Origin of the sequence: Microbacterium sp. ACRRU, assembly GCF_022346945.1 — a bacterium.
In the GTDB taxonomy this organism is placed as follows: Bacteria; Actinomycetota; Actinomycetes; order Actinomycetales; family Microbacteriaceae; genus Microbacterium; species Microbacterium mcarthurae.
The window spans coordinates 1-55,436 of sequence record NZ_JAKRNI010000018.1 but is presented as its reverse complement, the minus strand read 5'-3'; the positions used below and the strand labels follow the sequence as shown (position 1 = coordinate 55,436).

Sequence of the window (55,436 nt, the reverse complement as noted above, 5' to 3'; positions counted from 1 at the left end):
AAGCAGGCCCACTGGAACGTCGTCGGCAAGAACTTCCGCGACACGCACCTGCAGCTCGACGAGATCATCGAAGCCGCACGCGAGTTCAGCGACACCGTCGCCGAACGCATGCGTTCGCTGCACGCACTGCCGGACGGTCGCAGCGACACCATCGCCGAGACGACGACCCTGCCGGAGTTCCCGCAGGGCGAAGTCGACACGGCCGAGGTCGTCGACCTCATCACCGAGCGCATCGACGCGACCGTGGGCACCGTTCGCGACGTACACGACGACGTCGACGACGAGGACCCCACGAGCGCCGACATCCTGCACGGGATCCTCGAGCGTCTCGAGCAGCTGTCGTGGATGGTCAGCGCCGAAAACCGCGTCGCCCGGAAGTCGTAAGAGCGACGGAACACAGCGGATGCCGGGGCCTCGGGGCCTCGGCATCCGTCGTTCCGGCGTGAATTTCAGCCGCGCGCGATCAGGAAGGGCGGGTGAGGGCCCTCGAGCCGGGCGAGGGCGACCTTGACGTCTGACAGGGAGTCGTGCACACCCCGGATCTCCTCGTCGAGAGCGACGAGACGATGGTCGATCTGCTCGAAGCGCTTGTCGACCTGCTCGAAGCGCTTGTCGACCTGCTCGAACCGCTTGTCGACCTGCTCGAAGCGCTTGTCGACCTGCTCGAAGCGCTTGTCGACCTGCTCGAAGCGCTCGGCGAGGCGGCTCTCGGATCGAGCGAACCGCGCTTCCCACCGTTCTTCCGCACGGGCGAACCGCGCGTCCCATCGCGTTTCCGAGTCGACGAAGCGGCGATCCATGCGCTGTTCCATCCGCACGATCATCCACTTCGTCCCGCCGAGAATCAGGGAGGCGAACGTGACGAAGAGCGCGACGAGAGCGATGATCGCTTGCGCGGCGTCGACGGTCACGGTGCGTCCTTTCGAGCGGGGGTGCGGTCGAATGTACGACGTCTGTCTCCCGCTCGCGAGTCGACAGGCGCCCACCGTGGACAACTTCACCCTGCCGCCCGCTGGGGAGGGTGGTCAGAGCCGCAGCACCTCCGTGACACGCACGATCGCGGTGCCCTCGTCCTCGGAGGCCGCGAGGTCCACCCCGGCGCGGATGCGCCAATCGTGGTCGCCGGCCGGATCGTCGATCGTCTGCTCTACCCGCCACAGGCCATCCGACGCCGCGGACTCGTCGATCGCGACGTACGCCGACGACCGCGCCGCTCCCCCCGTACCGATCGCGTCATGCTCGTCGAAGTAGGCGTCGAGCGCCGCGGGCCAGTCCACGGCCGGGTCGAGCTCGACGAGTTCGTCGTCGCGCTGCAACGCGGCCAACTGCACGCGGCGGAACATCTCGTTGCGCACGAGGACGACGAACGCGCGGTGGTTGGTCAGGATCGACGGCGGCGCCGGCGGGACCACCGGAGCTGACGGGTCGTCGGCGGGATTGACGAGCTGCTCCCACTCGTCGACCAGGCTCGAGTCGACCTGCCGCACGACTTCGCCGAGCCACGCGATGAGGTCGAGCAGGTCGGGCGTCTGCGCATCGACCGGCACGGTCTGCCGGATCGCCCGGTACGCATCGCTCAGGTAGCGGAGGACGAGTCCTTCGCTGCGCGCGAGCTGGTATAGCGAGACGTACTCGCCGAACGAGCACGCCCGCTCGTACATGTCGCGAACGACGGACTTGGGCGACAGCTCGAAGTCACGGATCCACGGCTGGCTGGAGGCGAACACCTCGTACGCCTGTGCGAGCAGCTCGTCCAGGGGCTTCGGCCACGTGATCTCTTCGAGCAGCTCCATGCGCTCGTCGTACTCGATCCCCTCGCTCTTCATCGCCGCCACGGCCTCGCCCCGCGCACGGAACTGCTGCTGGGACAGCACCGGTCGCGGGTCGTCGAGCGTCGCCTCAATGACGCTGACGACATCGAGCGCGTAGTGCCCCGTGCCGACCGAGGACGCCGACGGTGCGGCATCCGCTCCCCTGCCGAGCTCCACGTCGGGGTCGAGCATCTCGATGGCGGCGAGCGCGAAGGGCGACAGCGGCTGGTTGAGCGCGAAGTTCGGTTGCAGGTCCACGGTGAGCCGGATGCGCGAGTCGCCAAGATTTGTCGCTTCGGGGCCGCCCGAAGCGACAGAATTTGGCGACTCGCGCGGGGCGGGGCCGGGGACTACCTCGACCACCCCTGCCTGCACCAGCGTGCGGAAGATGGCGATCGCGCGGCGGGCGAGCTCGTACTGGCGGGCGCGGGGCTCGTGATTGTCGAAGACGAGCGCGCGGACATTGCCGAAGACGTCGCCGCCCCGCGCGATGACGTTGATCAGCATGGCGGCGGTGAGCTTCATCTGCGGCTGCAGCGGCTCGGGCTCCGCCGCGACGAGGCGGTCGTAGCTCTGCTCGGTCCAATTGACGAAGCCCTGCGGCGCCTTCTTGCGGACGATCTTCTTCTGCTTCTTGATGTCGTCGCCGGCCTTGGCGATCTGCGCGGCATTCTCGATCTCATGGTCGGGGGCCATGACGACCACCGTCCCCGCCGTGTCATACCCCGCGCGGCCCGCGCGACCGGCGATCTGGTGGAACTCGCGGGCGGAGAGCTGCCGCATGCGCTGCCCGTCGTACTTCGTCAGCGCCGTCAGCAGCACCGTGCGGATCGGGACGTTGATGCCCACGCCGAGCGTGTCGGTACCACAGATGACACGCAAAAGGCCCCGCTGCGCGAGCGTCTCGACGAGGCGGCGGTACCGCGGCAGCATCCCGGCGTGGTGCACGCCGATCCCCGCGCGGACGTAACGGGAAAGCGTCTTGCCGAACCCCGTCGTGAAGCGGAAACCACCGATGGCCTCGGCGATCTCGTCGCGCTGCTCCCGCCCGATGATGCGGATCGACGACAGGGCCTGCGCGCGCTCCATCGCCGCCGCCTGCGAGAAATGGACGACGTAGACGGGAGCCTGCCGGGTGTCGAGGAGCTCCTGCACCGTCTCGTGCACGGGCGTCCGCGCGTACTCGAAGTGCAGCGGCACGGGTCGCTCGACGCCGGTCACCCGCGCCGTCGGCCGGCCAGTACGCCGCGAGAGGTCGTCGGCGATGTCGGTGACATCACCGAGGGTCGCCGACATGAGGACGAACTGCACTCGCGTCAGGAGCAGCAGCGGGACCTGCCACGCCCAGCCGCGATCGGGCTCGCCGTAGTAGTGGAACTCGTCCATGACGACCTGGTCGACGTCGGCATCCGCCCCCTGCCGCAGGGCGAGGTTGGCGAGGATCTCGGCCGTGCAGCAGATGATCGGGGCGTCGGAGTTCACCGACGAGTCGCCCGTGACCATGCCGACGTTCTCGGCACCGAAGACCTCGACGAGGGAGAAGAACTTCTCGCTCACGAGGGCCTTGATGGGGGCGGTGTAGTAGCTGCGACCACCCCGGGCGAGGGATGCCGCGTGCGCGGCGACAGCGACGAGGGACTTCCCCGTGCCGGTCGGGGTCGACAAGATCACGTTGGCGCCCGACACGATCTCGATCACCGCCTCGTCCTGGGCGGGGTAGAGGGTCAGTCCGCGACCGCTCGCCCACTCCACGAACCCGAGGTAGGCGGCATCCGGGTCGCTGCCTGCGGGCACGTGGTCGAGGAGGGAGGTCACCGTTCCAGCCTCTCATCCCGCCGCTGCGCGGCCGGTCGGATCGCTCACTCGGCGTCGGAGAAGACGCCGACGCGCTCCCCCTCCCGCACGAACTGCACCGCCGTGCCGACGGGGAATCGGTTGCGAAAATCCTCGGGCAGTTCAGGCGTGACGATGAATTCGACGGTCGCGGGGAAGCTGCCCGCCCCGCAGCCGCCGTAACGGAATCCGCCGCGGAACGAGTCCTCGTCGTCGTCCTCACCGGAGAGTTCGTTCGTGTCGACGAGCACGAGGCAGTCCGCCCGGTTGCCGGCGGAATCGATCTGGGTGGGCCCCGCGAAGGCGGTGAGACCGAGGTAGTCCGCATAACCCGTCAGCTGCGATGAGTCGATGCCGAGCGATGAGAGGGAATCGGTCCGCACCGACGGGTCCGGGAGCAGGCTGTCCACCTGTGCGACGCCGGCGGTACGCGCCACCGGAACGACGGTCACCGCGGCGATCGAGGCCGCGCTCGCGATCGCCGCGACAGCCGCAAGTGAGCCGGCCCAGAGCCAGAGAGTCCGCGGATTCTTCACTCGGGGTCGTCGGGACGCGGTCCGGTCGCCGCCGGCGTCCCGCTCTTCGGCGTCGTCGGCGACACCGGCGTCGGGCGGTTCGGTTTCGGCCGCGGCGAGACTCTCGGACGCTTCGGTCCTGCCCTGCCGGTCGTCCTCTTCCAGTTCACGCAACCGCGCCCACGCGTCCGGGTCGTCGGCGAGATCGGCATCCGGTCCGTAGGCCCGCGCCCGGAGCCTCTCGAGCTCGCTCCGCTCCTCGGCATCCATGCCCTGCATCGTTTCACAGCTGGCGGACGGCGGGGTCGGACGTTCATTCGACGGAATAGATTTCCGGATGCCGCGTTGCACAGGACATGCGCTCCTTCGGCACCCTCTCTTTCGGGCACTACGGCCCCCTCGGCGGCGGGCATCACCTCTCCGCCGGCGACTCCATGCTGCAGGCGATCGACCTCGCTCAGGGCATGGACGACCTCGGCGTGAACGGCATCTCGTTCCGCGTCCACCACTTCGCCCGACAGCAGTCGGCGCCCATGCCGCTCCTGGCCGCCATCGCCGCACGCACCTCGCGTATCGAGGTGGGGACGGGCGTCATCGACATGCGGTACGAGAACCCCCTCATGCTCGCCGAGGAGGCGGCATCCGTCGACCTCATCAGCGGAAACCGCCTCGCCCTCGGCGTGAGCCGCGGGTCACCCGAGACGGTGGTGCGCGGCTACGAGGCATTCGGCTACACCGGCTCGGAGGATCCGCGCGGTGCCGACATCGCCCGCGACCACTTCGACCTGTTCCTCCGCGCCATCGACGGCGAAGGCCTCGCCGAACGCGACCCCCTGAGCCCCTTCGGCGGCGGCACCGGGCGGCAGCGGATCGAACCGCACTCCCCCGGACTGCGTACGCGCATCTGGTGGGGCGCCGGCACCACGGCCACGGCCGAGTGGGCGGGGCGTATCGGCGTCAACCTCATGTCGTCGACGCTGCTGACCGAGGCCGACGGCACGCCGTTCGACATCCTGCAGGCGCGTCAGCTCGACGCCTTCCGCGCCGCGTGGCGTGAGGCCGGCCACCCCGGCGAGCCGCGCACCTCGGTGAGCCGCAGCATCTTCCCCATCGTCAGCGACGAGGATCACCTGTACTTCGGTGGCTCGGCGGGGTCCGACCAGATCGGCGTCATCGACGGCATGCGATCGACCTTCGGCAAGACGTACGCTGCCGAACCCGACGTCCTCGTCGAGCAGCTGCAGAACGACGCGGCCGTGATGAGCGCCGACACTCTGCTCCTGACGATCCCGTCCCAGATGGGTGTGGAGTTCAACCTGCGCCTGGTCGAGAACTTCGCCACGCACGTCGCGCCGGCGCTCGGGTGGGAGTCGACGCTCGCCACCGCGTGAGGCCGCACGAAAGGACAGCCCCGGATGCCATGGCATCCGGGGCTGCTTCCGTGCGAGCCTCAGCTTCCGACCAGACCGGGCCGCTCGGCCGGCACGGGGTCGGGGTGGATCGCGCGGAACGCCGCGATGTCGCGCACGTTCTTCTGCACCGCGACTACCGCGAAGAGGCTCATGGCGAAGCCGATGCCGTAGAAGCCCTTCTCCGACAGCAGGAGATCGGCGTTCCACAGGCCCACCGACATCAGCGTGAGCGACGCGAGCAGCATGCCCCAGGCGACACCCAAGTACGCCCCCGTCACGGGGACGTCCTCCGCGCGATCGCGCACCGCCTTCTGCACGGAGATGGCGGCGAACAGGCCGAGCAGGAAGATCGCGAGGAAGTACCCCTTCTCCGCGAGCTGCATCTGGGCATTCGCCAGGCCGATGAAGTAGACGGAAGCGCCGAGCCCCAGCGCCACCCATGAGGCCCCGACGAAGGCGGCGGTCGGCCGTCCGATCTCGAGGTGCGTCTGCTGATCCATCATTGGTCCCACCTTCCTCGGGCCTCGCGAACGAGGCATATGCGTTTCGAGGAAGGTAGCGACTCTCGCATGCGGCGAACGCCATATGCGCTTTCGCGAGCGCGAGAGCATAGCCACTGGCATGCCGTCCCTCAAGGGCGCGCGAAGACGGATGCCGCTGGCCTAGCGTTCCGGAGGCGCTTCACACAGCAGAAGCGCTGTGCCACCCGGCACCTCGCAGCAAGGAGTACAGCATGCTTTGGACGATCCTCGGCCTCATCCTGGTCGGTCTGATCGCAGGCTTCATCGCGCGCGCCGTCATCCCCGGCAAGCAGAGCATGAGCATCCTCATGACCATCATCCTCGGGATCGTCGGCTCGTTCGTCGGCGGATTCCTCGGTTTCCTCATCTTCGGCAGCGACCCCATGGGCGGCTTCCTGCAGCCGTCCGGGATCATCGGTTCGATCATCGGCGCCATCATCGTGCTCGGCATCTACGTCTTCGCCACGCGCGGCCGTAGCGCTCGCACGCGCTGAGCGCCCGCACGAGGCGACGCGCCCCCGCATCCTCCGGCTTCGGCCGAGGAGGCGGGGGCGTTCGTCGTTGCACACGCCGAGGGCGCTCGCTCCTGCTCGGGATCTTCCGTCGACGCTGACCACGCCGCGGTTACAGTCGAAGCATGCCCGCGTCCCCACCCGCCGACGCCGTCGCCGCTCTGGTCGCGCGCGTGGAGGCTGCGGCATCCGGATCCTCGCGCTTCCTCCTCGGGATCGCGGGCAGTCCGGGCAGCGGCAAGTCCACGCTCGCGGCTGCCGTCGTCGCCGAGCTGAACGCCCGCCGCGCAGGCTCGGCCGCGGTCCTGCCGATGGACGGCTTCCACCTCGCCAATGCCACCCTGGATCGCCTCGGCCGCCGCGACCGCAAAGGCGCGATCGACACTTTCGACGGCTGGGGATTCCTCGCACTGCTTCATCGCCTCCGCGCAGAGACGGGGCACACCGTGTTCGCGCCGAGTTTCCGTCGCGAGGTCGACGAAGGCGTCGCCGGTGAGATCGCCGTCGAGCCCCGTACGCGGATCGTGGTGGTCGAGGGAAACTACCTGCTGGTCGACGAGGGCCCGTGGGCACGCGTTCGTGACGCGCTCGATCAGACGTGGTTCTGTGCGACACCGGCAGCGCTGCGCGAGGAACGGCTCATCGAGCGACACCAGACCTACGGTCGAACGCGTGAGGCGGCGACCGCGTGGGCGCGCGAGGTCGACGGCGCCAACGCGGCCCTGATCGAGGTCACACGCGCGCGAGCCGACGTGACGGTTTCGGGACTGAGCGGGGCTATCGTCGGCTGACGATCTCCGGTCGGGCGTGGAGCCTCGTCCGCCACAGCGCGGATCGATCGTTCCTCCCCCGGTGGATGTGCGGCCGGCGATGTCGGAGGTCCGTGACAGCATGTCTGCATGCCGGATCGACCGCCCGTCTTCGACGATCGCGAGGACGCCGTCCTCACCGAGGTCGTCGGCGCGCTCGTCGAGAGCGAACGGGCTCTCGCCGAGCTCGAAGGCGTGCGCATCGTGCAGTTCGCCGCGGCGATGCGCGTCGCCCTGCGGCGGTCGGAGCACCGTCCGCGGGCGATCCAGGAGCGCGAGATGGCGCTGCGCTCGATCGCGGCGGAGATCGGCGTCGCGCTGCGATGGAACGACCGCACTGTCCAGCGGCGGCTCGGCGAGGCACTCCAGCTCGTCGACGACTTCCCGACCACGGTGCAGGCCCTCTCCGACGGCAGGATCAGCGCGCGCCACGCGGCCGTCATCCGCGATGTCGGGACCGAACTCGTTGATCCGACGCTGCGAGCGGCGTTCGAGGCCCGGGTCGTCACGCGGGCCGCGAGCGACACCGCGGCGGGAACACGGGCGTTCGCGCGCGCCCTGCTCGAAGAGCTGCACCCGGCCTCGATCACCGAGCGGTTCGAGAGTGCCGAGCAGCAGCGGCGCGTGTGGATGGAGGACGGCGTCGACGGCATGGCACGGCTGGGGGTGATCGACGGCGCGGCGAAGATCCGCGCGATGTACGACCGGTTGACGCAACAGGCACGTGCGATCCGCGTGGTCGCGCGTGCCGAGGCCGAGGTCGGTGACATCCATCCGGATGCCGTGCAAGACCGCCGCACCACGGACCAGACGCGCGCGGATCTCCTGTGCGACCTCGTCCTCGCCGGACAGCCCGCCGTCGACCCGACGGCCGGCACGCTTCCGGGCGGTCTCGGCGCGATCCGCGCGAACGTGTCGGTCATCGTTCCCGCGCTCACCGCCGCGGGAGCGACCGATCGGGACGCCTCCATCGACGGGCTCAGTCCCATCGACGCCGACACGGCTCGCCGCCTTCTGGCGGGTGCCCCCGCGTGGGACCGACTCGTCACGCACCCCGTCACGGGCAGCGTCCTGGCGGTCGATCGGTACCGCCCCTCCCCCGCCCTGCAACGGTTCGTCCGAGCCCGCGACGTGCACTGCCGGTTCCCTGGATGCCGTCAGCCCGCTCGCCGGTGCGACCTCGACCACAACCACGACCATGCGCGCGGCGGCCCCACCGCCCGGTGCAATCTGGCCTGCCTGTGCAAACGACATCACACGTTGAAGACCGAGACGCCATGGGTCGCTCGCCAGCTCCCCGACGGCAGCATCCAATGGACGAGTCCGCTCGGCCGCCGAGCAACCGACCGTCCGGAACGGTACGTGGCTTTCGTCCCCGAACCTGATCCGCCGTCGTTCTGACCGGTGGCGCACGTCCGGTTCCGCTCAACGTGCGCGCACGCTCACTTGACACGACAGCGAGACACCTCGTAGGTTCATTACTCAAGTAATGAACCCAAGGAGTGTGATGCTCGACGACGGCAAGCCGATCTTCCTTCAGATCGCCGAATCCATCGCCGACGGCGTGCTCGCCGGCGTGTACCCCGAGGGAACGCAGGTTCCCTCGACCAACGAGCTGGCTGCGTTCCACCGCATCAATCCGGCGACCGTCGGAAAAGGTCTCGGACTCCTCGTCGACCGCGGCATCCTTCACAAGCGTCGCGGTCTCGGCATGTTCGTCAGCGACGGCGCCCGACGTCAGCTGCGCGACGAACGCGCCACCGCCTTCCGTGCCGACTTCGTCGCCCCGCTCCTCAACGAGGCGGCCTCGCTCGGTCTCGATCTCTCCGACGTCCACCGCATCATCGACCAGGAAGGGGCACCGTCATGACGCAGCCCGCCGCCCACCTCTCGGGGGTGTCGCGACGCTTCCGGCGCACGCGAGCCCTCGACGACCTCACCCTCGACATCCCTGAGAACGCCATCACGGGCCTGCTCGGCCGCAACGGCGCCGGCAAGACGACGCTCATGTCGATCATCGCCGGTCACGACCGTCCCACGTCGGGCTCGGTCCGCGTCTTCGGCACCGACCCGTTCGAGAACGCCGCGACGATGTCCGCCATCAGCTTCGTCCGCGACAACCAGCGATACCCCGACGACTTCACACTGCGACAGGTGCTCGAAGTCGCCCCGCTCTTTCACACCGGATGGGATGCCGAGGTCGCCGACCATCTGGTCCGCGGCTTCCGCCTCCCCCACAAGACGGCGATCAAGAAGCTCTCCCGCGGTCAGTCCTCCTCGCTCGGAATCGTCCTGGGACTGGCGTCGCGGGCTCCCCTGACGATCTTCGACGAGCCCTACCTGGGCCTGGATGCCACGGCCCGCCGGTTTTTCTACGACACACTCATGCTGGACTACCTCGATCACCCCCGAACGATCGTGGTGTCCACGCATCTGATCGACGAGATGGAACCCCTCCTCGAGCACGTCGTCATCGTCGACGAAGGACGACTCGTCCGCTCCGCCGCGGCGGACGACCTGCGGGGAAGCGCGGTCACCCTGAGCGGGCTGACCACCGCCGTCGAGGATCTCGCTCGCGGGCTCCGAGTCCTCCAGCGCAGGACCATCGGCGGACTCACCTCCGTCGTCCTGGAGACGCACGCCGATGAGGACCTGCGAGCCCGCGTCGCCCGCGCCGGAGCGCAGCTCACCCCGGCCACACTGCAAGACCTCGTCGCCGCCTACGGCGTCGAGAGCGAATCCCTGGAAGGAACACCCGCATGACCGCACTGATCGCCGGCTCCCGCCGCGGGGCCGCTCCCTTCGACGTCCTCCGCCTGCACTTCTCGCAGCGCGCGTTGCTGCTGCGGACCCCGCCCGGGATCATGCTCGTGGTGTTCGCACTCACCGTGATCATCGCGATCATCTTCTGGCGGGCCGGTTCCGTTCCCGGAAGCGCCGAGTGGGTGCAGAACAGCCGGAACAACGCCGCGGTGTTCTGGGCGCTTCCCGGCTTCCTGGGATGGTTGGGTGTCCAGACCGTCTCGCTGACGTTCCCGCTCGCGCTGTCGTTGGGCTGCACGCGCCGGAGCTTCGTCGCCGGCACCGTGATCACTCACGTCGCACTCTCGCTCTACGTCACCGCGATGCTGCTCGTCCTCCTGGCCATCGAACTGGCCACGGGGCACTGGTTCTTCGACATCTATATGACGGACGTGACCATTCTGGGGTCGGGAAATCCCTTCCAGCTCGCCCTGACCACCTTCCTCAGCACCCTGTTCGTCCTGTCGATCGGCGGGGCTTTCGCTGCCGCGTGGGTGCGATTCGGGGCGCTGGGCCCGACGGCGCTCGGCGTGGTGCTCGTCCTCGCCCTCGGTATCGTCGCGATCCTCCTGGTCCCGCTGGCCTCCGCGTTTCAGCCGTGGTGGCTCGTCGTGGCCTCCACGACCATGATCGTCATGTCGATCGTGGGGCAGTACGTCCTGCTGCGCCGCGCATCGGTGCGGTGATCCTCGCCCGCCGCTGCGCGTCCTCGGCCCCGAGGTGTCCGAAGAGGGGTGCCTGAGGGCACCCCTCTCTCGCGTCACCGTCCGTGACGATCGGCCGCTGATCGCGGGGGCGCCGACGAGACGTCGAGCCGGTCCAGGCCTCGCAGCGACGTCCAGATCAGCTCCTCGCCCTTCGCGGCGTGCTGCGACGCGCGCACGGCACGCTCGTCGGCCCACGAGTTCAGCACGTGGCCGCTGTGTCCACGCACGTGTTCCAGCACGACATCCGGGAGCCCCGCCGCCCGGCGCGCGTCGCGCGCCGCAATGAGCGCTTCGAGGATGCCGCGGTTGGCCACAGGCTTCTTCGCCGAGGTCACCCAGCCGCGTCGGCGATGGCCGTCCATCCACGACGAGTACGTATCGATGGCGTACTTCGAGTCCGCCTGCACCACGAGGTCGCGCACCTCGGCATGATCGGTGATGGCGTGCAAGAGTCCGAGCAGTTCGCCGATGTTGTTCGTGCCCTCGGGGACGGACCCCGCGGCCCAGTGCCCGTCCTCTCCCACCCAGGCCCACCCCGCGGGTCCGGGGTTGCCCTTGCACGCGCCGTCGGTGGCGACGATGTAACGATCGGGGGAAGACTCGGCGGTGCTCATCTCTCTAGTCTCGCCGACGCCGGCCGGATGAACTCATGAGCGTCGAAGGGCGGTATTGCGTGCCGGTCGTCGCAGCGACGTCGACGGGCGTGGCACAGTCTCCCCATGCCTGAGCTCCGCACCCGACTGTCGATCGCTGCCCGCGTCGCCATCGCCGCGGCTGCCGTAATCATCGCCGGTGCCGTCGGCTTCCTCATCTGGTTCCTGAACACCCCCGAGGATCCGAACGAAGAAGCCACGCAGAGACTGCAGCAGTGGCAGCAACTCTTCGAGCAATACCGGGAGACGAACGGCGCGCTGCCCGCTCTCCCAGACGGCGGCTACTGCCTCGGGACCGGATTCCCCACGGGGAGCGGGGGCACGACCAACTGCCGCGACTACGACGCGAGCAACTACTACACCGAACAGGGCAGCGTCGAACTCATGGAGGCGCTCGCCTCCGTCGGAACCCTTCCCACGGGTGTCTCCGCTGCCGTGAACGGGACGATCGGCCCCTACGTGGAGTACCGCGGCGACGAGGTCGTACTGCTCACGGCGCAAGAGAGCGGCTGCGTCGCACCCGCCACCGACGTGTGGAACGACGGAGCCGCCCTCTTCATCTGCGCTATCTCGCTCGCTCGCTGACGCGATGGGTCACCCCTCGCTGCTGTCAGCCTTCTTCGCGCCCGCCTCGAGCACATCGCCCGCGGGGAGCTCCTGGTGTCCACCGAACTGCAACCGCATGGCTGACAGCACCTGGTTGGCGAAGTGGTCCTCGCCCCGTGAGGCGAATCGTTCGAACAGCGACGAGGCCAGGACGGGCACCGGCACGCCCATGTCGACGGCGGCCTTGACCGTCCATCGGCCCTCACCCGAATCCGATACACGACCGGCCAGTCCGTCGAGCGTCGGATTCTGCGCGAGAGCGGCGGCGGTGAGGTCGAGCAACCACGAGGAGATCACCGATCCGCGCCGCCACAGCTCGGCGACCTTCGCGGTGTCGATGTCGAACTGGTAGTACTCCGGCTCCTCCAGCGGCGCGACCTCGGCGGAGTGCTCCCCCTGACGCATCCCCGCGTCGGCGTTGTTCAGGACGTTGAGCCCCTCGGCGAGCGCCGCCATGATGCCGTACTCGATGCCGTTGTGCACCATCTTCACGAAGTGCCCGGCACCCGAGGGACCGCAGTGCAGGTAGCCGCGCTCCTCCGGCGTGTAGTCGCCCGTGCGGCCGGGTGTGCGTTCGACCTCACCCGGGCCGGGAGCGATCGTACGCAGGACGGGTTCCAGGTGCGCGACGGCCTCGTCGTGGCCGCCCACCATGAGGCAGTAGCCGCGTTCGAGACCGAAGACACCGCCGCTGGTGCCGATGTCGACATAGTGGATGCCAGTGTCCTGAAGCTTCGCTGCCCGCCGCACGTCGTCGCGATAGTTGGAGTTGCCGCCGTCGATGATGATGTCACCGGCGTCCAGCACCTGAGCGACCTCGTCGACGACACCGCCGGTGAGCCCCGCGGGGATCATGAGCCAGACCGCGCGCGGCTTCTCCAGCTTGGCGGCGAGGTCGGCGATGCTCGAAGCGCCGACGGCGCCCTCCGCGACCAGGGCCGAAACGGCATCCTGATTGACGTCGTAGACGACGCAGTCGTGGCCGTCCTTCATGAGTCTGCGGACGATGTTGGCGCCCATCCGTCCGAGTCCGACCATGGCGAGTTGCATCCGTACCCCGTTCGTCGTGGATCACCGCCGCGATCGACGGCTCTCACGCGAGTCTAGAAGCGTGGCGAGACGTCGCGGCCGGGTCAGCCCTGGAAGTCGTCGGGGTCGACGTCGTCGAGGAACTTCCGGAACTCCTCGACCCGGTCGTCGTCGCCCCTCGTGTCGAACTCGACCGCCCCTTCGGGCACGCCCGCCTCGGCCAGCACCGCCTCGGCGACCGCAATCGGCGCGTCGGTGCGGGCGGCGAGAGCGATGGCATCCGAGGGGCGCGCGTCGACGACGAACGGTCCCCGCGGCGTACGCACGTGGATCTCGGCGTAGAACGTGCCCTCGACCAACCGAGTCACCTCGACCCGGTCGACGGATGCCGAGAGGCCCTGGAGCATGACGACCATCAGGTCGTGCGAAAGCGGGCGTGGGGCGGCCGCGCCCTCGATCGCGACGAGGATCGACATCGCCTCCTGCGGGCCGATCCATATCGGGAGGACCACGGCATCTTCCCGCTCGGCGCCCGACAGCGGGGCCAGCAGGATGACGTGCTGTTGGGCGGAGTCGAGAGCCACGCCGAGCACGCGTACCGGGACCATGACGCCATGTTAGGGGCCGCAACCGAACGGATGAGCAGACGGGTGAATCACTGGGCGGCCCGGCTACTTCCTTCGCGGACCCGCGCGGCACACATCACTGGCTCACAGGTGTGCCTCATGTCTCCAAAAGCTTCGCTGCTACCTCTGGTTTTCGACCAGGAGGTACTCATGTCATTCCACCGCAACACTTTCGCCGTCCCCGCCGCCCTCGGTATCGTGCTGATTCTCGCCGGGTGCACGGCGTCATCCCCAGCAGACGACAGCACCGCAACAGGACAATCGCCCCTCACGCCCTACCTTTCTGCGCTCTTCGGCGCCGCCAGCGATCCCAACGCGGACAGTGCCGCGCTCCTGGAGCAAGAGAAGAAGCGGCAAGGAGTGATCGCCGAATGCATGAAAGAGCAGGGCTTCGATTACGTACCATACGTCGACGCCACGGCGTACAGCACCGTGTCCGCGGATGACTGGAAGCCCGACGACCGCTCGTGGGTCGCGCAGAACGGGTACGGGATGCTCCGATCATTCGAGCAGACCCCCGAGACGTCAGAACCAGACCCCAACACCAAGCACCTGGAATCGCTTCCCGAATCGCAGCAGCGCGCCTGGAATCGAGCACTGCTGGGCGACTACGCCGGAGAAGAGGCCCCGCAGGAGTGGATTCCCGCGAGGGCCGGATGCTCCGGCAAGGCCGACCAACAGACCTCCGCAGACTCGGACGAGTTCGCCGACCTCCGGCAGGCCCTGGGCACGCTCCAGGAGAAGGTCACGTCGTCGCCGGAGATCGCGCGGGCGGATAGTGAGTGGGCGGCCTGCATGACGGCGGCCGGATACAGCTTCACGAACCCGCAGGGCGCCATCACGAGCCTCAGTCAGCAGTGGATGGAGCTGCTGGGAGACGGGAGCACACAGCCCGACGCCTCCGCGAAGGAGAAGTTCAAGACGGAGGAGATCGAGACGGCACTGGCTGATCTGGACTGCCGCACGAAGACCGGCTACGACGAGCGGGTTGAGAAGGTTCAGTGGGCGGCCGAGGAGAAGTTCGTCGCCGACCACAGGTCGGAGCTCGATAAGGCCAAAGCGGCGGCCGAGCAGGGTAACTCGTGACGGGCGTGCGCACTCGGGTGGGCCATATGGTCGCGCCGGTCCGGGCGATCATCCGCCGCAACCGCCCGCTGTGGATCGTGTCCGCGGTCGCAGTGGCGTCGCTGGTGACCGGTCTCGTGGTGGGACGCTTCGTCGTGTCACCGACGGACGCCGCTGCTCTGGGGTCTCCCCCCGCGCCCGGCTACGTGACCGCCCCGGTGGAGTATGGGCCGCTCAGCAACGAGGTCACGATGCGAGCCGACTTCGGTTACGCCGATCCAGTCGACGTGAAGATCGATACGACCGACCTGCCCGGCCAACCCATCGTGACCGGACGGGTGCCGGAGGTCGGTACCCAGCTGAACCCGCTCTCCGTCGCTCTGGAAGTCGCGGGACGCCCCGTCATTGTGCTGCCCGGGGACCTTCCCGCGTACCGTTCGCTCCGCTTCGGCGTCTCCGGACCGGACGTGTCTCAGTTCAAGTCCGCGATGCGCTCCATCGGGTTGGACGCCGGCGACCCAGAGAACGCGGTCTTCGATGAGCAGGCCGCTTCAGCAGTGAAGGCACTGTACGCGCAGGCGGGCTACCCGGCTCCGGCAGTCTCTGAGGATGCCGAGGCGGCGGTTCGTTCGTCTCGGTCCGCCGTCGCCAGCGCCGAACGGGCCGTCGCAACCGCCTCGTCCGCTTACGACAAGGCGAGAGCCGGAGCGACGGCCGCGGAGAAGCAAGAGGCGGACAACGCTGTGGCGAGTGCACAACGGGCCTTGGATGCCGCTGTGGCCAGCGGCGAAACCGAGGCGCGCGTGGCCGATTTGCGGGACGCGCTCGCGTTGGCCAAAACCAAGCGCGCGCAGCTGGACGTCGCACCGGACGCGTCCTCCGCTCAGACGGACCTTCGTAGCGCCCAGGAGCAGCTCGATCAGGCACGCGAAGATCTCGCGCGGGCACAGGAGCGAGCACTCCCGTACCTCCCCGCCGGGGAGGTGCTCTACCTCTCGGCCCTTCCCCGTCGCGTCGACTCGGTGGAGGCCCAGCGCGGAGCGGAACTCAAGGGCACGGCGATGACCGTGTCCGGTGCCGCGCTCTCGCTTTCCGGATCGGTTCCCGAGTCCGATGCCCGGCTCGTGAAGAAAGATGGCAAGGCAGTCGTCGACCTTCCCGACGGTTCGACGCTCGACGCCACGGTCACCAGCGTCACTCCTGGTCAGAAAGCGGGTGATCGATGGACGGTGACCCTCGCGCCGGCGGCCGTCACCGACCAGCAGCTGACGGAACTGCGCGGGCAGAATCTCCGTGTTCGCATCCCCGTCGCCGCCACCGATGGCGACGTCCTCCACGTCCCTCTCGCCGCCCTCACCGCGGGGCCCGGGGGCGAGGATCGGGTCGAGGTCGTCACCGGCGACCCCCGGGACGGACAGTCCGCATCGACGCGCCGCGTCGCGGTCGAGACGGGGCTGTCCGCCTCGGGAGCAGTAGAAGTACGTCCCGTCGATGGAGAGCTGTCCAAGGGCGACCTCGTGGTGGTGGGACGATGATCGCCCCGCTTCTCGAGTTACAGGAGGTGACGCGTTCCTTCCCGGGGCCGCCGGAAGTGCGGGCGCTGCGGGGAGTCGACCTCACGATCCACGAAGGCGACTACCTTGCCATCGTCGGTCCTAGTGGCTCAGGGAAATCCACGATGCTCAACATCCTGGGACTGCTCGACCGGCCCACCAGTGGCGAGTACCTGCTCGGGGGCGAACCGACCACGACGCTCGATGACGACGCACGCACGGCCCTGCGGGCTCGACAACTGGGATTCGTCTTCCAGGCGTTCCACTTGCTTCCGCGGCGATCGGTGGAGGAGAACGTCATGCTGCCTCTGATCTACAGCGACGCCCCCCGGGGCGACCGAGAATCGCGCGCGAGAGAAGCCCTCGAACGAGTGGGGCTGGGCCACCGCCTGGGCTTCAGGCCGGACGTCCTTTCGGGCGGCGAGCGCCAGCGTGTCGCGGTCGCGCGCGCTCTGGTGACGAGGCCGCGCCTGGTCCTCGCCGACGAGCCCACGGGGAACCTCGACGGAAGGACGACAGAGGAGATCATGACCCTTTTCGAAGCGCTGCATGAGGGAGGCATGACGCTGGTGATCATCACCCACGACACCACCGTGGCGAAGCGCGCCGACCGAGTGATTCGCATCAGCGACGGCCGCATGAGCGAGAGATCGTGAAGCGCCGCGTGCGAGCGAATCGCTTCGGTTGGAACGACCTCCTTGCCGAGGCGACGAGCGACATCGGTGTACGTCCGGGGCGCCTCGTGGCCACGATCGCCGGGGCCACGCTGGGCGTAGCCGCGCTCGTCGCCACGATCGGGCTGGCAGGGACCGCGTCGGCTCAGATCGAGCGTCAGTTCGACGCCGTCGCTTCGACACAGGTCGTCGCCTCGCCGGCCACCGCGAAGGACAAGGATGGCAAATCCGTCGCCACCGCCGCACTCCCCGAGGACGCCGCTGCGCGGGTCGCACGGCTGGCGGGAGTGGAGGCCTCCGCGACACTCAGCCCTCTGGATCTGCGCGGCGGGACGGTTTCCGCCGTGTCGATCACGGATCCTTCCGCGGCGGCCGCTGTGCCCCCGACGATCTACGCGACCTCCGAGGGCCTGCTCAGCACAGCCGGTGGGCACGTCGTCACGGGACGTTTCTTCGATGCCGGCCATGACCGCCGCGGCGATCGCGTGGCGGTTCTCGGGTCGGAGACCGCCAAGGCGCTGGGTATCACGCGAGTGGACTCACAGCCGTCGGTCTTCCTCGATGGGCGCGCCTACGCCGTGATCGGAATCATCAGCGGGACCGAGGCCATCGGCGATCTCGTCAATGCTCTCGTCATCCCCGACGGCGCGGCGCGACGGGATTTCGGTCTGCGCTCGCCAGCAACCGTGCGGGCGAAGATCGTCGTCGGCGCCGGGCCGCAATTGCGACAGCAGATCGCGCTCGCGCTGTTCCCCGACCAGCCCGACGATGTCACCGTCGGCGCGCCCCCCGCGTCCTCGACCGTGAGCTCAGGAGTTCAGAACGACCTCACGACCATCTTCGCCGCCGTCGGCCTCGTCGTCCTTCTCGTGGGCGGGCTGGGCATCGCGAACGTGACCATGCTCTCGGTGACCGAACGGACGAGCGAGATCGGCTTGCGACGCGCCCTCGGAGCCACGCGGCGTCAGGTCGCCGCTCAGTTCGTCGTGGAGTCGGTCGTCGTCGGCGGCCTCGGCGGCCTGATCGGCGCCGCACTAGGCGTCTTCACCGTCGTCGGGGTGGCGGTGGTGCAGAACTGGACGCCGGTGCTCGATCCGTTCATCGCCATCGGTGGCGCGCTGCTGGGCGCCCTCGTAGGTCTGATCGCCGGGGGTCTGCCGGCCCGCCGTGCGGCACGCGTCGAGCCCGTCGTGGCTCTGCGAGGATCATGAGGTCACCAGCCGAAGGTGTTGAACCACTCCCGCCGTCGATCGGCATCGGCTCGGGTGGGGTCGCCCCGCCACGTGTCGTGCGGCCTCAACGTCCCGTCGTCCTGCAACGGCACGAAGGCCCAGCAGGTGGGACAGAGGGATCGACCACCCGGGAATCCGTCGTCCAGGCGGGGAGCCGGTTCGGCCGGAGACCCCCCGGCGGGGCACTCGGGCGGGTCGGCCTGGAGGTCGTTCCACAGGAGCGCGCCGCCACGACGGTGATGGAGGCCGCGATGGCCCTTCTCACGCGTGCAGATCTCTCCTCTTCGGCGGCTCAGGCACAACCTTCGAGCCGCGCCCGGCAGGCGAGCCAGCGTCTGCGTCATCTTCTGATTCTCGTCGCTGCGATCGCACCGGGGGCAGATGCGCGATGCGAATGGGACGGTGGGGTCCGGTGGGGAAGGGATCGGCGGTCATCGTCGACCACCACCGGCGAGTCGGTAAAGCATGTCGACCTCCTGGTGATTCGACACTCCGTCAGCCCTCCCGCGACGCCGAGGGGGTTGACTCCGCGAACGGGCGTGCTACCCGGCGCCGTCAGCTCCCGGCGCGGCGCAGAACCGTGTCGACGGCGGCATGGAACGTCAGGTGTTGCGCGACCTCGACGGCGCGGTCGTAACGCGTTCCCCCCAGAGCCCCGAAAACGGCCCCGACCACCTCGACGTACCCCACGATGAGCCCGTCCCGTGCGACCTCGTACAGGTCCAGGTCGATCCGCGTCCAGGGGATCTCCGTGGTGGTGTCGAAGCGACCCGGACGGCGAAGGGGCATGTCCATGACCATGAGAGAACTCCTTGTTGATATCCGGGGTACTCTCAGGGTGCGCCGCGCGTCGGCGTGTCGTTTCGGGGTTGACGAATCGTGGATCTCGGGATACGGCCGCTCAGCCGGCGGCTCGCACCGGCCGGCCGCGGCGAGGACGTTCCGTCGAGAGGCCGAACGGGGTGGCATCGGCGGCCAGCCTCTCGACCTCGTCGAGGAAGCGGAGGTCGGCGTCCAGCCGCGCGCGGCGGGCGGCGAGGACGACCGCGCGCGCGACGGCATCCATCTGCTCGTCGTCGTCCGCCCTCGTTTCGGCCAGGGCCTCGCGAACCGCGGCCCGCTGGACGGCGATCATGCGCGCGACGTCCGCCCCGGGCAGAGTGAGCGCCAAGGCGATGCGCAGAGCGACCTCATCCCGCCGATCAGCGACCGATGCCTCGCCGAGCCACGCGCGGGCTTCCGCGCGACCCGCGGCGGTGGTCCCCCACAGCACGCGACCCTCTTCATCCACGCCCCGGTGCTCCACGAGACCGTCACGCTGAAGTCTCTCGAGGGTGGTGTACACCTGCCCGACATTGACCGCCGCACCCGTGCGGCGCAGGTACTCGGCGCGCAGTTGCGAGCCGTAGCAGTCGCCGCGATCGAGGATCGCTAGCAGGCTTTGGCGTACGGACATAGGGCCCTCCGACCCGTGAACAAATGGCTTTCCGAGTATATGGTTCGATGCCGAGTGATCGCTCTCCGCCGCACCATGACGCGGGAGTAGCCTGTGGTCAGACCACAGAGAAGGTCGTCGATCGGAGGCATCCCGTGGAGTGGCTCGACCCCCTCATCCTCGCTCGGTGGCAGTTCGGCCTGACCACCCTTTACCACTTCCTGTTCGTGCCCCTGACGCTCGGCATGTCGTTGGTCGTGGCCATCTTCCAGACCGTCTGGTACCGCACGGGCGACGTGAAGTGGCTGCACCTGACGCGCTTCTTCGGGAAGATCTTCCTGATCAACTTCGCGATGGGCGTCGTGACCGGCATCGTCCAGGAATTCCAGTTCGGCATGAACTGGTCGGCCTACTCGCGTTTCGTCGGTGACGTGTTCGGCGCTCCCCTGGCGTTCGAGGGGCTGTTGGCATTCTTCCTGGAAGCCACATTCATCGGGCTGTGGATCTTCGGTTGGGACAAGCTCCCCCGCCTCGCCCACCTCGCGAGCATCTGGATGGCCACGCTCGGGGCGACCTTCTCGGCGTACTTCATCATCGCCGCGAACGCGTTCATGCAGAACCCGGTCGGCTACCAGATGGCCGCCGACGGCAGCCGCGCCGAACTCGTCGATTTCTGGGCCATGCTCACCAACCCCGTCGCCCTCGCCGCGTTCCCCCACACGATCTTCTCGGGCTGGATGTTCGCCGCGATGGTCGTGGTCGCCGTGTCCGCGTGGCACCTCGCCCGCGGACGCAACGTCGAGATGATGCGCAAGCCGCTGCGCTTCGGCCTGTGGTCTGCGGTCGTCTCGTTCGTCCTCGTCGCGATCGCCGGTGACCAGCTCAGCCTCGTCATGGTCGCCACGCAGCCGATGAAGATGGCCGCCGCCGAAGCGACCTTCAACACCGTCTGCGGGGCGGATGCCTCGTTCTCGATCTTCACGCTCGGCACCCCGGACGGCACGAGCGAGCTGTTCTCCATCCGCGTGCCGTTCCTTCTCAGCATCCTGTCGACGCACTCGCTCGACGGCTGCGTCGAAGGCATCAACGACCTCAACACGATGTACGCGCAGGAGATGTTCCCCCAGTTCGCCGACCAGGTCGACGGCAACTTCGCCCCCGTACTGTGGGTCACCTACTGGTCGTTCCGGTGGATGATCGCGCTCGGCGGCCTCGCCGCCCTCATCAGCGTCGTGGGCCTGTGGGTCACCCGCAAGAAGGCGACACGCCCCGTGGCTCCCTGGATGTGGCGCGTGGCGATCTGGGCCGCTCCCCTGCCGCTGCTGGGCAGCCTGGTCGGCTGGGTCTTCACCGAGATGGGCCGACAGCCGTGGATCGTCTTCGGCCTCATGCTCACCGAGGACGGTGTCTCGCCCAGCGTGCCCGGCTGGAGCGTCTTGATCTCGCTCATCGCCTTCACCGCGATCTACGCCACCCTGGCCGTGGTCGAGTTCGGGCTGATCAAGAAGCACGCGCAGAAGGGGCCGGACCCGCTGCCCGACCCAGACGCGCCGCGCGAGCCCGACACCATCGAGAACACCCCGACGACCGTCTACTAGGAGCACAGTCATGGACCTCGCATATCTCTGGTTCTGGATCGTCGGATTCCTCTTCATCGGGTACTTCGTCCTCGACGGGTTCGACTTCGGCGTGGGCATGTCGCTGCCGTTCCTCGGCAAGGACGACATCGCCCGCCGTCAGATCATCAACACGATCGGCCCCGTGTGGGACCTCAACGAGACGTGGGTGATCGTCGCCGGCGCCGCGCTGTTCGCCTCGTTCCCCGAGTGGTACGCCACGCTCTTCAGCGGGTTCTACCTGCCGCTGCTCCTCATCCTGCTCGCGCTGATCGCCCGGGGAGTGTCGTTCGAGTACCGCCATCAGCGGGAGTCGTTGAAGTGGAAGCGCGGCTTCGACCGCATGATCGTCGTCGGGTCGGCCGTGCCCGCGCTGCTGTGGGGTGTCGCCTTCGCGAACATCGTGCAGGGAGTCCCCCTGGATGCCGACCACGAGTACGTCGGCACGCTCTTCACGCTCCTCAACCCCTACGGCCTGCTCGGCGGCGTCGTGACGCTCCTGCTGTTCTTCACCCACGGCGTCTACTTCGTCGCACTGAAGACCGACGGGCAGGTCCGCAGCGACGCCCGCGCGCTGGCGAAGACGTCCGGGCTGCTCACGATCGTGGCCGCCGCGGTGTTCCTCGCCTGGACGATCCTGCAGGCCGCGAACAACGAGGCCCCGCTGCTGCTGGGTGTGGTGGCGCTGTCCGGCATCGCCGCACTGACGCTCATCGGCTCGTGGGTGGCGAACCTCCGCGATCGCGAAGGCACCGCCTTCACCCTCGGCGCGGTCACCATCGTCACCGCCGTCGCGGCGCTGTTCTTCGCGCTGTTCCCCAACGTCATGCCGTCGACGCTGGAGGCCGGCTCGAGCCTCACCATCGAGAACGCCTCGAGCACCGACTACACCCTGACCATCATGAGCTGGGCGGCGTTGATCTTCCTGCCGGTCGTGCTCGCGTACCAGGGCTGGACGTACTGGGTGTTCCGCAAGCGCGTCACGCGCGCACGGATCGAGAAGGCCGCGCTGGTGGCGCATTGACCGACACGACACGGGTGCGCCCCGTCGACCCCCGACTGGTGCGGTACGCCACCGCCTCCCGCGGCTTCTTCGCGGTGAGTGCGGCGATCGTCCTCGCCCAGACGGGGGTCGTCGTCGGCTTCGCGTGGGCGCTCACCTCCGCTCTCGTGGGTGCGATCGATGGACGCCCCCTCGCAGAGCTCTCCGCAGCCATCGCCGCTGCGGCGGCGCTCGTGGTGCTGCGCGGTCTGCTCGTGGCGGCGTCCGAACGCGTCGCGGCTCGCGGCGCCGCCGCCGCCTCCCTGCAGCTGAGGGAACGGCTGCTGTCCGCCGTCGCCGCGCTCGGCCCCGGTTGGCTCGCGCGGCGCAACGCCGCCTCCCTATCGGTGACGGCCGGGCACGGCCTCGAGGCGCTCGACTCCTACTTCAGCCGCTACCTCCCGCAGCTGGTGGCGACCGCGGTGACGACGCCGATCCTGATCGGGGCGATCACCCTGGCCGATCCGCTGTCCGGGCTCATCGTCGTGCTGACCCTGCCACTCATCCCCGTGTTCATGGTGCTCATCGGACTCGCGACCCGCACCGTGCAGAAGAAGCAGTACGGCACACTCGGTCGCCTCGCGGCGCGTTTCGCCGACACCGTCGAGGGCCTGGGGACCCTCAAGGCCTTCGGACGCGAGCACCGCGCCGCCGACACGATCGAACGCGTCACCCGTGACTACAAGCGCGAGACGATGACGGTGCTGCGCGTGTCGTTCCTGTCGGGCTTCGCGCTGGAGTTCCTGGCATCCATCTCGGTCGCCATCATCGCCGTGACCATCGGGTTCCGGCTGCTCGCGGGAGACCTGAGCCTGCTCGTGGGGCTCTTCGTCCTGCTGCTCGCTCCCGAGGCGTACCTGCCCATCCGCCAGGTGGGCGTGCAGTTCCACGCCGCCGCCGAGGGCGTCGCCGCGACCGAGGAGATCTTCGACGCGCTGGATTCGGCGCGCACGGCCGAGCGGCCGCGGGCCGATGCGGGCGGTGCGGGCACGTCCCTCGAGCTCGACGATGTCCTCGTCGCGCGCGGGGCGCACCGGATGCCACGGATCTCGCTGTCGATCGGACCCGGTGACGTCGTGCTGCTGAGTGGTCCGAGCGGCGTCGGCAAGTCAAGCCTGGTCGCCGCGATCCTCGGCTACGCCGAACATGAGGGCGAAGTGCGCGTCGACGGCTGCCCGGTCGCGCACGCTCGCGAGGTCGTGGCGTGGGCGGGGCAGCGACCCGGCCTGGTGTCGGGCACCGTCGCCGAGAATATCGCTCTCGGCTCTCCCGCGGACGCCCGCGAGATCGCACAGGCATTGGCCGACGCCGGTGCCGCCGACCTCGACCCCGCCACGCCGCTCGGCGCGGGGGGCGCAGGCTTGTCCGGCGGGCAGGCGCAACGCGTCGCGGTCGCGCGTGCCCTGTACCGTTCACGCGTCGCGGGCGCCCGCATCCTCGTCCTCGACGAGCCCTCGAGCGCCCTGGATGCCGCAACCGAGGCTCACCTCTGGCGCACCCTGCGCGCCGAGGCCGACGGCGGTGCGGGCGTGCTCCTGGTGTCGCACCGGCTCTCCGCCCGCGAGATCGCCGACCGGGTCGTCGAGCTGGGAGCACGCGCGTGAACGCCCGGGTTCGCGGCATCCTGGCCTCCGCTATGCCGACGCGCCGGCGGTTCGCCCCCGCGGTGCTGTCGGGTTTCGGCACCGCGGCGAGCGCGGTGGCTCTGCTCGCGGCGAGCGCGTGGTTGATCGCACGCGCGGCCGAACAGCCCTTGGTGATGTATCTGTCCGCCGCGGTCGTGGGCGTGCGCGCCTTCGCGCTGTCGCGCGGCGTCTTCCGCTACCTCGAGCGACTCACCGGGCACGACGCCGCGCTCGAACGACTCGCGGTCGTGCGAGCCGACCTCGTGCGCGACCTGGTGCCCCTCGCACCAGACGGTCTCGGTCGCGCGCGACGCGGTGGGTTGCTGTCGAGCGTCGTCGACGACGTCGAGGAGCTGCAGAACCTCCCGTTGCGCGTCGTTCTCCCGCTGTCCGTCGCCGGGATCACCTCGCTCGCGGCCGTCGCGTTCACGGCCCTGGTGTCGTGGCCGGCCGCGCTGACGCTCCTGGCGTGCCTGGCCGGGGCGTTCGCGGTGTCGGTGGCGGTCGGATGGGCGGCGGGGGCGCGGGCCGAACGTGCCATCGCACCGCTCCGCGGCGCAGTCGCCGATGCGGTCCACGACCTGCTGACCAACCTCGACGTGTTGACCGCCTACGGAGCGCTCGACGCGGCGAAAGAACGCGTTCGCTCCGCCGACCGAGCGCTTCGACGCGCGGTCGTGCGCCGCGGTGCCGCCCAGGGTCTCACCTCCGGCACGGTTTCCGTACTCGCCGGCCTCGCTTCCCTCTTCGCCCTCGTCGTGGCCGCCCCGGCCGTCACCGGTGGCACGCTCTCGGGGCCGGGCCTGGCCGTGGTGGTCCTGCTGCCGATGGCGGTCTTCGAGGTGTTCGGACCGGTGCCGCTGGCCTTGGCGTCGTGGCGCCAGGTGCGGGCGGCAGCCGAGCGCATCGCGGACGCGGTGCCCGCCGAGATTCCCGACGGTCTCCCCCGTCACGAGCCCGCCGCGCGGGGCGAGGCACCCTTGCTGGGGGCCGGTCTTGAGCTGCGCGACGTCGCCGCGCATTGGCCCGCGCGCAGCGACGCGGATGCCGACGACCCGGGGCGCATCGCTGACGTCACCCTGCGCGTCGGACCCGGCGAACGCGTCCTCGTCACCGGTCCGAGTGGCGCCGGCAAGACCACGCTCGCGCACGTCCTGGTCCGCTTCCTCGACTACGACGGCTCGTACACGATCGGCGGCATCGAGGCGCGCTCCCTCGCGGGCGACGACCTGCGCCGCACCGTCGGCCTGGTCGAGCAGTCCCCGTATCTGTTCGACGAGTCGGTGCGCCAGAATCTGCTCTTCGCCCGTGACGACGCCACCGACGCCGACCTGCGCCGCGTCCTCGAGCGCGTCGGACTCGACACGTGGATCGGCGAGCGCGGGGGCCTGGACGCTCCCGTCGGCGACCGGGGCGCCCTCGTCTCGGGAGGCCAGGCCCAGCGCCTGGCCCTCGCGCGCGCCCTGCTGCGCGGATTCCCCGTGCTGGTGCTCGACGAGCCCACCGCGGGCGTGGACCCCGCGGCATCCGACGCCCTTCTGCGCGATCTGCTCGGCGCGGTCGACGACGCGCGTGCGGTCGTCCTGATCTCGCACGTCGAGGTGCCCGAGAACCTCGTGGACCGGACCGTGCGCCTGGAAGAGGGCCGGGTCGTGGCGAGCTGAACCGATCAGGATGCCGGGACGAACCGCACGCGATCCGGAGCGATCGAGAGCATCACGTCGTCATCGCGGCGAAGCCCGGTCGCGTCGACCGGCTCGACCTCGGCGGCTCCGCGCGAGGTGACGACCCGCACCCCCGACGGGGTCGGCTCCAGTCGTTCCACGCGCGCGGACCAGGCGTTGACCGCCGCCCCGCCGATGCGGACATCGGAGGCCCGGAACACCGCGGCCATCGAGCGCCCCTCGTTCGCGGCGAGCGAGCGGGAGGCGGCATCCGACGACTCCAGCCGCACGGCGTCGCTCGTCCAGCCGCCGCGCGCGGCACGACCGACGAGACGCTCCAGTCCGGCGATGCGCGCCGCGACATCGGTGGCCGGAGCGCGCAGCACGTCGGCCACCGCACCCCCCTGGGTGGCCCTGCCCTCTTCGATGATGAGCAGCCGGTCGGCGAGAGCGGCGGCGTCCACGGCGTCGTGCGTGACGGCGACCGCGGTGACGCCGCTCAGCGCCTCGCGCAGCATGGCCCGGATCTCGGCGGCGGTGACGGGGTCGAGGGCGACGAGGGGTTCGTCCAGCAGCACCGCACGCGGTCGGGCCGCGAGGGCGCGCGCGACCGCGACACGCTGCTGTTCCCCGCCGGAGAGGGTCGCCGGAGGACGCTCACCGGTCCCGGGCAGCCCTACGCGGGCGAGCCACTCCTCCGCCCGGTCCCGAGCGGTCCCACGGTCCACGCCGGCGGCGCGCGGACCGAAGGCCACGTTCTCGCGGACGGAGAGGTGCGGGAACAAGCGTGCGTCCTGGTCGAGGAGCACGATGCCCCGATGCATCGGGGCGGTACGCACGCGAGGAGCTGCGGCACGGTCCAGCACGCGGTCATCCAGCGACACCTCCCCCGCGTCGAGCGGCTGAAGCCCGGCGAGGACCTGGAGCAGCGTCGATTTCCCCGCGCCGCTGCGCCCCATGATCGCGAGCGTCTCACCGGGCGCCACGTCGAAGCCGACGTCGACGACGAAGGCGCGACGCCGCACGACGATGTGCGCCGAGAGCGCGGCGGTCACGACGCGCCCGCCGACGGGCGCCACCCGCGCACCAGCAGGAGGACGGCGATCGCCGTGACCAGCAGCAGCAGAGCGAGTGCCACCGCGGTGCCCTCGGCCACGCCGCCGCCGTTAAACGCGGTGTAGATCGCCAGCGGCATCGTCTGCGTCACACCGGGACGATTGCCGGCGAACAGGGCGGTCGCGCCGAACTCGCCGATCGCCCGGGCGAAGCACAGGACGACTCCGGCGACGATCCCGGGGGCGGCGAGCGGCAGCGTCACGCGCCGCAGGATCGTGCCGCGGCTCGCACCGAGCGACGCGGCGGCGCGCTCGAAGTCCACCCCGGTGCTGCGCAGCGCCCCCTCGACGGCGAGCACGAGGAACGGCAGGGCGACGAAGACCTGGGCGAGCACGACGGCCGTCGTGGTGAAGGCGAGCCCGAGGCCGCCCAGCCATCCGCTGCGGCCGAAGAGGTACAACAGCGCGACGCCGCCGACCATGGGCGGCAGCACGAGCGGCACGGTCACGAGCGCGCGCAACACCGCCGCAGTGCGACGGGAGCTGCGGGCGATGAGGACGGCGAGCGGGATGCCGACACCGGCGCACACCGCGGTGGCCGCGGCCCCCGTGGCCACCGACAGCAGCAGCGCCGAGCGGGCGGCATCCGAGGTCACATCCGCCCACAGGGTGCCCCACTCGACGCGCCCGATGAGCGCCGCGAGGGGGATGAGGAGGAATGCCAAGCCCGCCAGCGCCGGCACCACGAGCCAGCGCGGAACGTACCCGCCCCCGGTCATGGGGCGCGGAATCCCGCGTCGGCGAGGATGCCCTGCCCCTGCGGTGACAGCACGAACGCGGTGAACGCCTCCGCACCCCCGGGGTTGGCGGCATCGCGGAGCGCGGAGATCGGGTAGCGGTTGACCACGCCCTCGGCCCCCTCCGGGACGATGACCTCGACATCGCCGCGACCGGCGGCGTCGGTGGCGTAGACCAGGCCTGCCTGTGCGTCGCCCGCCTCGACCTTCGCGAGCACCGCGGTGACGTTCTGCTCCTCGCTCACCGGCGTCACCGACACGTCGGCCTGCGCCAGGAGCGTCGCCGACGCCGACCCGCACGGGACCGCGGCCGCGCAGAGCACCGTCGTCACGCGGGTCAGATCGGCGAGGCCGGTGACGCCGCCCGGATTGCCCGCCGGGACCGCGATGACGAGAGTGTTCGCCGCGAAGATCCGGGCATCCACGGCGAGATCGCCGATCCTGGCCATGGTGTCCTCGTCGGCGGATGCGAAGACGTCGGCCGGGGCGCCCTGGCCGATCTGGGTCGCCAGCGTGCTCGAGCCGTCGTATACGGAGACGACGTCCACCCCCGGGTGCGCGGCCTCGAACGCCGCGGCGATCTCGTCGAACGCTCTCTGCAGCGACGCCGCCGCGTACACCTGCACGACTCCGGTGGGCCCGTCGCCCGCGGCGGGGGGCACCGCCGAAGCGCACGCCGTCATCGACAGCACGGCCGCGAGGGGCAGTGCGAGACGGGCGAGACGCATGGCGGGACCTTTCCGCGGGCACGGGGCCGCGGCATCCATTGTTCCGCATCCGCGGACCAGATGGGCGATCAGATCCGCTCGCGCGGCGTTTCCACGGTCACGACGGTGGCCTTCACGGATGCCACGGCGAGCGCGCCCGGGACGAGCGCGAGTTCGCGTGCCGCCTCGGCCGACATGAGCGACACGATCCGGTGCGGCCCGCACTGCAGGTCGACCTGGGCCATCACGCCGTCGATACGTACGCGCGTGACGATCCCGACGAAGCGGTTGCGCGCGCTGGAGACGGCACCGGTGGGGTCCTCGGGTTCGTCGGCGAGGGCGACGGCGCGGGCGGCGAGCGCCTCACCGGGAATCTCCACGGGCGTCGCGCCCGTCGTGGGAAGCAGACCCTGGTCGACCCAGCGGCGCACGGTGTCGTCGCTGACCCCGAGCAGGCGTGCGGCCTGCGCGATGCGGAAGGTGTGCGGCATGGCACGACGGTATCGCCGCCGACGCGACGGCGGCGACCCCCGGCCCGCCGCCACTCGCCTAGGCTCGTCGCATGGATGCCGTGCGCGAGACCGGGGCGCCCCGCGAGGGCGGGTTGCTCGACCGGTTCGGGCGCGTCGCCCGCGACCTGCGCGTCTCCGTCATCGACAAGTGCAACCTGCGCTGCACGTACTGCATGCCTGCCGAGGGGCTGCCCTGGATGCCGCAGCAGCAGCTCATGACCGGCGAGGAGATCGCGCGCATCGTGCGGGTCGCCGTGCGCCAGCTCGGCGCCGAGGAGTTGCGCCTGACCGGCGGGGAACCGCTCGTCCGCAAAGACCTCGAGGACGTCATCGGCCGCATCCGCGCCGACCACCCCGACCTTCCGATCGCGATGACGACGAACGCGGTGGGGCTCGACCGTCGCGCGCAGGCCCTCAAGGATGCCGGTCTCACTCGACTGAACGCGTCGCTGGACACGCTGCACCCCGAAACCTTCGCCGAGCTGACCCGCCGCCCGCACCTCGACAAGGTCCTCGCGGGGCTCGACGCCGCCCAGGCCGCCGGCCTCGGCCCCATCAAGATCAACGCGGTGCTGCTGCGCGGCATCAACGACACCGAGGTCGTGCCGCTCGTGGACTGGGCGGTCACCCACGGCTACGAGATGCGGTTCATCGAGGACATGCCGCTCGACGGCGACCGCTCGTGGACCGAGACGCAGGTCGTCCCCGCGCGCGAGATCCGCGGCGCCCTCGAGGACGTGTTCGACCTGTCGCCCGACCCGCGCGGGCGCGGCGCCGCCCCCGCCGAGCGGTGGGAGGTGCGGCGCCGCGGCCACAGCACGCTGGCGGGCCACGTCGGGATCATCTCCTCGGTGACCGAGCCGTTCTGCGCCGCGTGCACGCGCACGCGGGTCACCGCCGACGGCCGCATCCGCTCGTGTCTGTTCTCGCACGAGGAGACCGATCTGCTCACCGCGCTGCGCGACGGCGCGAGCGACGAGGGTCTCGCGCAGATCTGGCGGGATGCCATGTGGCGAAAGCCCCGCGCGCACGGTTCCGACCGCGTCGGGCTGGCGCGCGCCGACTTCGTCCAGCCCGAGCGCACGATGAGCGCGATCGGCGGATGAAGCCGCTCGTCGACCCGGTGGCATCCCTCGCCCCCGAAGAACTCGTCCGCACCGCCCGGCACGCCGTGCTCGCCGGCATCGGCGAGGAAGGCCAGCGGCGCCTCGCCGCCGCGCGCGTCGCGGTGGTGGGGGCGGGGGGTCTGGGTTCGCCCGTGCTGCTGGCCCTCGCCGCCGCCGGCGTCGGCGAACTCACCGTGATCGACGACGACATCGTGGAGCGCACGAACCTGCAGCGGCAGCTGATGCACCGCGTCGACGACATCGGCGTCCCGAAGACGGCCTCGGCGGCGCGCGCGATCCGCGACCTCTCGCCCCTCACGCGCGTGCGCGAGGAAGCGGTGCGCCTCACCGCCGACAATGCGCGGCCGCTTCTCGCCGACGCGCACGTCGTGATCGACGGCAGCGACACCTTCGACACGCGCAGCGCCGTGGCATCCGCCACCGACGCCCTCGGAATGCCGCTGGTGTGGGGCGCGGTGCAGGAATGGTCGGCGCAGGCGACGGTGTTCTGGTCACGTCCGCCCGAGGGGCGCGCCCCCGTGACCCTGTCGGACGTGTTCCCCGCGGATTCCGTCGGCGAACCCCCCACGTGCGCGCAGGTCGGCGTGCTCGGTTCGCTGTGCGTGCAGGTGGGCGGCGTGCTCGCGACAGAGGCGATCAAGCTGATCACGGGCGCCGGGGAGCCGCTCCTCGGCCGCATGGCGATCATCGACGCGCTGCGCGCCCGCCACGACATCGTCCCGCTCGTCGGAAGGACCCCGCGTGCCTGATTTCCGCACCGTCGAGGAGCACCGCGCCCGCGTGCTCGAAGCCGTCACCATGCTGCCCGTCGAGACGGTCGGTCTCGCGGAGGCCGCGGGCCGCACGCTCGCGGCGGATGTGCGCGCCCGCCACGACCTCCCGGGAGACGACAATTCGTCGATGGACGGCTTCGCCGTGCGCTTCGCCGACGTCGCGGGCGCGGATGCCGGGACCCCGGTGGTCCTCCGGGTCGTGGCCGACCTCCCGGCGGGTTCCGCCGATGATCCCGCGTTCGGCCCGGGCGAGGCCGTGCGCATCATGACGGGGGCGCCGGTCCCGACGGGCGCCGACGCCGTCGTCCCGTTCGAGGACACCGCGGGCGGTCTCGCCGACTCGCTCGGCACCGTCCACGTGCATCGCGCTCCGGCCGGCGCGGGGGCGTTCATCCGACGCCGCGGCGGCGACGTCCGCGCGGGCGAGGTCGTGCTCACCGCGGGAGAGCGGCTCGGTCCCTTCGCACGGGCCGCTGCGGCGGCGGCGGGCGTCGACCGGGTCGAGGTGCGTCGCCGTCCGCGCGTCGCGGTCGTGTCCACCGGGAGCGAGCTGGTGCCGCCCGGCGTCGCACCGGGTCGCGGTCAGACGCCCGACTCGAACGCGACGCTGCTGGCCTCGCTCGTCGCCGATGCCGACGCCGACGTCGTGCTCGTGGCGCACGTGACCGACGAGGCCGGAGCAGTCGACGACGTGCTCGCACACGCGGCCGAGGTCGACGTCGTGGTCTTCAGCGGCGGCGTCAGCGCCGGAGCGTACGAACCGGTGCGCCAGGCACTGTCCGACCGCATCGCGTTCGAGAAGGTCGCGATGCAGCCGGGGAAGCCGCAGGCCTTCGGTCGACTCGACGACGGCCGGCTCGTCTTCGGGCTCCCCGGAAACCCCGTGAGCGTGGCCGTATCGTTCGAGGTGTTCGTGCGTCCCGCGCTGCTCCGCCTGCAGGGACGCGCGGTGATCGACCGCCGCAGGGCCCGGCTCACGGCATCCGAGACCTGGACGACACCCCCCGGTCGCCGCCAGTACCTCCCCGCTGTCGTCGACCTCGTCGCCGGCACCGTGCGCCCCGCCACCCCGGGAGGGTCGGGGTCGCACCTCGCCGCGTCGCTGGCGCGAGCCGAGGCGTTCGCGATCGTCCCCGCCGAGGTGGCCTCGGTCGCCGTCGGCGACCCCGTCGATGTCATGCTGATTCCATGACCTTCACCCATCTGGATGCCGCGGGTCACGCCCGCATGGTCGACGTCACCGCCAAGCAGCCCACCGTGCGCACCGCGACGGCGCGCGGCTTCGTCCGCTGCAGCCCCGAGGTGGTCGCAGCTCTCCGCGACGGCACCGCCCCCAAGGGCGATGTCCTGGCGGTGGCACGGATTTCCGGCATCCAGGCGGCGAAGTCCACGCCCGCGCTCCTCCCCCTCGCGCACGTCATCGGCGTGCACCGGGCCTCGGTCGACCTCGCGATCGTGGACGACGGCGTCGAGATCGAGGCCACCGTGGGCACCGCCGACCGCACCGGCGTCGAGATGGAGGCCCTGACCAGCGTGTCGGTGGCCGCCCTCGCGATCGTCGACATGGTGAAGGGCCTGGACAAGGGCACGTCCATCGAGAACGTGCGGATCGTCGCCAAGACGGGCGGCAAGTCCGGCGACTGGCACCGCCCGGGAGAGACCGCGTGAGCGTCCGGGTGCGCTACTTCGCCGCCGCGGCCGAGGCGGCGGGAACGGATGCCGAAGACCGCCACGAGCCGGGACTCGAGTCGCTGCGCGCGGCCGTCGTCGCCGACCACCCCGAGCTCGGCGGCATCCTGGACCGCTGCGCCGTCCTCGTCGACGGCGAGCGCCGCGACGACGACGCCCCCCTCGCCGGGGTCACGCACGTGGACGTGCTGCCCCCGTTCGCCGGCGGCTGAGCCGCGCCGCCCCACGCCTTCCGCGCCGTCCCGCCGTCGCGCCGTCGCGCCGTCCCGCCGTCCCGCCGTCGGCCCTCACGCATAAACGCTTTCCACGCGCAGAAACGCATGCACAGCGCGTTTATGCTCGCCGAACGCGTTTATGCGTGCTCGGATGCCAAGCGCTAGCCCCCGAGGCCCTTCCAGGCCGTGGTGCCGTCTGCCTCCACCTGACGCTTCCACACGGGCAGATCGGTCTTGATCGTCTCGATGACGGTGCGGCACACCTCGAATGCCGCGGCCCGGTGACCCGAAGCCACCGCGATGACGACCGCCGCCTCCCCCACGCCTAGGCGCCCCACACGGTGGCTCACCGCCACGATCGCATCGGTGCCCGCGGCAGCGTGCTCGGCGATGCGGTGGAGCGCGGCGGGCGCGTCGGGATGTGCGCTGTACTCCAGCGCGACGACGGCATCCGTGGCATCCGGGTCGGTGTTGCGAACGCGCCCGACGAACGTCGTGACCGCTCCTGAGGCGTCGTCTTCCACCGCACGCAGGTGCGCGTCGAGGTCGAGCGGTTCCTCGGACAGGCGGGCGATACGGACGGCGCTCATGCGTGGTCTCCTCCGGCGAGCTGATCGAGGACGTGCGGGGCCAGCTCGGCGATCACGGCGATTCCGGATGCCACGGCACGCGTGGATCCGGGAAGGTTCACGACGAGGGTCGCGGGGTCGGCGATGCCGGCGAGTCCGCGCGAGAGGACCGCGAGCGGCGTGTCGTCGAGTCCGCGGCGGCGGAGCTCCTCGGCGATCCCCGGGATCTGACGGTCGAGCACCGTCACGGTGCCCTCCGGCGTGCGGTCCGTGGGTGCGACACCGGTGCCGCCGGTCGTGACGACCAGACCCGCGCCCGCAGCGATCGCGGCGCGGAGAGCGCTCTCCACGCTGTCCGCACCATCGGGTACGACGACGGCGTCGGCGCACTCGAACCCCGCCTCGCGCAGGAGCGACACGGCGAGCGGACCGCCCCGGTCCTCGCGGAGCCCGGCGGCGGAGCGGTCGGAGACGGTGATCACGCGAGCGGTGTGCGGCACCGTCCCAGCCTAGGCGGGTGCGTCCGATGCGGCGGGGATCGTCTCCACCTCGGGCACCTCGGGGGCCATGCGCCCCGCCTTGGCCTTCGGCGCCAGGTCATCGCGCTGCACCGATTCGGCGGCGGCGGTGATGCGTCGTGCCATACCGCTGAAGATGAGTCCGTGGAACGGGAGGACGGCCAGCCAGTACAACCGCCCGGCGAGCCCCGTGGGGAAGAACAACGCCCGCTGGTCGAATCGCGCACCGTCGCCCTCGGGACTCGCGCGCAGCTCGAGCCACGCCCCACCAGGCACCTTCATCTCGGCACGCAGGCGCAGCAGACGGCCCGGCTCGATGGCCTCGACACGCCAGAAGTCCAGGGCGTCTCCGACCGTGACGACCGTACGGCTGCGCCGACCGCGCGCGAGGCCCACCCCGCCGACCAGACGGTCCATCCACCCCCGGATGGCCCAGAGCAGTGGTGACGAGTACCAGCCGTTCTCGCCGCCGATGCCTTCGATCACCGACCACAGTTGCGCGGGGCTCGCGCTCGTGCGCATCGTCCGCTCGTCGGTGTAGACCAGACGGCCCGCCCACTCGGGGTCGCTCGGCAGCGGGTCACTCGGCGCTCCCGAGACCTCGGAATCCTGCCAGCTGGTCTCGATGGCGTCGTCGTTCACCCGGCCGAGCGCTCGGCGCACGGCCTCACGGTAAGGCATCAGCCCGCCCTCGGGACGCGGGACGAGGTCGTCGATCGCACGGTCCTTCACGACGCAGTCGTTCTGCAGCGACTCCACCAGCGGACGGGCGATCGACTTCGGGATCGGGGTGACGAGATTGACCCAGTGCGAGGCCAGCCGCGGGGTGAGCACGGGGAGTGACGCGATCGCGCGCTGGGGAAGCCCCGCCTCGAGGGCGTAGCCGTTCATCATTTGCCCGTAGCGCAGCACGTCGGGACCGCCGATGTCGACGGCGCGGTTGACGTTGGGGGCGACACGCGCGGCCCCGAGCAGATAGTGCAGCACGTCGCGCACGGCGATCGGCTGGATGTGATTGCGCACCCACTTGGGCGCGGGCATGTACGGCAGGACGTCGGTGAGGTGCCGCACCATCTCGAACGACGCCGAGCCCGATCCGATCACCACACCGGCCTGCAGCACGAGCGTCGGCACTCCGCTGGCGAGCAGGATCTCGCCCACCTCGACGCGCGAGCGCAAATGCGCCGACAGCGGCGCGTCGTCGGGGTGGAGCCCGCCGAGGTAGATGATCCGAGACACGGATGCCTCTGCGGCGGCGTCGGCGACCGTTCGGGCCGCGCGACGATCGGTGTCCTCGAAGTCGCGCCCGCCGCCCATGGAGTGGATGAGGTAGTAGACCACGTCGACAGCCTCGACGGCACGGGCCACCGCCGCCTGATCGGTCGCGTCGCCCTCGATCGTCTCGACGTCATGGCCCCAGGGGAACGCTTCGACGCGCCGCGCGTCGCGGGCGAGCACGCGCACCCGATAGCCGGCCGACAGCAGGCGCGGCACCAGACGACCCCCGAGATAGCCGGTGGCCCCGAGGACGAGCGCGCGCGGAGGCGATCCGTCCGGTCGGGGCTGCGCGACGAGCGCGGGTTCACGGCCGGTGGGGGCGGACAGCTCGTTCATGCCGCCACCGTACGCCCGGCCGACAACACGGGCGGGGGCTTGACGCCGCTAGGGTGAGGCGCGTGGAGACCGCCGTCACCGTCACCGCGCCCGCCGGCACCTTCCGCGGCCGCGTGGACCGTTCCGTCCGCTCGTGGCGCGGCATCCGCTTCGCCCTCCCCCCGACGGGCGATCGCCGCTGGCGCGACCCCCTCCCCGCGCCGGACGCCGACGGCGTCGTGGATGCCACCGACTTCGGCCCCGTCTGCCCGCAGCCCACGAACCCGGCGATCCCGCTCGGAGAAGGAGCCGTCGAAGACGAGGACTGCCTGTCGCTGAATGTGTGGGCGCCGGAGGGGGAAAGCGCGTCCGCCCGCCCGGTGATGGTGTGGCTGCACGGCGGCGCCTACACGTTCGGGTCCTCGAGCCAACCGCTCTATGACGCGACGTCGATGGTGTCGGCCGGCGACGTGATCGTGGTCACGGTCAACTACCGCCTGGGCGCCCTCGGCTTTCTCGACCTCTCCCACGCCCTACCCGACGGGGGTTTCGACGGCAATCTCGCTCTCAAGGACGTCCTGCTCGCCCTGCGGTGGGTGCAGCGCAATGTTGCGGCCTTCGGCGGAGATCCGAGCCGCGTCACGGTGTTCGGCGAGTCCGCAGGGGGCGGCCTGGTCACCACGCTCCTTGCGACCCCGTCGGCGCGGGGTCTGTTCCACCGCGCGATCGCTCAATCGTCTCCGGCCTCCAGCGTCTACGGCAGCGCGCGCGCGATGAAGGTCGCCCGCCGCTTCCTCTCCGAATTGGGAATCGCCGCGGACGACCCCGCGGCTTCGACCGCGGTCGAGGCCGCCTCGGTCGACGCGATCGTCGCCGCCAGCCAGCGCGTCTACGCCGACGTCCCGACGAGCGACCCCGGCACGCTCGCGTTCGCTCCGGTCGTCGACGGCGACCTGCTCCCGGAGGCCCCCATCGCGGTGCTCCGGGAGGGCCGCGGCATCCCGGTCCCCCTCGTGATCGGCACGAACAAAGACGAAGCGTCACTGTTCTCGTTCATGAAGTCGCCGCTCATCCCCATCACGGGCGAACGCATCGATCAGATGTTCGCCGATATGGCGGCGGAGAGCCCCGGCGTCGAACTGCCGACGCGCGAACAGGTGCTGACCGCGTACGAGCACGTGCGTCATCGTGCGATCGGGCTGGGCGTGGCGCGCGATATCGGCTTCCGTCTCCCCACGCTGTGGGTGGCCGAAGGTCACTCGAAGGCCGCGCCGGTGTGGCTGTACCGCTTCGATCACGCCGCGCCCTTCCTCCGACTCATCGGCCTCGGGGCCACACACGCAACCGAGTTGCCGTACGTGTGGGGGAACCTCGTGAGCGGCCCGAAGGACCTGACCTTCCGGCTCGGCGGGCGCCGCATCGCCGACCTGATCTCCGCGCGAATGCTGGCGCGGTGGACTGCCTTCGCTCGGGGAGACGAGCCGACGGCATCCGGCACCCCCGCCTGGCCCCCATTCCGCACGGACGGGGACGACGCGCGGGCGACGCTCGTGATCGACCGCCACGACGCCGTCGTCAACGACCTCGACGGCGACCTCCGCCGCGCGTGGGGCGATACGATCCTGACATTCTCCTGACGCGCGGGGGGAAGTCTGCCGAGGGCGAGCGGCTCTGAGCGACCGACCGGGCTTCTCGCGGCGGGCGACGGGACCGGGCTAACACATCCGTTCCGCGCATCCCATCGACTGGAAAACGCACCGCGTTCGCGGTAGGGGTGGAGTATGAGCCAGCATTCTTCCGCGGCATCCGATCATCCCCGCCTCGAGGTCGATGACGTCATCGTCGTCGACAAGAAGCGCGTCCGCACGGCCATCGGCGGAACCGTCGTCGGCAACTTCATGGAGTGGTTCGACTTCGGCATCTATGGGTACCTCGCCGTCACCCTCGCGGTCGTCTTCACCTCCGACCTCCCCGAGCCGTGGGGCCTCCTCGTCACCCTGCTCGGCTTCGCGATCTCGTTCCTCGTCCGCCCGTTCGGTGGCTTCGTCCTGGGCCCCCTCGGCGACCGCATCGGACGCCAGAAGGTGCTGTTCCTGACCATGGCGATGATGGCCACCGCGACCGCCCTCATCGGCCTGCTGCCCGGGTCGGCCGCGATCGGTCTGTGGGCCATCGTGCCGCTGTACCTGCTGAAGATGGTCCAGGGGTTCTCCACGGGAGGCGAGTACGCCGGCGCGACGACGTACGTGTCGGAGTTCTCCCCCGACCGCAGCCGGGGGTTCTGGTCGTCGTGGCTCGATGTCGGCTCGTACGTCGGGTTCGCCGCCGGGGCCTCGGCGGTGGCGATCACGACGGCGATCACGACCTCCATCTCGGGCGAGAACGCGATGGTCGAGTACGGCTGGCGTATCCCGTTCCTGCTGGCGATCCCGCTGGGTATCGTCGCGATCTACTTCCGTCTGCGCATCCCCGAGACCCCCTCGTTCGAGCAGACCCATGCGGCCGAAGCCGCGCAGGAGATCGGCTCCGACGATCCCCTGGCTCGGCAGGGGCTCAGGGGCATCGTGCGTCATCACTGGCGTGCGCTGCTCATCGGCATCGCGCTCGTCGCGGCGACCAACACGGCCGGCTACGCGCTGACGAGCTACATGCCCACCTACCTCGAGACCGAGGTCGGCATCTCCAACCTCGGAGCCGCCGTCGCAACGGTTCCGGTCCTGCTGGTGATGTCGGCCACGCTCCCTCTGATCGGCAAGCTCAGTGACCGGATCGGCCGGAAGCCCGTGTACGCGATCGCCGCCGGATCGGCCGTCGTGCTCCTCGTCCCCGCCTTCCTCATCATGCAGATCGGCGAGCTGTGGGCGGTCATGATCGCCCTGTTCATGGCGGCGGTGCCGGTGGCGTTCTACGTCGCGATCTCGGCATCCGCGCTCCCCGCCCTCTTCCCCACCGCGTCACGTTTCGGTGCGATGGCCGTGGCGTACAACATCGCGGTGTCGCTGTTCGGCGGAACGACGCCGCTGTTCAGCCAGGCGCTGATCGAGTGGACCGGGAACACCCTCATGCCCGCTTTCTACATCATGTTCTTCGCGGCGCTCGGTCTCCTCGCGCTGCTGGCGATGCGCGAGACCGCGCGGCGACCCCTGCTGGGCTCGGTGCCCGCGGTCGAGACACCCGCGGAAGCGGAGGCCGTGGTCGCCCGCCAGGACGACGACCCCCTCATCGACACCTCCACGATGCCCCTCGAGATCCGCCGCCCCTGACCGCCCCGCCACGCGCGAGTCGCCAGGATTTGTCGCCGTCGGGTGCTCCGCGGCGACAAGTCTTGGCGACTCGCGCCGGGTTAACGGCGGCCGGTGCCGAACAGGCCCCGGATCACACCGTTCAGGATCGTCCGCGTGGAACCGCGGCCCAGAAGGTCGTCGAGCGGCGACGAGGGAGAGCTCGACCGAGGGGATGCCGTTCCCCTGAGCAGCCGGTCGTACTCGCGCTGCGCCTTCTTCTGCGCCTCGGCGTGGGCCTTGTCGATCGCCGCCTTCTGCCGCGCGTACTCCGCTTCATCGGCGGCGGCCTTCTTCGCCCGTTCGGCGGCCTCCCGCGCCTCGGTCGCCGCTTGCAGCCGCGCTGCGAGGATCTCACGCGCGGACTCGCGCTCCAGCGGTGAGCCGTATCGGGCGAACAGGGGGGATGCCGAGACGGCGGCGGCGAGGTCGCCCGCGGGGATCGGCGCCATCGACGCCCGTGGTGCGTACAGCCGCGTCCAGGCGACGGGCGTCGGCGTGCCACGTTCATCCATCACGGTGATGATCGCCTCGCCGGTCCCGAGCTCCTGCAGCACGCGCTCGAGGTCGTAACCGGAGGCCGGGTACGTGCGCACCGAGGCGCGCAGAGCCGCGGCGTCATCGGGAGTGAAGGCGCGCAGCGCGTGCTGGACGCGCGAACCGAGCTGCGCCAGCACGTCGGCCGGGACGTCCTTGGGTGTCTGTGTGACGAAGAAGACGCCGACGCCCTTCGACCGGATGAGGCGCACGGTTTGCGTGATCGCCGCGAGGAACGCCTTCGACGCGTCCCGGAACAGCAGGTGCGCCTCGTCGAAGAAGAACACCAGCTTCGGCTTGTCGAGATCGCCGACCTCGGGGAGCACCTCGTAGAGCTCCGCCAGCAGGTACATGAGAAACGTCGAGTACAGCTCGGGGCGTGCGGCGACGTTCGGCACCTCGAGCAAGCTCACCATGCCCTCGCCCTCGGCGGTGACGCGCAGGAAGTCCGTCACGTCCAGCTCCGGTTCGCCGAAGAAGCCGTCGGCGCCGGAGGCCGAGAAGGCAACGAGCTCGCGCAGGATGACACCGGCGGTCGCGCTCGACAGTCCCCCGACGTTCTTCAGCTCGGCTTTGCCTTCATCGCTGGTGAGGAACGTCAGCACCGCCCGGAGGTCGGAGAGATCGACGAGGGCGAGGCCTTTCTCGTCCGCGTAGTGGAACACGAGCGCCAGACTCGACTCCTGGGTGGCGTTGAGGCCGAGCACGCGGCTGAGCAGCAGGGGGCCGAATCCCGATACCGTCGCCCGCACCGGCACACCGGACGCGGAGTCGTCCCCGAGTGCGTAGAACTCCGTGGGGTACGCGCGCGGTGACCAGTCCTGTTCGAGGGAGCGGGTGCGCGCCCTGAGCTTCTCGCTCTCCGCGCCGGGAGCCGCGATACCGGACAGGTCGCCCTTGATGTCGGCCGCGAACACGGGAACGCCGCTGGCCGACAGCTGCTCGGCCAGGAGTTGCAGCGTGCGCGTCTTGCCCGTCCCGGTGGCCCCGGCGACAAGCCCGTGCCGGTTGGTCATGGCGAGCGGGATGCGCACGCGAACGGATGCCACCGGGCCGCCGTTGACGAGCACGCCGAGGTCGAGGGCCGCCGCGTCGCTCCCATACCCGGCCGCGATCTCGGCGACCTGGGCGGCGGTGAGAGGAGCTTCGGCGTCGGGGGCGGGCTGCCGCGTCGACGAGGTACGTGATGGCGCCGCTTCGCCCGCCGACGTCGTGGTTTCGACGTCCGGCCCCGCGGCGGCATCCGCGCGGGCACGAGCGGCAGCGGCCTCGGCGGACGCGAGCTCGGCGCGCGCCCGGGCCAGACGCAGTTCCGCCTCCGCAGCCTCTGCCGCCGCGCGCAGACGTGAGACCTCGGGATCGTCGGCGGGACGGGCGGCGGCACTGTCGCTCATAGCGGTCAGCCTAGGACGTGCGCGGGGACACGGCATCCGGGGCTCGGCCGGCGCGCCGGAGCGTCGCGCGGTCCGCGTCGCGTGCGCGCAGACGCGAGAACACCGCGGCCAGCACGAGAGCCGCGCCGGCGCCGACGAGGGCGCCGCCGATGGTGTCGGAGAGCCAGTGGGCGTGCAGGTATGTGCGGCTGAAAGCCATCAGCACGAGCCAGGCCGCACCGGCCAGCCGCACCCAGAGCGACGGGAAGAGGATTCCGGCCACCACCGCGATGGTCGCCGCGTTCGCGGTGTGCCCCGACGGGAAGGAGCCGTAATCGGAGAGCACGAGGATGTCTTCCGGACGCGCGCGTCCGAACGTGTGCTTCAGCACCTGCACGAGCAGAGCGCTGCCCGCCGAGGCCGCGAGGAAGTACAGCGCCGCCCACCGCTTGCCGAAGAGGAACAGCGCGAGCGCACCGCCGATCGGGACGATGAGGATGGCGGTGACGTAGCCGCCCAGCTCGTTCATCACGAGCGCGAACGACAGCAGCGGCTCCAGCGGCGCCGCGGCGAACAACTGGTTCCACCACACGTCGATCGCGAACGGGCTCGGCCCACGGAAGTACACCCACGCCCCCAGTCCGCAGGCGAGAGCGATCAGCACCAGGCCGACGATGCCCCACGCACGATCGGAGCGCACCGTCAGCGGCGCCACGGGCTCGGAATCGACGTTCATCGGCTAATGATGCCCGTCCGGGCGGCGCCGCGGAACCTCGGCACGCCCTCTGCTACTGTTCGCGCCGCGGCATCGGGTCACGGCGCGAGCCGCGCGACGGTGCGCGGGCGCACGAGCAGCCACAGGGCCAGGACGCCGAGCACCGCGCACCCCACCATGACGGATGCCATCGTCGTCGCGGTGATGCCGGAACCCGTGGCCAACAGACCGACCACGGGCGAGATCACTCCCGCGATGCCGAAGTTCGACGCGCCGATGATCGACTGCGCGGTTCCTGCCGCCTTGCCGTGGCGATCCAGGGCGAGCACCTGCGCGCACGGGAACGTGAATCCACAGGAGGTCATGAAGAAGAACAACGGGATCACCGTGCCCCACAGCCCGAGGCCGAGCTGATCGAACACGACGATCACGGTCGCCCACAACACCAGCGAGGCCGTCGAGAACGCCAAGACCCACTGGGGACCGAATCGCGCAGCCAGACGCGAGGCCACCTGCACGCCGATCACCAGACCGACGGAGTTGGCCGCGAACAGCACGCCGTACTGCTGGGCGTCGAAGCCGTAGCTCTGTTGGAAGAGGAACGACGACGCCGACAGGTAAGAGAAGAGACCGCTGAAGGTCATGGCGCCGATGACGAGCACACCGATGAAGACGCGGTCGCGGAACACACTCGCGTACCGCTGCCACACGGTCGTCGCGCCCTTGCCGCCGCGGCGAGCGGAGGGGAGCGTCTCGGGAACGAACACGATGGCAGACACGAGCATGACCGTGCCGTACGCGGCCAAGACCCAGAAGATGCCGCGCCACGGCATGACCGACAGCAGCAGCGAGCCGGCGAGGGGAGCCAGGACCGGAGCGACGCCGGACACCAGAGCCAGACGCGAGAGCATCACGACGAGGCGGCGCCCTCCGAAAAGGTCCCGGACGATCGCCGCGGCGACCACACCACCGGCCGCCGCACCGGCCCCCATGAGCACGCGCGCGATCGACAGCGTGCCGAGCGTCGGGGCCAGGGCCGCGAAGACGCTGGCCGCGACATGCAGAGCGGTGACCGACAGCAGCGGGATGCGGCGCCCGACCTTGTCGCTGAGGGGCCCCACGATGAGTTGCCCGAGGGCGAAGCCGATCATCGTCCCGGTCAGCGTCAGCTGGATCGCCGCCGCCGACGTCTGGAAGTCGGCCTCGAGCACCGGGAAGGCCGGCAGGTACAGGTCGATCGTGAAGGGCCCGAGGGCGGTGAGCGCCCCCAGCAGCACGACGTACAGCACACGACGCGATGCGGGGATGCTGTCGCCGGGATGCAACACGACCGGCGCGGTGGCGGGATTGCTGCCGAGCGCGCGGATGGCACCCGTCGCCGAGGTCTCGGGGCGGGCGGTCGAGGGGATCACGGGCTGGGAGGCGGTATCGAGCACGGCAGTCAGTTCGTTTCGCAACACGGATGGCCCGGACGGAGCCGGGCTGACAAAAGAGGGGGATCGCCGAACCTCGAAACGATTCGACACCGTAATACTATCGCGCGGCTCAGCTTCAGCACCATCCCCTCGCGGGTTCCTTTCAGGCCGACGCCGCATTCACCCGCATAGGCTGGGCGCATCGGCCCGCGCCGACGCCTCCCGCATAAGAGAGAGACAGCACAGACCGCATGAGCCCCTCCCCCGACAAGCGCAAGAGCGGCAACCCCGCCACGCAGGCCGATATCGACCTCACCGTCAAGCAGCAACGCGAGCAGAAGCGGCAGCAGAAGCTCCAGGAGTACCAGAAGCAGATCGCGCGTCGTAAGCGCAGCAAGCTCGTCTGGTGGGTGGTCGGATCCACCGCCGCCCTGGCCGTGATCGGTCTCGTGGTGGCATCCTTCGCCTTCGCCCCGGCGCCACCGCCCAGCTATCAGGCCGGCAACAGCACCGGGCGCGAGATCGAGGGCGTGGAGACGTTCGAGAACCGCACGGACCACGTCGAGGGAACCGTGACGTACGAGCAGACCCCGCCCGCCGGCGGTCCGCACAACCCGTACTGGTTGAACTGCGCCGTCTACACCGAGCCCCAGCAGAACGAGAACGCGGTGCACTCCCTCGAGCACGGCGCGATCTGGATCACCTACGATCCCGAGCGTGTCGACGAGGCCGGTGTCGAGGCGCTCGAGGCGGTCATGCCCTCGAGCTACGCCATCCTCTCGCCGTACCCCGGTATGGACACCCCCGTGGCTGTCAGCGCCTGGAACCACCAGCTGAAGCTCGACGACCCCACCGACCCGCGCATCGCGGAGTTCTTCACCGAGTACTGGCGCAGCCAGAACGTCCCCGAGCCGAACGCCACGTGCTCGGGTGCGATCGACGGCCCCGGCAAGGCGTGACGTGAACGACGACGCCCCGGTCGCGCGACCGGCGACGCGGTGGCTCGTCGTCGCCGTCGCCGCCGTGGCGCTGCTCGCGGTCGCCTTCTCCGTCGGGCGCTTCACCGCGTTCGGCGCGACCGCCGCGCCGGCGACGCCGTCGACCGCCTCGGCCGACGCCGGCTTCGCCCGCGACATGCAGGTTCATCACACGCAGGCCGTCCAGATGGCGATGGAGATCTACCGCAAGACCGCCGACCCCGAGCTGCGCACCCTGTCGTACGACATCGCCACGACCCAGTCCGGGCAGCGCGGCGAGATGTACGGCTGGCTCGTGCAGTGGGGGCTGCCGCAGGCGTCGTCCCAGCCGCTCATGCAGTGGATGGCCGCGTCCGGCGCGCACAGCCACGGCGACACGTCCGCCCTCTCGCAGGACGAGGTGCTCGCGCAGATGGGCATGGCCTCGGATGCCGAGCTCGATCGCCTCGCCACCCTCGACGGGCAGCCCGCCGACTGTCTGTTCCTCGACCTGATGATCCGGCACCACCAGGGAGCGATTCCCATGGCCGAGGCCGTCATCGAGTTGGGCGACGACGCTCGCGTGAAGGACGTGGCTGAGGCCATCGTCGCCGGCCAGTCGGCCGAGATCGACGCGATGCGCAGCATCCAGGCCCGCCTGTCCTGTTCCGGCTGACCCTTCGCACGACGAAGGGGCGTGGCGCCCTCGCGGATGCCACGCCCTCTCGTCGTCGTAAGGCGTCAGCCCTTCGTCGCGCCGGCGAGGAGACCCCGAACGAAGAAGCGCTGCAGCAGGAAGAACACGATCAGGGGAACCAGGATCGAGATGAACGTTCCCGCGGACTGCAGGAACCACTGGTCACCCCACGTTCCCGACAGCGAGTTCAACGATTGCGTCAACGGCAGCGATGACGACGGGGCGAAGATCGTCGCCACCAGCAGGTCGTTCCACACCCAGATGAACTCCAGCACCGCGAAGGATGCCAGGGCGGGAGCCGCGAGCGGCAGGATCAAACGGAAGAACACCTGTCCGTGCCCCGCGCCGTCCACGCGCGCCGCCTCGATCACCTCGTGCGGGATCTCCGCGATGAAGTTGTGCAGCAGGAAGATCGCCAACGGCATTGCGAAGATGACGTGGGCGATCCACACCGTGGCGAAGCTGTGCTCGATGCCCCGCAGCTCGAAGCCGGGGAAGATCGTCACGTCGTTGATCGTCAAGCCGCGCGAGAACAGGCTGAGCAGCGGCACGAGGGCCATCTGCAGCGGCACGATCTGCAACGCGAAGATGAAGATGAAGAAGAAGTTCCGCCCCTTGAAGTCGATCCACGCGAACGCGTACGCGATCAAGGAGGCGATCGCCAGCGCGAACACGACCACCGGGATCGTGATGGCGAGCGAGTTGAGGAACGATGCCGCCAGCGTCAGCGCGGTACCGCCCGACGTGAAGGCGAGACGGTAGTTCTCCAGAGTGAAGGACGGGTCCGTGAAGACCGTCCACCATCCGGTCGACTGCGTGTCGGAGCCCGGGCGGAACGAGGTGACGAACAGACCGAAGGTCGGGATCGTCCAGAAGAACGCGATCGCGATCGCCGCGATCGTGGCTCCCTTCGAGGTCAGGCGCTTGCGCGCCATCGCCTCGTGGCGACGGGTGTCCCGCGCGACCTGTCGTGCCGAACGGGTGTCTGACGTGGGCTCGAGCACCACGGTGGAGGTGGTCATCGCACTTCCCTCTGCTTCCGGATCTGGCGCACGTTGAAGATGATCAGCGGCAGGACGAACAGGAACAGCACGACGGCCAGCGCCGCGGAGTGCCCGTAGCTCTGGAACCGCTGCTGCTGGTTGACCATCTCGAAGGCGAGGACGGTGGAGTCGTTGCGACCACCGGTCATGACCGCGACGATGTCGTAGATCTTCAGAGCGCCGATTGCGATCGTGGTGAGCACCACGATGAGCGAAGAGCGGATGCCGGGGACCGTGACGTTGATGAAGCGCTCCCAGGCGTTCGCCCCGTCGAGCTCCGCGGCCTCCATCTGCTCCGGCGGGACCGCCTTGATCGCCGCCGACAGGATGACCATGGCGAGGCCCGTCTGGCTCCAGATGAACACCACGACAAGCAGGAGCGTGTTGATCAGCGGGGTGGCCGCGAGCCACGACACCGGCTGACCGCCGAACGCCGTGACGATCGCGTTCAGGATGCCAATCTGGTCGCCCTGGCGGAAGTCGTAGACGAACTTCCAGATGATGCCGGCGCCGACGAACGAGATCGCGAACGGCATGAAGATGAGGATCTTGAGGAACCGCTCCCCCGCGGCTCGGTCGATGAAGACGGCGTAGGCCAGGCCGATCGCGGTGGCGAAGGTCGGGGCGAGCAGCACCCAGATGAGGGTGTTGATGACCGACCAGAAGCCCTCGGGGTTCGTGAAGGTCCAGATGTAGTTCTCGAAACCGACGAAGTTCTCGCCGGTCTTGTCCATGAACGACTGCACGAGCGTGGACAGCGCGGGGTAGACCAGCCCCATGAGCAGCAGGATCGCGGCCGGGGCGGCGAACAGCACGAGCTGGAACAGGTAGCCCGCGCCCTGACGTGAGCGGTAGTCGGCGTAGAAAAGGATGCCACCGAGGATCACGGCGATGCCCAGGACGTAGATGACGGCGTTCTGGTACGGGCGCAGGAGCATGAAGGCCAGCACCGGGATGCCGAAGCACGCGACCAGCCGCAGCCAGAAGTACCCCTTACCCGATCGGGGCGCGTACTCGATGAGCAGGAGGAGCAGACCGACGACCGCGGCGAAGACCAGGATCACGAGCGGGATCTGGATCAGTGGGTTCATCTCGCCCAGCGTCCGGAAGAAGCTGTTCAGCGAGAAGCCGAGGGTCGTGGGCCTCGTCTCCGCGGGTGCCCGCGTGATCATGAACAGGAACAGTGCCACCGCGGCGATGAGCCCGATGACGACGACCAGGACGGTCGTCCGATGCCTCCGTGCGGGGCCCCGCGGGGCCGGATCGGCCTCCGCCCGCCCGCGTCGCGGAGATGCCTCCGGGGGCTTCTCCGCCTGCCTGATCTGGGTCATGACTTCCCTCCCGAACACGCCCTCGTGCTCATCGATGGACGGGCCGGCTCAGCGGCGCCGTGATGGGGGTACGGTACCGGTGGGCCGCCCGCCGAAGCGGACGGCCCACCGGTCTTGCGGGTCGGCTCAGTTGTCGTAGCCGGCCTGGATGTTCTGCAGCACCTCGTCGGTGGGCGTGCCGTCGATCCAGCTGACCATGCCCTTCCAGAACGACCCGGCACCGACCGTGGCCGGCATCAGGTCGGACGCGTCGAAGCGGAGCGTGGTGTCGGGGTTCTGAAGGACCTCCATGGCCTCCTTCAGGAACTCGCTGGAAGCGAGCGACGGGTCGGCGCCCTTGTTGGCCGAGATCACGCCGCCGAGCTCCACACGAGCGTCAGCGAATTCGGGGGTCGACATGAACTCGGCGACCTTCTGCACGTTCGGGTCGTCGGAGAACGTCGCGACGAACTCGCCGCCACCCTCGACCGACTGCTCACCCTCGGTGATGCCGGGGGTCAGGAACGCGTACACGTCACCATCGGGCGCGACGGTCACCTCGCCGCCCTCTGCGTTCGTGACGGTGAGGAAGTTCGACGACAGGAACGAAGCCTGGTGCGTCATCGGGCAGCTGCCGTCGGCGACCTTGGCCGCGACATCGGCGAAGGCGACCGAGTTGATGCTCTTGACGTCACCGAAGCCGGCGTTGACGTAGGCGGGGTTCAGCAGGATCTCACCGACCGCGTCGAAGGCCTGCTTGATCTCGGGGTCGGTGAACTTGACCTCGTTCGCGACCCACTGGTCGTAGACCTCGGGGCCGGACTGACGGAGGACGAGGTCCTCGATCCAGTCGGTGCCGGGCCAGCCCGACGCGTCGCCGGAGGCGAAGCCGGCGCACCACGGAGCGGCACCCGTCTTCTCCTGGATGGTCTGCGTGAGGGCGAGGAGCTCGTCGTAGGTCTTGGGGATCTCGACGCCCCACTCGGCGAACTTCGAGGGCGAGTACCAGATGTAGCCCTTGACGTTGGCGAGCATCGGGGCGGCGTAGAACTCTCCGTCCACGGTGCCGTAGGACTTCCAGTCCTCGCCCCAGTACTCGTCGACGTTCGAGGAGACGGTGTCCGTCGCCTTCTGAACCTCGCCCGTGCCCACGAGGGTCTGCAGAAGACCCGGCTGCGGGACGATGGCGATGTCAGGGGCGTCGCCACCGGTGACCTTCGTCACGATGTTTCCCTCGAAGCTCTTGTCGCCCGTGTACTCGACCTTGATGCCGGTGTCTTCGGTGAACTTCTCGAACGACTGGTTCAGCAGATCGGCCTCGCTACCGGTGATGCCGCCGGAGATCCGGACGGTCGCACCCTCGGTGCCACCGCTGGAGCCGCCCGAGTCGCCCTCCGCACAACCCGCGAGCGCGATCGCGCCGACCGCCAGCAGTCCGACGGGAGCCAGCAGGCGATACCGCTGTGACATGCCCATGTGATTTCTCCTCTTTGAGTTCAGTGGTGCACCGGCACCCATCGGGAACCGATTCCAGATCACCGTAGGCGACAAAGGCCCGCTACGCAACAATCTTTGATTACGACTCCGTAACTCGCGGAATCACGCGGGATTCCTGGCGGATATGTGCGCGGAACCGGTTCCAGTTTGTGCGGTTGTCGGATACTCTTCATGACGTCGACACGGACGTCGACGATCCTCGAGGAAGACGGCTCATGAGCGGAATCGCCGATGTGGCACGCCTGGCAGGCGTGTCGAAGTCGACGGCGAGTCGCGCGCTCACCGGCGGCGGCTACGTCTCGGACGACACGCGCCGTCGCGTCACCGACGCCGCGGCATCCCTCGGCTACGTGCCCTCCACCAGCGCCGTGAGCCTGGCGACCGGACGCACGCGCACCGTCGCCCTCATCGTCCCGAAGGTCAACCGATGGTACTTCGGCGCGATCATCGAGGGGGTCGAGCGTTCGCTCATCTCGCAGGGTTACGACGTCACTCTCTACGTCGCCGAACCCGGCTCCCGCGACCGGGAGAGTCTGTACTCGACCTACCTCGCACGCAAGAGATTCGACGGGATCATCGCCGTCGCTCTCGAACCGGGCGACACCGACCTGGAGCGGCTGCTCGCAATCGACAAACCCACCGTCTGCATCGGAAACCCCCTCCAGGGCATCCCGACCCTCGGCCTGGACAACATCGGCATCACCCGCATCATCACACAACACCTCATCGCGCTCGGCCACACGGACATCGCCTTCGTGGGCAGCACCCCGCCCACCGACGCGCCGGCGCGCGACGTGGACGAACGCTCCATCGGCTACCGCAACGCCATGAACGACAGCGGTCTCGCGGTAAGGATCCGTAGCGTCCCGTCGACACTGACCATCACCGACGCTTACGCCGCGGCGGCATCCTTCCTCGCCGACGCCGCCTCACGCCCCACCGGCGTCGTCGCGGCGTGCGACGAGGTCGCGATCGGCGTCGTCATCGCCGCCCGCCGCATGGGCATCGCCGTCCCCACGGAGCTGAGCGTCGTCGGGATCGACGGCCACGACTACGCCGAGATGTTCGCGCTCACGACGGTCGAGCAGTACCCCGAGGCCCAGGGCGTCGCGGCGACACGCCTGCTGCTGTCGATGATCGAGGGCGAGCAGCCACCGCCGCGCACCCTCGCCGAGACCCGTCTGGTCGTACGGGCCTCCACCGCTCCCCCGCGCACCGTCTGACACGAACGGGACCCCGGATGCCAGGCATCCGGGGTCCCGTCTCGTTTCGGCTCAGTCGGTCGAACGCACCGAGCGGCGGCGCAGGGCCACGCCCAGTCCGAGCAGCGCGATGGCGGAGAGCACCCCGGCGCCGATCCAGCCGCCTTCCGCACCGGTCACCGCGAGGTTCCCGCCGGCCTGCCCCGCGTTGCCGCGGCCGGGACCGTCCTGTCCGGTCCCGCCCGCACCGGTGCCGGAGTCGCTGGCTCCCGGGTCGGTCGTGCCCGGGGCGGCGACCCGCAACGGCACCGACACCGTGGTGCCGGTGGGCTGAGCCGTCAGCCGCAGCTCGAGCGTGTCGGTTGCCTCAGCGGGCACGGTCAGCGTGAGGGTCCCGACCCCTGCGGCCACGGGGACCGGGGTGAGGTCCGTCGTTCCGAGCGACGCCTGCAGCGACGTGTGCGCGGGAGCGCCGAGCGAGGTCAGGTCGAGACCCGAAACCGTCAGCGTCACCTCGGCACCGGGCTCGACCTGCGCCGGCAGACCCGTGACCTGCACGCCGCGGGCGGTGAAGTCGGGGGTGAGGCCCGGGTTCGCGCTCAGGTAGTCGATCCACGCGTCGCGGTCGATGAGACCGGAATCGCGCGTATCGGCGCCCTCGCGGAAGACCGAGAAGCTGTCACCGCCGCCGAGGAGGAAGCTGAACGAGCCCACGCGGTACTCGGCCGCCGGATCGACGGCGACGCCGTCGATCCAGATGCCCAGGATGCGCTGGCCCGCCGGGCGCGAGGCGTCGTAGGTGTAGCGCACGTTCTCGGACACGCCCAGCGCGAGGTTGGTCGTGCCGCGTCCCGCGGCGTCGCCCCACTGCTGCTCGAGCATCACGCGAAGCTGGTCTCCCGTGAGGGTCGTCGTCCACAGGTTGTTCACGAACGGCAGCACGGCGTTCGCCTCCGCACGCGTGATGATGCCGTCGCCGTCGTAGAGGAGTTCGGCGCGCAGACCGCCCGGGTTGACCACCGCCAGGTCGGCACCGCCACGGGCGGGCGCCTCGAGCGTCGTCAGCAGAGCGTCGGCGACGAGACCACCCAGGGCCGACGGCTTGGACCGGTCGTCGCGCTTGCCTCCGGTGTAGACGCCGTCGACGTAGGCGCCGCCGCTGAAGGCGGTGGTGATGTCGGCCGTGACCGAGCCGACCGGGACGCGGCCCACGACGTCCGCCTCGGCACGCGCGGCCGTGACGATGTCGTTGACCTCCTGAACCCGGGGGTAGGTCGCGATCAGACGCGCATCGAGCTCGGCGCTCGCGGCCGCGTCCGGCGCGGACAGGCGCGGCACGTTGCGGGCCGTGTAGTCCACGACGTCGCCGTCGCTGTCGACGTCGAGCACGATCTGACCAATGTTCTCGCCGTAGCTCCCGGTCTGCAGGATCGGGCGCGTGCCCTCACCGCCGGGGACCGGAGCGTCCCAGACGTACTCGGCGTGCGTGTGCCCGGTGAAGATGGCATCCACCGCCGGGTCCGTGTCGTTCACGATCGACGCGAACGCGCCGCCCTGGGCGAGGGCCTGCTCGAGCGTCGCGTCCGCGTCCCCGAGCTCGCTGCCCTCGTGATACTGGGCGACGATGACGTCGACCCGGTCATCGATCTCGGCGGCCACCCGGTTGACCTCGGCGACCGGCTCACGGAACTCGATGCCGCGGATGCCGCTCTCCGTGACGAGCTGGGGGGTCGTCTCGGTGACGGCGCCGATGACGCCGACGCGGACGCCGTCCACCTCGACGATCTCGTAACCGGGGAGGAGGGGCTGGCCGTCCTTGTAGACGTTGGCCGCGAGGTAGGGGAAGTCGGCCAGGTCGGACACGCGTCCGGTCAGGTCGTCGGCCCCCTTGTCGAACTCGTGGTTGCCCACGGCCGAGGCCGCCAGCTCGAGCGCGTTGAGCACGTCGATCGTGGGCTTGTCACCGAACTCCGACGAGGCGAACAGCGACGCGCCGATGTTGTCGCCGTTCGAGACGAACAGCGAGTTGTCGTCGCCGTACTCCGCGCGCAGCTGCTCGATCGTCCCGGCGAACTTCACCGTGTTGGCGTCGATGCGGCCGTGGAAGTCGTTGATGCCGAGCAGGTTGATCTCGGTCGTCGACGACAGGTCCAGGCCCACGATCACCGGATCGTGGTCGCTCGAGCGGTACGGCGAGGCCTCATAGAAATTCAGCGCGTTGTAGTTGTAGCGGCTGTACTCCAGGGCGAGGGCCTCGACGGCGTTGATGTTCCAGATGTCGGTACCGGTGACGAGCTCGCGCGCCGAGGGCGACGCCAGCACGTGGTCGAGCGACCCCGACTGTCCGCTGAAGGAGTACGAGTACTTGCCCGTTCCCGCCTCGAGCGGCTCGTAGCCGAACTCACGGAGCTTCTCGATCGGGTCTTCCTGCGAGTAGGCGTTGAAGTCGCCCAGGAGGAACACGTCGTCGGTGCCGATCGCGGCCGCACGCTCGTCCGCGAAGGCCGCAAGGGCCTCGGCCTGACGCACGCGGTCGCCGTTGAACGCACCCTGGATGCCATTGGCGTTGTCGCCGGTCGCCTTGGGGTCGCTGTCGCCCTTCGACTTGAAGTGGTTCACGATCGCGAGGATGGCGGCATCCTCGTCGCCCACGGGGGCGAATGCCTGCGCGAGCGGCTGACGCGCGTTCGCGAACGCAGGGTCGTCGAGGATGACGCTGTCACCGACCGGCGCCACGACGGCCTTCTTGTAGATGAAGGCGGTGCGGATGACGTCCTCCGACGCCGGCAGATCGGCCGGTGAGGGAACGAAGACCCACTGTTCCGAGCCGAGGGCGGCGTTGAGAGCGTCGACGAGGGTGGACAGGGCCGCGTCGCGGTCCTTGCCGAACTGCGCCGAGTTCTCGATCTCCTCGAGCGAGACCACGTCGGCGCCGAGGCCGTTGATCGCCGCGACGATCTTGGCCTGCTGGCGCTGGAGGTTCTCGTCGTTCGCGGCACCGCGCGGACCGTTGTCCGGGCAGCGGTTCGCCGTGATGGGGTTGCCCTCGCGGTCGTCGTAGGTCGAGGTGCAGCCGACGCTCTCGGCGGTCGTGGTGAAGTAGTTGAGCACGTTGAAGCTCGAGATCTTCACGTTGCCGCCGACGGGCTCTGGAGCCACCGTCCGGGTGTTCTCGAAGGTCGCCGGCTGCACGGCATCCGCGTTTTCCACCGTCAGCTGCTCGGTCGGCTGGAACTTCCAGGTGTTGTTGCGGAAGTCCAAGATCACCGGAGTCTCGAACGTCGCGCGAGCGCCGACGCGGACCGGCTCGGCGAGCGACACGTACGGCAGGGGAACGTTCTTCGCCGTGCTGAGGAAGTTCAGCGAAGCCCCGTCGTCGAGGACGATCGCGCGGGCCTTGTTGTCGGCGACGGCCGCGACGTACTCCGGGGTGTCGGGACGCGCGACATCGGTCGGGGTGCGCAGCGGCGTGGTGCCGGCCGCGAGGCCGACCTCGGCGTACTGGTTCGTCGTGTAGGTGTTGGTGACCGTGAAGTCACCCTGCGGGGCGAGCAGCATCCCCTCGAACCGCTCGCGCTCCTCGTCCGTCTTCGGCCACCCGATCTTCGCCGGCTCGACCGGTGCGGCCTGCTCGGTGAGCGACTGGACGCCGTCGGCGGCAGCGGTGATCTGGGTCTGGCCGTAGTACTCGCTCGCGGTGCCGCTGACCTCGACGTGGGCGCCGATCTGCACCTTCGCGGTGGCCGCGGAGCCGTAGACGAAGATCGCGTCCGATGCGGCGTGCGCGGCGAGGTCGATGTCGCCGCCCGTCCCCGGCGTCTGGATGTAGAAGCCGTTGTAGCCGCCGGTCGGGTACGCGGCGGTGACGATGCCGCGCGTGGTCACGGTGGCGCCGTCGAGCGGGGTCGTGGCACCGGTGCCCTGGATGTCGCGGATCGCGACGACCTCGCCGGGGGTGACGCTCGGCGTCGGCGCCGGGGTCGTGGGCGCCGTGGTCGGGGTGACGGTCGGCTCGGGGGCGGGGGTGCTGCCGCCGGAGTTCTGCGGCGTGACGGTCGCGGTATTGGTGAAGTCGGCGGAGTTGTCGTCGTTGTCGACGAATCCGCTGCGGATCAGCGCGTTCTGCGTGGCATTGGGGCCGTCGACCACCGCCGGGGCGGTCTCGAAGCTCACCCCGGCGCCGTAGCCGAGGAAGTCCACGACCCGGGGGTCGTCGACGTTGCCCGCGGGCAGAGCGAGCGACTCGGCGACATTCGCGAGGAAGAGCTGCCCCGTCGTCCCGGACGGGTTCAGACCCGTGCTCGTGACGTCGGGCGTCGGCAACGCGTTGGTGACGACGCCGTTGCCGGGGAGCGCGATGAGGTAGTAGCCGCCGGCGGCGATGGAACCCGTCAGGCGCAGGGTGTTGGCGCCGTTCGGCGCGCTCGTGCTCGAGGCCGAGCGGTACTGCAGCGACCACGAGCTGAGGTCCTGAGAGGTGTCGCCGGCGTTGTACAACTCGACGAACTTCTGCGTGTACGCGGCGGCGCCGCTACCGCCCTTCAGGTAGGCCTCGTTGATCACCACCCGGGGGCCGTCGGCCGCGAACGCGGGGGCGGGAGCGAGGGCGGAGCCGAGCAACGCCGCCCCCAGGACGGCGCTGAGGGTCGTGGTGAAGCGGCGCGCGGGCGCGCGGGAGGGTGCGTGATGCATGGGTCTCCAGAGAACGACGCGCGACGGAGCGACGCCGGTGGGGGGATCGACGGGGGGTCATCTCGACCGTAGACGAGACGCATACCGATTTCCCAGACTTCTTTGTTTCGAGTAGGTGAACATCCGCCGCCGCCCGCAGCGAGACCCGGAGCCGCGGGCGCGGAACGACGAAGGCCCGGATGCCAATGGCATCCGGGCCTTCGTGTACGCGAAGTGCGTGGAATTACTTGAGGGTCACCGTGGCGCCGGCAGCCTCGAGGGCCTCCTTCGCCTTGTCGGCGGTCTCCTTGTTCGCGCCCTCGAGCACGGCCTTGGGGGCACCGTCGACGACGGCCTTGGCCTCGCCGAGGCCGAGCGAGGTGAGCTCGCGGACGACCTTGATGACCTGGATCTTCTTGTCACCGGCGGCCTCGAGGACGACGTCGAACGAGTCCTTCTCCTCGGCCTCTTCGGCGGGGGCACCACCGGCGGGGGCGCCGGCAGCGGCCACGGCCACGGGGGCGGCGGCGGTGACGTCGAACGTCTCCTCGAACGCCTTCACGAACTCGGAGAGCTCGATGAGGGTGAGCTCCTTGAACGCGTCGAGCAGCTCTTCGGTGCTGAGCTTAGCCATTGTGTTTCTCCTTGATCGGGATTGTCATCCGGGCCGGGTCAGGCCGCGGTGTCCTGCTTCTCGCGCAACGCGTCGACCGTGCGAACGGCCTTCGACGGAAGCGCCTGGAAGACGTATGCCGCCTTGGTCATCGTCGCCTTCATCGCACCGGCGAGCTTCGCCAGCAGGACTTCACGGCTCTCGAGATCGGCGAGCTTGTTGACCTCATCCGCGGTCAGAGCGGCGCCATCGAAGTAGCCGCCCTTCACCACGAGCTGAGGGTTAGCCTTGGCGAAGGCACGCAGCCCCTTCGCGACGGCGACCGGGTCGCCGTGCACGAACGCGATGGCAGACGGGCCCTTGAGCTCGTCGTCCAGTCCCGTGACCCCCGCGTTGGCCGCGGCGATCTTGGTCAGCGTGTTCTTCACCACGGCGTACTCCGCGTCCTGACGGATGTCGTTGCGCAGCTGCTTGAGCTGGGCAACCGTCAGACCGCGGTACTCGGTCAGCAGAACGGCAGTCGAGTTCTCGAAGTGCTTCGTGAGCTCGGCGACCGATGCGTCCTTCTGCGCCATGGCCACTCCTTGTGTGTACGAGGCGCTCCGCGGAGGCGGGGCGCCGGCCAAGACACCGGGCGACGGCAAAAAAGAAGAGCTCCGGCGCAGGCGCACGGAGCTCGGATTCCCGATCGGGAGGAGTTCATGTCACCTGCGCAGGTCCTCTGCCTTTCGGCAGACGCTTCGATCTTCGTGCACGCACGACGATGACCGGCGGTCTTTGGCTTGGTCTCTACTGTACTCGGCATCCCCCGCCCCCGCCAAATCCGCCC

53 protein-coding genes (1 of these 53 running past the window's edge) are annotated in these 55,436 nt (G+C 69.9%); 27 read left to right on the top strand and 26 right to left on the bottom strand.

All coding sequences use genetic code 11. From position 1 onward, the window contains the following. On the top strand, positions 1-384 hold the 3' portion of the coding sequence (locus MHY30_RS10035) for a Dps family protein (RefSeq protein ID WP_239276778.1). It extends 177 nt beyond the left edge of the window; 384 of the gene's 561 nt are visible here — the last part of the coding sequence; its start codon lies off the left edge, out of view; it ends in the stop codon at positions 382-384. A 65-nt stretch (positions 385-449) separates the two neighbouring features. On the opposite strand, the gene MHY30_RS10030 is transcribed toward MHY30_RS10035, so the two are convergent. From MHY30_RS10030 to MHY30_RS10020, 3 genes are all read right to left on the bottom strand, one after another. Continuing rightward, positions 450-911 (bottom strand): hypothetical protein, encoded by a 462-nt coding sequence (locus tag MHY30_RS10030; RefSeq protein ID WP_239276777.1) that lies wholly within the window; start codon positions 909-911, stop codon positions 450-452. A gap of 114 nt (positions 912-1,025) precedes the next feature. Beyond that, positions 1,026-3,626: an RNA helicase gene (locus MHY30_RS10025; RefSeq protein WP_239276776.1), complete on the bottom strand. Its 2,601-nt coding sequence runs from the start codon at positions 3,624-3,626 to the stop codon at positions 1,026-1,028. A gap of 44 nt (positions 3,627-3,670) precedes the next feature. After that, positions 3,671-4,429, bottom strand: a complete 759-nt coding sequence (locus MHY30_RS10020) for a hypothetical protein (protein WP_239276775.1) — start codon at positions 4,427-4,429, stop codon at positions 3,671-3,673. 86 nt (positions 4,430-4,515) lie between these two features. On the opposite strand from MHY30_RS10020, the gene MHY30_RS10015 reads away from it, so the two are divergent. Then, positions 4,516-5,550: an LLM class flavin-dependent oxidoreductase gene (locus tag MHY30_RS10015; protein ID WP_239276774.1), complete on the top strand. Its 1,035-nt coding sequence runs from the start codon at positions 4,516-4,518 to the stop codon at positions 5,548-5,550. Positions 5,551-5,609: 59 nt separating this feature from the next. Here the strand turns inward: MHY30_RS10015 and yiaA are convergent, their stop codons facing one another. Beyond that, positions 5,610-6,074 (bottom strand): inner membrane protein YiaA, encoded by a 465-nt coding sequence (yiaA, locus tag MHY30_RS10010; protein WP_239276773.1) that lies wholly within the window; start codon positions 6,072-6,074, stop codon positions 5,610-5,612. Positions 6,075-6,304: 230 nt separating this feature from the next. On the opposite strand from yiaA, the gene MHY30_RS10005 reads away from it, so the two are divergent. From MHY30_RS10005 to MHY30_RS09980, 6 genes are all read left to right on the top strand, one after another. Then, the gene (locus MHY30_RS10005) at positions 6,305-6,586 is read left to right on the top strand and encodes a GlsB/YeaQ/YmgE family stress response membrane protein (RefSeq protein ID WP_239276772.1); all 282 of its coding nucleotides are present in this window, start codon (positions 6,305-6,307) and stop codon (positions 6,584-6,586) included. Between the two features lie 143 nt (positions 6,587-6,729). Continuing rightward, positions 6,730-7,395 (top strand): nucleoside/nucleotide kinase family protein, encoded by a 666-nt coding sequence (locus MHY30_RS10000; protein ID WP_239276771.1) that lies wholly within the window; start codon positions 6,730-6,732, stop codon positions 7,393-7,395. Between the two features lie 108 nt (positions 7,396-7,503). After that, positions 7,504-8,814, top strand: coding sequence for an HNH endonuclease signature motif containing protein (locus MHY30_RS09995; RefSeq protein WP_239276770.1), 1,311 nt, complete (start codon positions 7,504-7,506; stop codon positions 8,812-8,814). Positions 8,815-8,920: 106 nt separating this feature from the next. After that, positions 8,921-9,283 carry a GntR family transcriptional regulator gene (locus tag MHY30_RS09990; protein WP_239276769.1) on the top strand — a complete coding sequence of 121 codons (363 nt, stop codon included), beginning with the start codon at positions 8,921-8,923 and terminating at the stop codon, positions 9,281-9,283. Further along, positions 9,280-10,176, top strand: coding sequence for an ABC transporter ATP-binding protein (locus MHY30_RS09985; protein WP_239276768.1), 897 nt, complete (start codon positions 9,280-9,282; stop codon positions 10,174-10,176). The genes MHY30_RS09990 and MHY30_RS09985 overlap by 4 nt, the downstream gene beginning before the upstream one ends. Beyond that, positions 10,173-10,901 carry a hypothetical protein gene (locus MHY30_RS09980; protein ID WP_239276767.1) on the top strand — a complete coding sequence of 243 codons (729 nt, stop codon included), beginning with the start codon at positions 10,173-10,175 and terminating at the stop codon, positions 10,899-10,901. The genes MHY30_RS09985 and MHY30_RS09980 overlap by 4 nt, the downstream gene beginning before the upstream one ends. Before the next feature lie 74 nt (positions 10,902-10,975). On the opposite strand, the gene MHY30_RS09975 is transcribed toward MHY30_RS09980, so the two are convergent. Then, positions 10,976-11,536 carry a ribonuclease H gene (locus MHY30_RS09975; protein ID WP_239276766.1) on the bottom strand — a complete coding sequence of 187 codons (561 nt, stop codon included), beginning with the start codon at positions 11,534-11,536 and terminating at the stop codon, positions 10,976-10,978. A gap of 105 nt (positions 11,537-11,641) precedes the next feature. Here MHY30_RS09975 and MHY30_RS09970 point away from each other — a divergent pair, with 105 nt between their 5' ends. Beyond that, positions 11,642-12,160 (top strand): hypothetical protein, encoded by a 519-nt coding sequence (locus MHY30_RS09970; protein WP_239276765.1) that lies wholly within the window; start codon positions 11,642-11,644, stop codon positions 12,158-12,160. Between the two features lie 9 nt (positions 12,161-12,169). On the opposite strand, the gene gnd is transcribed toward MHY30_RS09970, so the two are convergent. Together gnd and MHY30_RS09960 are read right to left on the bottom strand one after the other, a co-directional pair. Continuing rightward, positions 12,170-13,231: a phosphogluconate dehydrogenase (NAD(+)-dependent, decarboxylating) gene (gene gnd / locus MHY30_RS09965; RefSeq protein ID WP_239276764.1), complete on the bottom strand. Its 1,062-nt coding sequence runs from the start codon at positions 13,229-13,231 to the stop codon at positions 12,170-12,172. 83 nt (positions 13,232-13,314) lie between these two features. Then, entirely contained in the window at positions 13,315-13,818 is a 504-nt protein-coding gene (locus MHY30_RS09960; protein ID WP_239276763.1) for a bifunctional nuclease family protein, read from the bottom strand. Positions 13,819-13,986: 168 nt separating this feature from the next. Between MHY30_RS09960 and MHY30_RS09955 the strand changes: the two genes are divergently transcribed. From MHY30_RS09955 to MHY30_RS15360, 4 genes are read left to right on the top strand one after another with little or no spacing between them, the layout of a single operon-like run. Then, positions 13,987-14,922, top strand: coding sequence for a hypothetical protein (locus MHY30_RS09955; RefSeq protein WP_239276762.1), 936 nt, complete (start codon positions 13,987-13,989; stop codon positions 14,920-14,922). Between the two features lie 26 nt (positions 14,923-14,948). Further along, positions 14,949-16,436 carry a hypothetical protein gene (locus MHY30_RS09950; protein ID WP_239276761.1) on the top strand — a complete coding sequence of 496 codons (1,488 nt, stop codon included), beginning with the start codon at positions 14,949-14,951 and terminating at the stop codon, positions 16,434-16,436. After that, positions 16,433-17,110, top strand: a complete 678-nt coding sequence (locus MHY30_RS09945; protein WP_239276760.1) for an ABC transporter ATP-binding protein — start codon at positions 16,433-16,435, stop codon at positions 17,108-17,110. The genes MHY30_RS09950 and MHY30_RS09945 overlap by 4 nt, the downstream gene beginning before the upstream one ends. 8 nt (positions 17,111-17,118) lie before the next feature. Beyond that, entirely contained in the window at positions 17,119-18,339 is a 1,221-nt protein-coding gene (locus MHY30_RS15360; RefSeq protein ID WP_239276759.1) for an ABC transporter permease, read from the top strand. A 2-nt stretch (positions 18,340-18,341) separates the two neighbouring features. On the opposite strand, the gene MHY30_RS09935 is transcribed toward MHY30_RS15360, so the two are convergent. The 3 genes from MHY30_RS09935 to MHY30_RS09925 form a co-directional block, all read right to left on the bottom strand. Beyond that, complete coding sequence (locus MHY30_RS09935) at positions 18,342-18,704, bottom strand: hypothetical protein (RefSeq protein WP_239276758.1); 363 nt, start codon at positions 18,702-18,704, stop codon at positions 18,342-18,344. A gap of 211 nt (positions 18,705-18,915) precedes the next feature. Beyond that, positions 18,916-19,161, bottom strand: a complete 246-nt coding sequence (locus MHY30_RS09930) for a hypothetical protein (RefSeq protein ID WP_239276757.1) — start codon at positions 19,159-19,161, stop codon at positions 18,916-18,918. Positions 19,162-19,261: 100 nt separating this feature from the next. Further along, on the bottom strand, positions 19,262-19,816 hold the full coding sequence (locus MHY30_RS09925; protein WP_239276756.1) for a PadR family transcriptional regulator: 555 nt from the start codon (positions 19,814-19,816) through the stop codon (positions 19,262-19,264). A 134-nt stretch (positions 19,817-19,950) separates the two neighbouring features. Here MHY30_RS09925 and MHY30_RS09920 point away from each other — a divergent pair, with 134 nt between their 5' ends. From MHY30_RS09920 to cydC, 4 genes are read left to right on the top strand one after another with little or no spacing between them, the layout of a single operon-like run. Further along, positions 19,951-21,393 carry a cytochrome ubiquinol oxidase subunit I gene (locus MHY30_RS09920; RefSeq protein ID WP_239276755.1) on the top strand — a complete coding sequence of 481 codons (1,443 nt, stop codon included), beginning with the start codon at positions 19,951-19,953 and terminating at the stop codon, positions 21,391-21,393. Between the two features lie 10 nt (positions 21,394-21,403). Continuing rightward, on the top strand, positions 21,404-22,435 hold the full coding sequence (gene cydB, locus MHY30_RS09915; protein WP_239276754.1) for a cytochrome d ubiquinol oxidase subunit II: 1,032 nt from the start codon (positions 21,404-21,406) through the stop codon (positions 22,433-22,435). After that, positions 22,432-24,057: a thiol reductant ABC exporter subunit CydD gene (gene cydD / locus MHY30_RS09910; protein WP_239276753.1), complete on the top strand. Its 1,626-nt coding sequence runs from the start codon at positions 22,432-22,434 to the stop codon at positions 24,055-24,057. Before cydB ends, cydD begins: the two co-directional genes overlap by 4 nt. Beyond that, complete coding sequence (gene cydC, locus MHY30_RS09905) at positions 24,054-25,742, top strand: thiol reductant ABC exporter subunit CydC (RefSeq protein WP_308192656.1); 1,689 nt, start codon at positions 24,054-24,056, stop codon at positions 25,740-25,742. Before cydD ends, cydC begins: the two co-directional genes overlap by 4 nt. A 5-nt stretch (positions 25,743-25,747) precedes the next feature. Here the strand turns inward: cydC and MHY30_RS09900 are convergent, their stop codons facing one another. The 4 genes from MHY30_RS09900 to MHY30_RS09885 form a co-directional block, all read right to left on the bottom strand. Then, positions 25,748-26,797: an ATP-binding cassette domain-containing protein gene (locus MHY30_RS09900; RefSeq protein WP_239276752.1), complete on the bottom strand. Its 1,050-nt coding sequence runs from the start codon at positions 26,795-26,797 to the stop codon at positions 25,748-25,750. Then, positions 26,794-27,576, bottom strand: coding sequence for a molybdate ABC transporter permease subunit (gene modB / locus MHY30_RS09895; protein ID WP_239276751.1), 783 nt, complete (start codon positions 27,574-27,576; stop codon positions 26,794-26,796). The genes MHY30_RS09900 and modB overlap by 4 nt, the downstream gene beginning before the upstream one ends. Then, positions 27,573-28,322: a molybdate ABC transporter substrate-binding protein gene (gene modA, locus MHY30_RS09890; protein WP_239276750.1), complete on the bottom strand. Its 750-nt coding sequence runs from the start codon at positions 28,320-28,322 to the stop codon at positions 27,573-27,575. The genes modB and modA overlap by 4 nt, the downstream gene beginning before the upstream one ends. A 68-nt stretch (positions 28,323-28,390) precedes the next feature. Next, entirely contained in the window at positions 28,391-28,792 is a 402-nt protein-coding gene (locus MHY30_RS09885) for a molybdopterin-binding protein (RefSeq protein WP_239276749.1), read from the bottom strand. A 71-nt stretch (positions 28,793-28,863) separates the two neighbouring features. On the opposite strand from MHY30_RS09885, the gene moaA reads away from it, so the two are divergent. From moaA to MHY30_RS09860, 5 genes are read left to right on the top strand one after another with little or no spacing between them, the layout of a single operon-like run. Then, positions 28,864-29,919, top strand: a complete 1,056-nt coding sequence (gene moaA / locus MHY30_RS09880; protein ID WP_239276748.1) for a GTP 3',8-cyclase MoaA — start codon at positions 28,864-28,866, stop codon at positions 29,917-29,919. Beyond that, positions 29,916-30,689: a HesA/MoeB/ThiF family protein gene (locus MHY30_RS09875; protein WP_239276747.1), complete on the top strand. Its 774-nt coding sequence runs from the start codon at positions 29,916-29,918 to the stop codon at positions 30,687-30,689. The genes moaA and MHY30_RS09875 overlap by 4 nt, the downstream gene beginning before the upstream one ends. Then, a complete protein-coding gene (glp, locus tag MHY30_RS09870; RefSeq protein WP_239276746.1) occupies positions 30,682-31,905 on the top strand; it encodes a gephyrin-like molybdotransferase Glp in 1,224 nt (407 codons plus the stop codon). The genes MHY30_RS09875 and glp overlap by 8 nt, the downstream gene beginning before the upstream one ends. Continuing rightward, complete coding sequence (gene moaC, locus MHY30_RS09865; protein WP_239276745.1) at positions 31,902-32,381, top strand: cyclic pyranopterin monophosphate synthase MoaC; 480 nt, start codon at positions 31,902-31,904, stop codon at positions 32,379-32,381. The genes glp and moaC overlap by 4 nt, the downstream gene beginning before the upstream one ends. Further along, the gene (locus MHY30_RS09860) at positions 32,378-32,614 is read left to right on the top strand and encodes a MoaD/ThiS family protein (protein ID WP_239276744.1); all 237 of its coding nucleotides are present in this window, start codon (positions 32,378-32,380) and stop codon (positions 32,612-32,614) included. Before moaC ends, MHY30_RS09860 begins: the two co-directional genes overlap by 4 nt. A 164-nt stretch (positions 32,615-32,778) precedes the next feature. Here MHY30_RS09860 and MHY30_RS09855 read toward each other — a convergent pair whose 3' ends face one another. Genes MHY30_RS09855 through MHY30_RS09845 form a run of 3 tightly spaced genes read right to left on the bottom strand, consistent with a single transcriptional unit; the run spans position 32,779 to position 35,318 of the window. Beyond that, on the bottom strand, positions 32,779-33,207 hold the full coding sequence (locus MHY30_RS09855; RefSeq protein ID WP_239276743.1) for a molybdenum cofactor biosynthesis protein MoaE: 429 nt from the start codon (positions 33,205-33,207) through the stop codon (positions 32,779-32,781). After that, positions 33,204-33,686, bottom strand: coding sequence for a molybdenum cofactor biosynthesis protein B (locus MHY30_RS09850; RefSeq protein WP_239276742.1), 483 nt, complete (start codon positions 33,684-33,686; stop codon positions 33,204-33,206). Before MHY30_RS09850 ends, MHY30_RS09855 begins: the two co-directional genes overlap by 4 nt. A 9-nt stretch (positions 33,687-33,695) precedes the next feature. After that, entirely contained in the window at positions 33,696-35,318 is a 1,623-nt protein-coding gene (locus MHY30_RS09845) for an SDR family oxidoreductase (RefSeq protein ID WP_239276741.1), read from the bottom strand. 62 nt (positions 35,319-35,380) lie between these two features. Between MHY30_RS09845 and MHY30_RS09840 the strand changes: the two genes are divergently transcribed. After that, positions 35,381-36,934 carry a carboxylesterase/lipase family protein gene (locus tag MHY30_RS09840; protein WP_239276740.1) on the top strand — a complete coding sequence of 518 codons (1,554 nt, stop codon included), beginning with the start codon at positions 35,381-35,383 and terminating at the stop codon, positions 36,932-36,934. 144 nt (positions 36,935-37,078) lie between these two features. Beyond that, a complete protein-coding gene (locus MHY30_RS09835; protein ID WP_239276739.1) occupies positions 37,079-38,560 on the top strand; it encodes an MFS transporter in 1,482 nt (493 codons plus the stop codon). 80 nt (positions 38,561-38,640) lie between these two features. On the opposite strand, the gene MHY30_RS09830 is transcribed toward MHY30_RS09835, so the two are convergent. From MHY30_RS09830 to MHY30_RS09820, 3 genes are all read right to left on the bottom strand, one after another. Further along, the gene (locus MHY30_RS09830; protein ID WP_239276738.1) at positions 38,641-40,509 is read right to left on the bottom strand and encodes a helicase HerA-like domain-containing protein; all 1,869 of its coding nucleotides are present in this window, start codon (positions 40,507-40,509) and stop codon (positions 38,641-38,643) included. A gap of 10 nt (positions 40,510-40,519) precedes the next feature. Next, on the bottom strand, positions 40,520-41,224 hold the full coding sequence (locus MHY30_RS09825) for a phosphatase PAP2 family protein (RefSeq protein ID WP_239276737.1): 705 nt from the start codon (positions 41,222-41,224) through the stop codon (positions 40,520-40,522). A 77-nt stretch (positions 41,225-41,301) separates the two neighbouring features. Continuing rightward, positions 41,302-42,639, bottom strand: a complete 1,338-nt coding sequence (locus tag MHY30_RS09820) for a multidrug effflux MFS transporter (RefSeq protein ID WP_239276736.1) — start codon at positions 42,637-42,639, stop codon at positions 41,302-41,304. A 230-nt stretch (positions 42,640-42,869) separates the two neighbouring features. Between MHY30_RS09820 and MHY30_RS09815 the strand changes: the two genes are divergently transcribed. Next, positions 42,870-43,577 carry a DUF3105 domain-containing protein gene (locus tag MHY30_RS09815; protein WP_239276735.1) on the top strand — a complete coding sequence of 236 codons (708 nt, stop codon included), beginning with the start codon at positions 42,870-42,872 and terminating at the stop codon, positions 43,575-43,577. A 1-nt stretch (position 43,578) separates the two neighbouring features. Further along, positions 43,579-44,250, top strand: a complete 672-nt coding sequence (locus MHY30_RS09810) for a DUF305 domain-containing protein (RefSeq protein ID WP_239276734.1) — start codon at positions 43,579-43,581, stop codon at positions 44,248-44,250. A gap of 65 nt (positions 44,251-44,315) precedes the next feature. Here the strand turns inward: MHY30_RS09810 and MHY30_RS09805 are convergent, their stop codons facing one another. The 3 genes from MHY30_RS09805 to MHY30_RS09795 all read right to left on the bottom strand — a co-directional run bounded on the left by MHY30_RS09805 (position 44,316) and on the right by MHY30_RS09795 (position 48,100). Beyond that, positions 44,316-45,293: a carbohydrate ABC transporter permease gene (locus tag MHY30_RS09805; RefSeq protein WP_239276733.1), complete on the bottom strand. Its 978-nt coding sequence runs from the start codon at positions 45,291-45,293 to the stop codon at positions 44,316-44,318. Further along, complete coding sequence (locus MHY30_RS09800) at positions 45,290-46,645, bottom strand: carbohydrate ABC transporter permease (RefSeq protein WP_374204602.1); 1,356 nt, start codon at positions 46,643-46,645, stop codon at positions 45,290-45,292. Before MHY30_RS09800 ends, MHY30_RS09805 begins: the two co-directional genes overlap by 4 nt. 126 nt (positions 46,646-46,771) lie before the next feature. Continuing rightward, a complete protein-coding gene (locus MHY30_RS09795; protein ID WP_239276732.1) occupies positions 46,772-48,100 on the bottom strand; it encodes an ABC transporter substrate-binding protein in 1,329 nt (442 codons plus the stop codon). 236 nt (positions 48,101-48,336) lie between these two features. Here MHY30_RS09795 and MHY30_RS09790 point away from each other — a divergent pair, with 236 nt between their 5' ends. Beyond that, on the top strand, positions 48,337-49,344 hold the full coding sequence (locus MHY30_RS09790) for a LacI family DNA-binding transcriptional regulator (protein ID WP_239276731.1): 1,008 nt from the start codon (positions 48,337-48,339) through the stop codon (positions 49,342-49,344). 51 nt (positions 49,345-49,395) lie between these two features. Here the strand turns inward: MHY30_RS09790 and MHY30_RS09785 are convergent, their stop codons facing one another. The 3 genes from MHY30_RS09785 to rplJ all read right to left on the bottom strand — a co-directional run bounded on the left by MHY30_RS09785 (position 49,396) and on the right by rplJ (position 55,182). Continuing rightward, positions 49,396-54,015, bottom strand: coding sequence for an ExeM/NucH family extracellular endonuclease (locus tag MHY30_RS09785; RefSeq protein WP_239276730.1), 4,620 nt, complete (start codon positions 54,013-54,015; stop codon positions 49,396-49,398). Between the two features lie 223 nt (positions 54,016-54,238). After that, a complete protein-coding gene (gene rplL, locus MHY30_RS09780) occupies positions 54,239-54,628 on the bottom strand; it encodes a 50S ribosomal protein L7/L12 (protein WP_239276729.1) in 390 nt (129 codons plus the stop codon). 38 nt (positions 54,629-54,666) lie between these two features. Further along, positions 54,667-55,182, bottom strand: a complete 516-nt coding sequence (gene rplJ / locus MHY30_RS09775; RefSeq protein ID WP_138177968.1) for a 50S ribosomal protein L10 — start codon at positions 55,180-55,182, stop codon at positions 54,667-54,669. Positions 55,183-55,436 lie beyond the last annotated feature (254 nt).

What these genes read in the sequence shown, in the direction of transcription:
- MHY30_RS09935 (WP_239276758.1), bottom strand. Translation starts at nt 18,704, where the DNA reads ATGACGCAGACGCTGGCTCGCCTGCCGGGCGCGGCTCGAAGGTTGTGC.
- MHY30_RS09800 (WP_374204602.1), bottom strand. Translation starts at nt 46,645, where the DNA reads ATGACCCAGATCAGGCAGGCGGAGAAGCCCCCGGAGGCATCTCCGCGA.
- cydB (WP_239276754.1), top strand. Translation starts at nt 21,404, where the DNA reads ATGGACCTCGCATATCTCTGGTTCTGGATCGTCGGATTCCTCTTCATC.
- MHY30_RS10020 (WP_239276775.1), bottom strand. Translation starts at nt 4,429, where the DNA reads ATGGATGCCGAGGAGCGGAGCGAGCTCGAGAGGCTCCGGGCGCGGGCC.
- moaC (WP_239276745.1), top strand. Translation starts at nt 31,902, where the DNA reads ATGACCTTCACCCATCTGGATGCCGCGGGTCACGCCCGCATGGTCGAC.
- MHY30_RS09855 (WP_239276743.1), bottom strand. Translation starts at nt 33,207, where the DNA reads ATGAGCGCCGTCCGTATCGCCCGCCTGTCCGAGGAACCGCTCGACCTC.
- MHY30_RS09825 (WP_239276737.1), bottom strand. Translation starts at nt 41,224, where the DNA reads ATGAACGTCGATTCCGAGCCCGTGGCGCCGCTGACGGTGCGCTCCGAT.
- MHY30_RS09950 (WP_239276761.1), top strand. Translation starts at nt 14,949, where the DNA reads ATGGTCGCGCCGGTCCGGGCGATCATCCGCCGCAACCGCCCGCTGTGG.
- MHY30_RS09925 (WP_239276756.1), bottom strand. Translation starts at nt 19,816, where the DNA reads ATGTCCGTACGCCAAAGCCTGCTAGCGATCCTCGATCGCGGCGACTGC.
- MHY30_RS09830 (WP_239276738.1), bottom strand. Translation starts at nt 40,509, where the DNA reads ATGAGCGACAGTGCCGCCGCCCGTCCCGCCGACGATCCCGAGGTCTCA.
- rplL (WP_239276729.1), bottom strand. Translation starts at nt 54,628, where the DNA reads ATGGCTAAGCTCAGCACCGAAGAGCTGCTCGACGCGTTCAAGGAGCTC.
- MHY30_RS09945 (WP_239276760.1), top strand. Translation starts at nt 16,433, where the DNA reads ATGATCGCCCCGCTTCTCGAGTTACAGGAGGTGACGCGTTCCTTCCCG.
- MHY30_RS09785 (WP_239276730.1), bottom strand. Translation starts at nt 54,015, where the DNA reads ATGCATCACGCACCCTCCCGCGCGCCCGCGCGCCGCTTCACCACGACC.
- MHY30_RS09990 (WP_239276769.1), top strand. Translation starts at nt 8,921, where the DNA reads ATGCTCGACGACGGCAAGCCGATCTTCCTTCAGATCGCCGAATCCATC.
- MHY30_RS09795 (WP_239276732.1), bottom strand. Translation starts at nt 48,100, where the DNA reads ATGGGCATGTCACAGCGGTATCGCCTGCTGGCTCCCGTCGGACTGCTG.
- yiaA (WP_239276773.1), bottom strand. Translation starts at nt 6,074, where the DNA reads ATGATGGATCAGCAGACGCACCTCGAGATCGGACGGCCGACCGCCGCC.
- MHY30_RS10015 (WP_239276774.1), top strand. Translation starts at nt 4,516, where the DNA reads ATGCGCTCCTTCGGCACCCTCTCTTTCGGGCACTACGGCCCCCTCGGC.
- MHY30_RS09885 (WP_239276749.1), bottom strand. Translation starts at nt 28,792, where the DNA reads ATGCCGCACACCTTCCGCATCGCGCAGGCCGCACGCCTGCTCGGGGTC.
- MHY30_RS09970 (WP_239276765.1), top strand. Translation starts at nt 11,642, where the DNA reads ATGCCTGAGCTCCGCACCCGACTGTCGATCGCTGCCCGCGTCGCCATC.
- MHY30_RS10005 (WP_239276772.1), top strand. Translation starts at nt 6,305, where the DNA reads ATGCTTTGGACGATCCTCGGCCTCATCCTGGTCGGTCTGATCGCAGGC.
- moaA (WP_239276748.1), top strand. Translation starts at nt 28,864, where the DNA reads ATGGATGCCGTGCGCGAGACCGGGGCGCCCCGCGAGGGCGGGTTGCTC.
- rplJ (WP_138177968.1), bottom strand. Translation starts at nt 55,182, where the DNA reads ATGGCGCAGAAGGACGCATCGGTCGCCGAGCTCACGAAGCACTTCGAG.
- modB (WP_239276751.1), bottom strand. Translation starts at nt 27,576, where the DNA reads ATGACCGGGGGCGGGTACGTTCCGCGCTGGCTCGTGGTGCCGGCGCTG.
- MHY30_RS09980 (WP_239276767.1), top strand. Translation starts at nt 10,173, where the DNA reads ATGACCGCACTGATCGCCGGCTCCCGCCGCGGGGCCGCTCCCTTCGAC.
- modA (WP_239276750.1), bottom strand. Translation starts at nt 28,322, where the DNA reads ATGCGTCTCGCCCGTCTCGCACTGCCCCTCGCGGCCGTGCTGTCGATG.
- MHY30_RS09985 (WP_239276768.1), top strand. Translation starts at nt 9,280, where the DNA reads ATGACGCAGCCCGCCGCCCACCTCTCGGGGGTGTCGCGACGCTTCCGG.
- MHY30_RS09975 (WP_239276766.1), bottom strand. Translation starts at nt 11,536, where the DNA reads ATGAGCACCGCCGAGTCTTCCCCCGATCGTTACATCGTCGCCACCGAC.
- MHY30_RS10000 (WP_239276771.1), top strand. Translation starts at nt 6,730, where the DNA reads ATGCCCGCGTCCCCACCCGCCGACGCCGTCGCCGCTCTGGTCGCGCGC.
- MHY30_RS09805 (WP_239276733.1), bottom strand. Translation starts at nt 45,293, where the DNA reads ATGACCACCTCCACCGTGGTGCTCGAGCCCACGTCAGACACCCGTTCG.
- MHY30_RS09995 (WP_239276770.1), top strand. Translation starts at nt 7,504, where the DNA reads ATGCCGGATCGACCGCCCGTCTTCGACGATCGCGAGGACGCCGTCCTC.
- gnd (WP_239276764.1), bottom strand. Translation starts at nt 13,231, where the DNA reads ATGCAACTCGCCATGGTCGGACTCGGACGGATGGGCGCCAACATCGTC.
- MHY30_RS09845 (WP_239276741.1), bottom strand. Translation starts at nt 35,318, where the DNA reads ATGAACGAGCTGTCCGCCCCCACCGGCCGTGAACCCGCGCTCGTCGCG.
- MHY30_RS09960 (WP_239276763.1), bottom strand. Translation starts at nt 13,818, where the DNA reads ATGGTCCCGGTACGCGTGCTCGGCGTGGCTCTCGACTCCGCCCAACAG.
- MHY30_RS09835 (WP_239276739.1), top strand. Translation starts at nt 37,079, where the DNA reads ATGAGCCAGCATTCTTCCGCGGCATCCGATCATCCCCGCCTCGAGGTC.
- MHY30_RS09930 (WP_239276757.1), bottom strand. Translation starts at nt 19,161, where the DNA reads ATGGTCATGGACATGCCCCTTCGCCGTCCGGGTCGCTTCGACACCACC.
- MHY30_RS09815 (WP_239276735.1), top strand. Translation starts at nt 42,870, where the DNA reads ATGAGCCCCTCCCCCGACAAGCGCAAGAGCGGCAACCCCGCCACGCAG.
- MHY30_RS09790 (WP_239276731.1), top strand. Translation starts at nt 48,337, where the DNA reads ATGAGCGGAATCGCCGATGTGGCACGCCTGGCAGGCGTGTCGAAGTCG.
- MHY30_RS09955 (WP_239276762.1), top strand. Translation starts at nt 13,987, where the DNA reads ATGTCATTCCACCGCAACACTTTCGCCGTCCCCGCCGCCCTCGGTATC.
- MHY30_RS09875 (WP_239276747.1), top strand. Translation starts at nt 29,916, where the DNA reads ATGAAGCCGCTCGTCGACCCGGTGGCATCCCTCGCCCCCGAAGAACTC.